The following is a 57671-nucleotide window of genomic DNA, read 5'->3' as shown; positions in this document are numbered from 1 at the left end:
TCTCGCGGGCCGCCATGGCACTGTCGATGCCACCGACGCCAATAATGGGCAGCGCACCATCCAGTGCCTTGGCCAGCTGGCGGATCACTTCGGTGCTCTTGTGCTGCAAAGGACGACCGCTGAGGCCACCCGCTTCAGCTGCATGGGGCATGTCATAAATCATGTCGCGCTCAAGGGTAGTATTGGTGGCAATGACCCCATCAATGTCGTTTTTTATCAAGGATGCGGCCACCTGATTAATTTCATCCGGAGTCAAATCCGGCGCAATTTTAACGGCCAGTGGCACGTATTTCTTATATTGCGCGGCCAGCTCCTGCTGACGAACCTTGAGGGCGGCCAACAGTTCATCCAGCGCATCGCCATATTGCAGCGAACGCAACCCCGGCGTATTGGGGGAAGAGATATTGACGGCAATATAACCGGCATGGTCATACACCTTGTCCATGCAGATCAGGTAATCATCCTTGCCCTGCTCGATGGGGGTGTCCTTGTTCTTGCCGATATTGATGCCGATCACCCCCTGATATTTGGCCTTCTTGACCTGGGCAACCAGATGGTCGACCCCTTTGTTGTTGAAGCCCATCCGGTTGATGATCCCCTCTGCCGGAATAACCCGGAACAGACGTGGCTTGTCATTGCCGCTCTGGGGTCTGGGAGTGACGGTACCGACCTCGATAAAGCCGAATCCCATGGCCCCGAAGGCATCGATACACTCGCCATCCTTGTCCAGACCGGCCGCCAGACCCACCGGATTGGCAAAAGAAAGCCCCATGACAGTGACGGGGCGTTTGGGCAAGGAGTGGCGGAAGAAACAATCAAGCGGCGTACCGAGAAGGCGGGGCAGATATTTGATGGAGAGATCGTGCGCCTGTTCCGGGTTGAGCTTGAACAGGAAATGCCTGGCGAGAGGGTACAGCATGTTTGCTCCTTAAAAAAAGCCCCGGCAACTGGCCGGGGCTTTGGGTGTGATACCGCTGTCATGCCTTAACTGGCAATCACAGTGCTCGGCAATTCAACTGGAGCAGGTTCAACTCCCGCAAGGCCACCGAGAACTTGGCGAACTCATGGGTACTGGTGGTCTTGAAGTCGGCCAACATGTGGGTCCAACGGGACAAGAGTTGCTCATGCTCCGAAATCCAGTCGGCCAGTATGGTAGCGCATTCTCCCTGATCTTTGCACCCTTCCAGCACCACGGAAGTGAGGCTGCGCTGCTGCCAGTCCAGATCTTCGCGGAAGGAGGCCCGCGCCATCGCCTGCCAGTGGTTGCCCACCGGTTGATGGTTGATCTGGTCGAGGAACCAGTGCAGATCCAGCTTGGCGCCGAGACGGTAGTAGACGTTGGCGGCACGCAGGATGTCGGTCTTGTGCTCCGCGGCGATCTGCGCCAGATCCAGGCTGGAGAAGAGGCTGCTCATGTGGGCCACCTGACGGGCGATGGCTTGTGGCACTTGCTTGGCCACCAACGCCGCGACCGCCTGCTGGTGCTCGGCCACTTCGCTCTCGTCCATCACCTCGTAGAGGTGCTGCCCCAGCGTCTCGAAGGCCGGACGGAAGAAGGCGATGTTCTCGCTGATGCTCCAGCTGCGATTGCGGGCGCGCAGGAACCAGCGGGTGGCGCGGCGCACGATGCGACGGCTGTAGAACATCAGCTCGAGCTGGGTCTCTGCCCCCACCAGGTTGTCGCACCCTTCGATGTCGCGCCACAGCTGGTTGAGGCCAAATACCTCGCGGGCCATGGCGAAGCAGCAGGCCACTTCCGCCACCGAGGCACCGGTCTCGTCCTTCATCCGGCTGGCGAAGTTGAGCCCCATGTCGTTGACCAGCATGTTGGCCACCCGGGTCGCGATGATCTCCCCGCGCAGCGGATGCTGGGCCAGTGCCGCACCGAACTGCTGCTGCAGCTTGGCCGGGAAGCTGGTCACCAGCATGTTGGCGAGGAAGGGCTCGTCGGTCACTTCCGGGCAGTTGAGCTGCTCTTTCAGTACCATCTTGCCATAGGCCACCAGCACCGCCAGTTCGGGACGGGTCAGCCCCTGCCCCGCCGCCATCCGCTCGGAGAGCTCCTCGTCGGAGGGCAGGAACTCCAGGGCGCGGTCCAGCTTGCCTTCCCGCTCCAGCCCCTGGATGAAACGCTGCTGCTCCTTGAGCTGCTCGGCGCCGCGGAAACTGGTCACCGAGATGGACTGGGACTGGCGATAGGCGTTGGTGATGACAATCTGCGCCACGTCGTCGGTCATCTCATAGAGCATCTGATTGCGCTGCTTGAGGGTCAGGTCACCGGCCGCCACCAGCTGGTTCAGCAGGATCTTGATGTTCACCTCGTTGTCGGAGCAATCCACCCCGCCCACGTTGTCGGTGAAGTCGGTGTTGATGCGACCGCCCTGGCTGGCGTACTCCACCCGGCCGAGCTGGGTAAAGCCGAGGTTGCCGCCCTCACCCACGATGCGGGCCCGCAGATCGCGGCCATTGACCCGCAGCACATCGTTGCTGCGATCGCCCACTTCGGCGTCGCTCTCGCGGGAACTCTTCACATAGGTGCCGATGCCGCCGTTCCACAGCAGATCCACGTTCAGGCAGAGCAGCGCCTTGATCAGCTCGTTCGGGGCCATGCTGGCCTTGTCAGTACCGAGCAGGGTCTGGATCTCGGGGCTCAGCTTGATGGACTTGGCCGAGCGCAGGAAGATGCCGCCCCCTTGGGATATCAGCTCCCGGTTGTAGTCATCCCAGCTGGAGCCGGGCAGCTCGAACAGGCGCTTGCGCTCGACGAAGCTCTTGGCCGCATTGGGGGTCGGGTCGATGAAGATGTGCATGTGGTTGAAGGCGCCCACCAGCTGGGTGTGCTCGGAGAGCAGCATGCCGTTGCCAAACACGTCCCCCGCCATGTCGCCGATGCCGACGCAAGTGAAGTCGGTGGTCTGGCAGTTGACGCCGATCTCGCGAAAATGCCGCTTGACCGATTCCCAGGCGCCACGGGCGGTGATGCCCATCTTCTTGTGGTCATAGCCGACCGAGCCGCCGGAGGCGAACGCATCGCCCAGCCAGTGGCCGTATTCGAGGCTTATCTCGTTGGCGATGTCCGAGAAGGTCGCGGTGCCCTTGTCGGCGGCCACCACCAGGTAGTAGTCATCCTCGTCGTGACGCACCACGGATTTCGGCGGGATCACCTCGCCGCCGATGATGTTGTCGGTCACATCGAGCAGGCCGCGAATAAACAGGCGATAGCAGGCCTTGCCCTCTTCCTGGATGGCGGCACGGGGGGCCCCCGCCGGCATCTGTTTGCAGTAGAAGCCGCCCTTGGCACCGACTGGCACGATGACGGTGTTCTTCACCTGCTGGGCTTTTACCAGACCCAGCACTTCGGTGCGGAAGTCCTCCTTGCGATCAGACCAGCGCAGACCGCCACGGGCCACCTTGCCCCAGCGCAGGTGCACCCCTTCTACCCGCGGCGAGTAGACGAAGATCTCGAACTTGGGCAGCGGCAGCGGCATGTCGGTGATGCTGGAGGGGGCCAGCTTGAAGGAGATGTAGGGCTTGATGTTGCCCGCCTTGTCCAGCTGGTAGTAGTTGGTGCGCAGGGTGGCGTCGATCATCTCCACATAGCGGCGGATGATGCGATCGTCGTCCAGGTTGGCGACCTGATCCAGCTTGGCGGCGAGCTGCTCGTGCAGCTTGGCGGATGCCTTGGCATCTTGCGATGGCACCTTGGCGTCCTGCTTGCCGGCCGGATCAAGGCGCTGTTCGAACAGGGTGAACAGCAGCTGGGCGATATCCGGGTAGCGGGTCAGGGTCTCTTCGATATAGGACTGGCTGAAGGAGACGCCGGTCTGACGCATGTATTTGGCATAGGCGCGCAGTACCGAGACCTGACGACCGGTGAGGCCGGCTCCCAGCACCAGGCGGTTGAAGCCATCATCTTCCAGCTGCTTGTTCCAGATGGCTGCGAAAGCCTGCTGGAAGCGCTGCTGGCTCTGTTCCAGATCGAACGGCTGCTCGCCATGCAGCAGCATGGAGAAGTCGAGGATCCAGAAGATGTCGCCCGCCGGGGTGCGCACCTGATAGGGAGTTTCGCCGATGACGCGCAGCCCCATGTTTTCCAGCATGGGCAGCACATCGGAGAGGTGGATGGGTTCGGTGCGGTGGAACAGTTTGAGGCGAACCCGGCGATCGTTCTCTTCTTCCTGAGCGCGGTAGAACAGCATGCCGAGCGGATTGGCCTCGCTCAGGTTGTCCAGCTCCATGATGTCGGCCACGGCGGAACCCGGCAGCACGTCTTCCTTGTAGGCGCGGGGGAAGGCGGTGCTGAAACGGCGGCGCAGTTCGTTGCCGCGGGCTTCACCGTAGTGAGAGAGCAGCACGGAATCCAGGCGGTCGTCCCAGCTGCGGGCCGCTTCAATCAGGTTGTTCTGTACTTCGTTCACATCCACATCCACGTTGTTGTTGTTGACCCGCACTATGTAGTGGGTCCGTGCCAGCACGCCCTCGGTGAAGTAGACGTTGAACTCCACCTCTTCGCTGCTGCCAAAATACTTCTGCAGGATCTGCTGGGTCTTGACCCGCAGCGCCGTGTTGTAGCGCTCCTTGGTGACATAGACCATGCAGGAGAAGAAACGGCCGTACACATCGCGGCGCACGAACAGGCGCAGCATGTCGCGCTCCTGCATCTCCAGCACGCCAAGACCGGTAGCCAGCAGCTCCTCTTCACGGGCCTGGATCAGCTCGTCGCGCGGGTAGGTTTCCAATACGTTCAGCAGCGCCTTGTAGGCGTGGGAGCCCTTCTCGTGACCGGAGGCGGCCATGATGTGCTCGAGACGGTGACTGATGAGCGGGATCTGGGTTGCGCTGGTGTTGTAGATGGAGGAGGCATACAGGCCGATGAAGCGATCCTCTCCCACCACCTTGCCGTGCTCGTCGAAGCGCTTGATGCCGATGTAGTCCACATACGCCGGGCGATGCACCCGCGACTTGCTGTTGGACTTGGTGAGGATCAGCAAGTCAGAACTCAGCGCCGCGTGACGGGCACTGGCCGGCATGTTGCCAAGGCGCTGCCCCACTTCCTTGATGGAGTTTTTCATCAGACCCAGGCTGGAGTCGGCCTGGGGCAGGATCTCGTGATCCCCCTCCACCGCCTTGACGTCATAGCGGCGATAGCCCATCAGGGTGAAGTTATGGGCGGCCACCCACTTGAGGAAGGCAACACAGGAGTCCACTTCGGCCTGACTGACCGGGTTCTTGCGCTTGGGCAGCTCGTCGATGATCTCGTTCAGGCGTGCCAGCATCGGCTGCCAGTCACCGACCGCCAGCGCCACTTCACCGGCCACCGAATTGAGCTCGGCAGTCAACCCTTCCATCTGCTCCTCGCTGGTGAGGTGATCGATTTCGATGAGGAAGGCGGTTTCGACCGAGGTCTGTTCGGCACTGTTGTCGAGATCCAGAATGGCGCTGATCTTGCCCTCGTTGCCACGAATGAGGTGCAACGGCTGGTGCAGCATCATGTGCGCCGTGATGCCCCGGCGCTTGAGCGCCATGCGGATGGAGTCCACCAGGAAGGGGGAGTCCTGCAGGATGATCTCGACGATGGTATGGGGAGACTGCCAGCCATGGCGGGTCAGCTCGGGATTGTAGACTCGGATATAGGGGGAGGTCGAGGTGCGCTGGTTGAGCGCATTCCACAGGCTGAGCGCGGCACCATAGAGATCGCTGTCATTGCGATCGTGCAGATCGGTGCTCGCCATGTTGCCGTAGAACTTGGCGACGAAGCACTCGACCAGGGAGGCACTCTTCTTGGGCAACTTCTGATGGATCAGGCTGAGAACGTTTTCGAGCAGAACTGAGGTAGGGGCGTCTTTCAATGCCATTTCTATATTCCTTATCGGACGACATTAACCACCGACACAGAGACATCCACCCTGGATGCCCACCGGTACAGAGTTGCTGCGAAGTGTAATGTCTTGGATCAAGGAAGGCGAGCAAAGGTGATAATGAGTTGTTAAAAACAAGGGTCAGATCACGCCTTAAGCTGTGAAATATTTTGCCGTTCTGGCAAAAAACAGAAAATCCCACTGGATGGTTACGGATTTACCGGATAGATAGTGACTGAAAGCAGTGAATTGCGCGGAAATATGTTCAAGTTTTGTTAATTTATGCGTTCGAGGCTGATAAAGCGATAATCGTCCTGAGTTTTGAGTCGAAAATAGCCATGTACCCCGCTGATGGCGACGAAAGGCCGGATTTTCTCAAGGCCCAGCTCCAGGGTCAGCCCCTGCTCGCTGCGTACCACCAGCCGTTTGGCATGGCCCTGATACATCAGCATGACCTCGTCGTGGCTCAGGGACAGGCGAAAGGTAAACTGCTTCACGATGACTCCTCTGGTCTGATAAACGGCCCGGGTGTTGAAAGGGCGGGAGATGGCTCCCCCACCCCGTCGGGTTTACTGCTGCAGTGCCTTGCTCACCTTCTCGAACAGATCCCGTGCCAGCCCCTCGAGGTTGGCCAGACGGGTCAGCTCGGTGCGGATCAGCGCCTTGCGCCCCTCATCGAGCCGCTTGAACTGGATGAGCGGGGTGATGAGGCGGGAGGCCACCTGCGGGTTGACCTCGTTGAGCTCGATCAAGAGATCGGTCAGGAAGCGGTAGCCGCGACCATCGCGCGCATGGAACTGCACCTGGTTGTTCATGGCAAAACTGGCCACCAGCGCCCGCAGCCGGTTCGGGTTGCGGATGCTGAAGGTGGGATGCGCCATCGCCTGCTTCACCTCTTCCAGCACGTCTTCCGCCGGCTTGCTGCCCACCAGACGCAACCAGTTGTCCAGCACCAGCCCGTCCTTGGCCCACTTGCCTTCGAAGTCGGCCAGCAGCTCGGAGCGGCACGGCAGCAGATGGCTGTTGGCCACCTGCAGCGCCGCCAGGGTGTCGGTCATGTTGTCGGCGGTGGCATATTGCTGACGTACCAGCAGATCGGCACTGCCGGCGTCGAGCGCAGCCAGATAGCCCAGCACCACGCCCTTGAGCGCCCGCTTGGCCATGTCGGCGTGCACCACCTGATAACCTTGCAAGCGCAGGCTCTCGTAAGTGGCCGTCAGCCGAGCACCGAAGGCGTGAGCCAGCGAGGTGTGGATCTCGTTGCGAACCTGATGGATGGCATCGATGTCGGCCACCTCGAACAGCTCGGCCAGGGTCGCCTCACCCGGCAGCGCCAGGATCTCCGCCTTGAGGGCCGGATCCAGCTCGCCATCGTCCAGAATGGCGACAAAGGCCGCCAGCAGGGTCTGGGAGAGCTCAACGCCCTGCCCGTGCTGCACCCGGGCCACGCCGTCGATGACTGCCTTGTTGATCAACATCTGCGCCGCATCCCAACGGGCAAACTCGTTGCGGGCATGGCGCATCAGGAAGGCCAGCGCCTCGTCGCTGTAGTCAAAATGCAGCTTGACCGGGGCCGAGAAGTCCCGCAGCAGGGAGGGCACCGGCTTGACCGCCACCCGATCGAAGACGAAGGTCTGCTCCGCTTCCAGCACGTCGAGCACGTTGCCGATGGCCTTGCCCTGATACTGCAGCGGGATGACGGCCCCTTGCTCATCATAGAGTTCGATGTCGAGCGGAATGTGCAGCGGCAGTTTTTGCGGCTGATCCTGGGTCGGCGGGGTGTGCTGGCTCACGTGCAGGCGATAGACGCCGCTTTCGGCATCGTACTCGTCGGTCACGGTGAGCTCGGGAGTGCCGGACTGGCTGTACCAGCGGCGGAAACGGCCGAGATCCACCCCGGAGGCATCTTCCATCGCCTGCACGAAGTCATCACAGGTGACGGCCTGACCGTCAAAGCGCTCGAAATAGAGGCGCATGCCCGCCTGGAAGGCGGCCTCACCCAGCAGGGTGTGCAGCATGCGGATCACTTCCGAGCCCTTCTCGTAGACGGTCAGGGTGTAGAAGTTGTTCATCTCGATCACCACATCCGGCCGGATGGGGTGGGCCATGGGGCCGGCATCTTCGGCAAACTGCGGGCCGCGCACGGTGCGCACGTTGTTGATGCGATTGACCCCGCGTGAGCCCAGATCGGAGGAGAACTCCTGATCCCGAAACACGGTCAGCCCCTCTTTCAGGCTGAGCTGGAACCAGTCGCGGCAGGTGACGCGGTTGCCGGTCCAGTTGTGGAAGTATTCGTGGCCGATCACCCGCTCGATGCCGTGATAGTCGCTGTCGGTAGCGGTAGCCGGATTGGCCAGCACGAACTTGGAGTTGAAGATGTTGAGCCCTTTGTTCTCCATGGCGCCCATGTTGAAGAAGTCCACCGCCACGATCATATAGATGTCGAGGTCGTACTCGAGGCCGAAGCGCTGCTCGTCCCAGCGCATGGAGTTGATGAGGCTCTCCATGGCGAAACCGGCGCGGTCCAAGTTGCCCTTGTCGACGAAGATCTCGAGGGCCACCTTGCGGCCGCTCTTGGTGGTGTAGTGGCTGCGCTCCACGTCGAAGTCCCCGGCCACCAGGGCAAACAGGTAGCTCGGTTTGGGGAAGGGATCCTGCCACTGCACGAAGTGGCGGCCGTCACCCAGATCGCCGCTGTCGACCTTGTTGCCGTTGGAGAGCAGGAAAGGGAACTGGGATTTGTCGGCGGTGATGCGGGTGCTGTAACAGGCCAGAATATCGGGCCGGTCCAGATAATAGGTGATACGCCGGAACCCTTCTGCCTCGCACTGGGTGCAGTAGGCGTCGCCGGACTTGTAGAGTCCTTCCAGCGCGGTGTTGGCGGCCGGATCCAGCAGGGTCACGATGGTCAGCACGCACTCGGCCGGCAGGTTGAACAGGGTCAGGCTGCTCTCGCCCTGCTCGTACTGGGTGAAGGGTACCCCGTCCACGCTGACGCTGTGCAGGGAGAGCCCCTCCCCATCCAGCACCAGCGGTTCATTGTGCTCGCCATTGCGTCGCAGACGGGAGATGGCGGTCACCTGGGTCAGCGGCTCCTGCAGTTGAAAGTCGAGATCGATGCTGTCGATCCAGTAGAGCGGAGCCCGGTAATCCTGGCGATATTTGGCCGTCATGGCCTGGGAGTGATCGGTCATTATTGTTTGCTTCCACGCTTGTAATTGACGTGTCAGAGGCTGTCACAACCGGTTGGCAGGGTCAAATAGTTTGCATTCAGGCAAAAGAAAGGGCGACCTCAGTCGCCCTTGTTGATTAATTGACTCGCCGATGATCAGCTGCGTTTGCTGAGTTTGGCCAGGTCCGCCGTGATGTTGGCAGCCTCGACCAGATACTCGTCGGGAGCCTCGAAATCGGCAGGCAGTTCATCCAGACTCTTCACCGCCGGCTTGCCGAGACGGGCAAGACGCTCGTTGGTGCGCTTGAGAGCCTTCTCGTCCTGCTTGGCCTGATCCGCCAGACGCTCCGCCTCGTTGAGGGAGACCGACTTCTTGTCTTTCTCCTCCTTGTAGTCGGCAATGTCCTGCATCACGTAGGCAAACTCCGGATCCTTGTTGATCCGTGCCTCGTGGGCAGACTGCAGCTTGGGCAGCAGGCTGGCGAAGTTGCCGAGCTTGTCGTACTTGGCCGATGCAATCTTGTCCCACGGCAAGGCGTTGAACTCGCGGCTCTCGCCTGTCTCTTCCGGTGCCACCGCAGTCGGGAAGCTGATATCCGGAGCGACACCCTTGTTCTGGGTGCTGCCACCGTTGATCCGGTAGAACTTGGCGATGGTGTACTGCACGTGACCGAGCGGCTGCTCGTAGAAGTCGTACACCTTGGCGAGGCTGCGATGCTGCTGCACCGTACCCTTGCCGAACGAGTTTTCGCCGAGGATCAGTGCGCGGCCGTAATCCTGCATGGCGGCGGCAAAGATCTCGGAGGCCGAGGCGCTGTAGCGGTCGATCATCACCGACATGGGGCCGCCGTAGTAGACGTTGCCGTCGTCATCACCGTTGACGGTGATGCGGCCCATGTGATCCCGGATCTGCACCACGGGACCGCTGGCAAAGAACAGGCCGCTCAAGGCAGAGGCTTCGGTCAGCGCGCCGCCGCCGTTGCCACGCAGATCGACGATGAGGCCATCGATCTTCTGCTTGTTGAGGCTGGAGAGCTCCTTGATCACGTCATCGTGCAAGTTGACGTAGAAACTCGGGATCTCGAGCACCCCAATCTTCTTGCCTTCGGCGGTGATCACCTTGGACTTGGCGGCTCGGTCTTCCAGACGCACCTTGTCGCGCACCAGCTCGATCTGCTCGGTCTTGGCGGCGGCGCCCTTGCCACGCTGGATCTCCAGCTTCACCTTGCTGCCTTTTGGTCCCTTGATGAGTTCAACCACGTCATCGAGACGCCAGCCGATCACATCGACAATCTTGCCGTCGTCCTGCCCTACCCCGACGATCTTGTCATCAGGTTTGAGGTGATTGGACTTGGCTGCCGGACCGCCTGGCACCAGGGAGCGAATGACGGTGAAGTCATCCTCGGCCTGCAGCACGGCACCAATCCCCTCCAGCGAGAGGTTCATCTCGGTGTTGAAACGATCGGCGCTGCGCGGAGACAGATAACTGGTGTGCGGTTCGATGGCGCGGGCGAAGGAGTTCATGAAGAGCTGGAACACGTCCTCGCTCTCGGTCTGGGACATCCGCTTGATAGCGTTGTTGTAACGCTTGCCAAGCAGTTCCTTGATCTCGGGCCACTCCTTGCCGCTGAGCTTGAGGCTCAGGGCATCGAACTTGACCCGCTGGCGCCACAACTCGTTGAGTTCGGCTTCGTCTTTCGGCCAGGCCGCCCCTTCCCGATCAAAGATGTAGTTGTCGGGCTGGGTAAAATCGAAAGGAGTATCGAGCAGTTTGAGGGCGTATTCGAACCGCTCATAACGCCGCTGCTGACTCAGATTGAACATCTCGTAAGCCGGTGCCAGCCGTCCTCTCTCGAGGTCGGTGTCAAAACCGGTACGGTACTTTTCAAAGCGGCTGATATCAGAGGCCAGAAACAGGTTGCGGCTGTAGTCCAGATTCTCCAGATACTTGTCAAAGATCACGGAGGAAAAGGCATCGTCCAGCTTGAACTGCTTGTAATGCGAGCGGGTAAACAGATTGGCAATTCGCTTGCTAGCCGTAGCATGTTGGCTCTCCTGAGCCAACACAGGCAAATCACTTTCCTTGAGCACCGGCTCGATGGCCTGTGCAAGCCCGGCAAGCGCCAGGCTACAGGCAACGAGGGAAAAACGAATTACGCCATGCTTCAACATTTGTCTCCTTAGAGAACCAGGTGCTCGAATTTGACCCGCAGCATCATGCCGGTCTGCAATTGAACCTGAACGTCATCCTTGGTCACTTCCTTGATGGTGGCCGGCACCGGAGACTTGCCCAGCACAACCCGGACGCCCTGATCCACTTTCAGGGTAGCGGCATCCACTTTGACCAGCGGTGCTTCGACAGCAGCGGGAGCAGCCTTGGGAGCGGCTTTCGGCTTGTCGGATTTGGCGGCAGCATCGGCCTTGCGCGGGGCAGGACGACGTGGCTGCTTGGCCTTCTCTTCTTTGGTGTTGGTACGACGGCTGGCAAAGACACGTTCTTTGCTCTCTTTGAGGGCTTGCTTGGCGTGCTCGATGTGCTCTTCGGTGAGCAGCTCGCCCGGATTGCCGTCCAGATCGACACGGGCCTGGCCGGCCTTGAGGCCATGCAGGTAACGCCAGCTGGAGGTGTATTGACGCAGAGCAGAACGCAGCATGGTCTTGGAGACTCTGGCGTCGTCAGCAAGACGCTCGGCCAAATCCTGGAAGATGCCAATCTTGAGCGGCTTGGCCTCTCCTTCAGCAATGAAGCAGGCCGGGAATTTCTCGACCAGGTAGGCAACGATCTCTTTACTGTTCTTCAGCTTCTCAGTGTTTTCCATGTATAACCTTGGCTTTCATATAAACGCGCGGGCACACCCGAGCACAACAAAGGCCCCATTATAGAGAGCTTGGGGCCTTTTGCGAACCATCAAGCAATGACTTAGAGCATGCTTTCCAAAATTTGCACCGTTTCTTCCAATCCAATCCGGTCTTGCGCATCAAAGCGGTTAAAGATTGGACTGTCGATATCCAGTACGCCAATGATCTCGCCACCACGCCGCAGCGGGATCACGATTTCGGCATTGCTGGCACCGTCGCAGGCGATATGGCCTTCAAACTGGTGCACGTCGTCGATGAGCTGGGTCTTGCCCTCGGCCACTGCCGTACCACATACCCCGCGCCCGACCGGAATGCGCACGCAGGCCGGCTTGCCCTGGAACGGGCCGAGCACCAGGGTCTCGCCCTGCAACAGGTAAAAGCCGACCCAGTTGATGTCGGCCAGCTCCTGGTTGAGCAGCGCAGACAAGTTGGCCAGGTTGGCGATGAGATCCGGCTCCCCTTCCAGCAATGCCTGGGCTTGCTGGTTGAGGGTGCGATAAAATGCTTGTTTTTCAATCATGATTAAATGAACTTCACTCCCTGATAATCAGTGCAAGGTAACGCCCCGCCTGAAAAATTCAAATCAATTTTCACCTCACCCCCCATCCTTTCTTCAATCAGGCGAGGCATTTAGCGGGCGACGGAGAGCGCCAGTTGCTGGCGCTGGCCATTGCTCCACTCGATATTGAGCAGCCAGACCATCAGCGGCGAGGTGCAGGATCCCACCAGGGTAGTCCCCTGCCAGCCCTGCTCGGTGGCCTCAAAGTTGACCGGAATGGTCCCCATGAACATGTCCCGTCCCTCCAGCCACGCCTTCACCGGCGTTACGGCCGGATCGCCGCCCTGAAGCTGTATCACAAAGTCACGTTCGGCCTGCACCGGCAGCGAGGCAAGACGCACGGTCAACGGCTTGTCGCCCAGCCGGGTGTTGCAGCTGGTGTGGGACAGATCACAAATCTGATCTTTTTCTGATCCCGCCACCGCAGTCTGCACGTTGTCGAACCAGGTTCGATAGGCAACCAATCCGAGCAAAATGGCCAGGACGATCGCCAAATGGACAATTTTGCGTGAAGTGAGTCTCTCTTTCATGAAAAAACAGCCTTGTAAGATGTCTGAAAAATGACATTTTCGTGATCTCGCGCAAGGTAAATAATTGAACAGGCGAGACCCAACGGAGCCAAATATATCACTGTTTATACTGTTATTTTACCTGTCAGTTCAGTATCATTCCCATTGAATTTTCATTTAGCTACTTTTTGCTTTTCCTTTTATTAACAGTTGTTAACAAGAGAAAAGGCAGTAGCCAATGAAGTCGGTCCACGTCACTGGACACAAAATCAAACAACAGCAGCATCGGAAGCGGAATACAACGATGAGCCATACAACTAACCATCCTGAGTACAACTACACCGTTGTTCGCCAGTTCACCATCATGACGATTGTCTGGGGAATTGTCGGCATGTCGGTTGGCGTACTGATCGCAGCCCAGTTGATCTGGCCTGCCCTCAACTTTGATACTCCCTGGCTGACTTACAGTCGCCTTCGCCCTCTGCACACCAACGCGGTGATCTTCGCGTTTGGCTGTAGCGCCCTGATGGCGACCTCCTTCTATGTGGTGCAACGCACCTGTCAAACCCGGCTGTTCGGCGGCAAGCTTGCCTCCTTCGTGTTCTGGGGCTGGCAGGCGATCATCCTCTCGGCCGCCATTTCGCTGCCGCTGGGATACACCACCTCCAAGGAGTACGCAGAGCTGGAATGGCCGATTGATATCGCCATCACCATCGTCTGGGTCGCCTATGCCGTGGTCTTCTTCGGCACCCTGGTCAAGCGCACCACCTCCCACATCTATGTGGCGAACTGGTTCTTCGGTGCCTTCATCATCACGGTGGCCGTGCTGCACATCGTCAACAACATGGAAGTGCCGCTTTCCGGCATGAAGTCCTACTCCATGTACTCCGGCGCCATGGATGCCATGGTGCAGTGGTGGTATGGCCACAACGCGGTAGGCTTCCTGCTGACCGCCGGCTTCCTCGGCATGATGTATTACTTCGTGCCCAAGCAGGCGGGTCGTCCGGTCTACTCCTACCGTCTCTCCATCGTTCACTTCTGGGCGCTGATCTCCCTCTACATCTGGGCCGGTCCGCACCACCTGCACTATACCGCGCTGCCTGACTGGGCCCAGTCGCTGGGCATGGTGATGTCCCTGATCCTGTTCGTGCCCTCCTGGGGCGGCATGATCAACGGCATCATGACCCTCTCCGGTGCCTGGCACAAACTGCGTTATGACCCCATCCTGCGCTTCCTGATCGTGTCCCTGTCGTTCTACGGCATGTCCACCTTCGAAGGCCCGATGATGGCGATCAAGACCGTCAACGCCCTCTCCCACTACACCGACTGGACCATCGGTCACGTCCACTCCGGTGCACTGGGCTGGGTTGCCATGGTCTCCATCGGAGCCGTGTACCACCTGATCCCGAACCTGTTCGGCCAGGGCCGCATGTACAGCATCAAGCTCATCAACGTCCACTTCTGGCTGGCCACCGTGGGCACCGTGCTCTACATCGTCGCCATGTGGATTTCCGGGGTGATGCAGGGTCTGATGTGGCGTGCGGTCAACGACGACGGCACCCTGACCTACAGCTTCGTAGAAGCGCTGCAGGCCTCTTATCCCTTCTACTTCGTGCGCTTCCTGGGTGGCTGCTTCTTTGTCACCGGCATGTTGCTGATGGCCTACAACGCCTATCGCACCATCACTGCGCCCAAAGGTTCCCTGGAACCTGTCGCACAGCCAGCATGATTGAAGAGGTCAAAGCATGAGCAACAATAACCGTCACGAGATCTTTGAAAAGAGCGTTCCCATGCTGGTGGTCGGCATCATCTTTGCCATCAGCCTGGGGGGCCTGGTCGAAATCACCCCGCTGTTCTTCCAGAAGCAGACCACTGAGCCGGTCGAGGGCCTCAAGCCCTATACCGCTCTGCAGATGGAAGGGCGCGATATCTTCATCCGCGAAGGCTGCACCGTCTGCCACAGCCAGATGATCCGTCCGTTCCGCGCCGAAACCGAGCGTTACGGCCACTACTCGGTCGCCGGTGAGAGCGTGTGGGAGCACCCCTTCCTGTGGGGCTCCAAGCGTACCGGTCCGGATCTGACCCGGGTCGGCGGTCGTTATTCCGACGACTGGCATCGTGCCCACCTGATCAACCCGCGCGATGTGGTACCCGAGTCCAACATGCCCGCCTTCCCCTGGCTCGACACCAACGTGCTGACCGGTGAACTGACTGGCAAGAAGCTGGCCCTGTTCCGCGATCACTTCGGCGTACCCTACACGGATGCCGACATTCAGGGTGCCGGTGAGGCTGTGAAGGGCAAGACCGAGCTGGATGCGCTGGTAGCCTATCTGCAATCACTGGGTCATGCCCTGAAATAAAGGAGTCAGGATATGGATTACGGCACATTTCGCGGCCTGTATACCCTGCTGTTGATGGCCATCATGATCGGCATCATCGTCTGGGCCTACAGCAAGCGCCGCAAGACCTCCTTCGACGAGGCTGCCAATCTGGTTTTTGCCGACGACGAGCAACCCAGTGCTAATAACAAGAACGCAGGAGCGAAACAATAATGAGCACTTTGTTTAGCATTTTTGTCACCGTCATCAGTCTGGGGACCATCCTCGGCTGCTTCTTGCTGCTGGTCTGGTGCCTGCGCGACAAGATGGGGGTGGAAGAGGGCAAGTCCATGGGACACGCCTTCGACGGCATCGAAGAGATCAACAACCCGCTGCCGAAGTGGTGGACCTACATGTTCCTCTTCTTCATCGTCACCGGTCTGGTCTATCTGATTGCCTTCCCGGGCCTTGGCAACTTCAAGGGCGTACTGGGCTGGCAGAGCTCCAACCAGGACGTACGCTCGCTGGCCGAGTCCAAGGCTGCGGCGGCCTCCGCCAAGGCTGAAGGGCGCGCGGTGGAGTACGATCGCGAGCTCATCAAGGCCGACGAGATCTACGGCGCCAAGTTCCGCGAGCTGGCCTATCAGGCCGATGGCAAGACCTATCGCGCCATCGAAGAGATCGCCGCCGATCCGGAAGCCCGCAAGGTGGGTCAGCGTCTGTTCCTGCAGAACTGCTCCCAGTGCCACGGCTCCGACGCCCGCGGTGGTCGCGGTTTCCCGAACCTGACCGACAGCGAATGGCAATGGGGCGGCGCGCCCGACCAGATCAAGACCACCATCATGGGCGGTCGTCAGGGCGTGATGGCAGCCTGGGGCGAGATCCTCGGCAAGGACGGGGTCAAGGAAGTGGCCTCCTACGTGCTGAGCCTCTCCGGTCGCAAGGTGGACATGGTGGAAGCCAAGAAGGGTGAAGCGCGCTTTACCATCTGCGCCGCCTGTCACGGTCCGGACGCCAAGGGCGGCATCGCCTTCGGGGCACCGGATCTCACCAACAACACCTGGCTCTACGGCGGTTCCCGTCAGGTGGTCGAGCAGACCATCACCCACGGTCGTCACGGCGTGATGCCGGCCTGGAAGGATATTCTGGGTGAAGACAAGGTGCACCTGCTCGCCTCCTACGTTTACAGCTTGTCCCACAACGACCAGCAAAATAAGCAGTAACATGTGATAAACACGTGATTACTCAGCAAAAAGCCTCGACTCTTCGAGGCTTTTTGTTATCTTGTGTTGACTGAAATTCCTCTGTTTCGTTAATCACTGGTTTCACGGTAGTAGCACTATGTCCCAACCCTGGTATCGCCAATTCTGGCCCTGGTTCATCATCGCCCTCCCGACCGCAGCCGTGATCGGCAGCATCAGCACGGCGATCATCGCCAGCAAGGATGGCGTCAACCTGGTGGCCGAAGACTATTACAAGCAAGGCAAGGAGATTAATCAGGATCTCAGCAAGTTTGATCGCTCTGAAGCCCTCAACATCCACATCGCGCTGGAGGTCAATGGCAACGAGCTGACCCTCAAGCCGCTGTCGGGGGATATCCCGGCCGGCCAGGCGCTCTACCTCTCCCTGTTTCACCCCACTCTCGCCGGCATGGACAGCGAGCACATGGTGACCGCCGACGGCAACGGCGTCTATCGCCTGCTGCTCGACAAGCCGCTCACCGGCAAGTGGCACGTGCGGGTGGATGCCTTCAACCACGAATGGCGGCTGCAAGAGACTGTCCAGCTCCCCACCAAGGCCCCCGTCGAACTCGATCCCAAAGGACGCTGAGTCATGAGTCGTCCTGTTCACCATGACACGCCAGCAGCAACCGGCGCTTCACTGTTTTTGCCGACAGGCCGGGTAGCCTGCGGCCAGCTGTCATGAGCGGCTGCTTTCACTGTGGTGAGCCGGTGCCCGCCGGCAGCCGCTATGCCCTCGAGATAAAAGGCATAGTCCAGCCCATGTGCTGCCCCGGTTGTCAGGCGGTGGCGGAAACCATTCTGGAGTGCGGCCTGGCCAGCTACTACGAGCACCGCACCGCCCCCGGCACCAAGGGCGAGCTGGTGCCCGCAGAGCTCGCCGCCCTCACCCACTATGATCTGGCCGAAGTGCAGCAGGATTTTGTCACCGACAGCGCCACCGGCAGCCACAAGGTGCGCGAGATCCAGCTGACGGTGGAAGGCTTGACCTGCGCCGCCTGTGCCTGGCTCATCGAACGTCATCTGGGCAACCTGGCCGGGCTGCACTACATCAACGTCAACACCACCACCCACCGGGCCCGCATCAAGTGGGATCCGGACCGGCTCTCGTTGAGCGACATCCTCAAGGGCTTTGCCAAGATCGGCTATCGCGCCTACCCCTTCCAGACTCACCAGCAGGAAGCGCTCTACGCCAAAGAGGTGCGCAGCTACATGTTCCGGCTGGCACTGGCGGGGCTCGGCTCCATGCAGGTGATGATGTGCGCGGTGGCGCTCTACATGGACCTCTTCATCAGTGTCGAAGAGGAGTTCATGGTCTACTTCAAGTGGATAAGTCTGCTGCTCTCCACCCCCATCATGATCTACTCGGCCCAGCCCTTCTACGTGGGTGCCTGGCGCAGCCTCAGGCAGGGGCACCTCTCCATGGACGTGTCGGTGTCGCTGGCACTGATCGGTGCCTTCGTCGCCTCCATGTGGGCCACCGTGTTCAATACCGGTGAGGTCTATTACGACTCCATCACCATGTTCGTCTTCTTCCTGCTACTGGGACGCTTCCTCGAGCTGCGGGCCAGACGCAAGGCCTCCGAGTCGAGCTCCAACCTGGCGCGACTGGTGCCCATCATGGCCACCCGGCTCGATGAGGAGGGTGAACACGAGGTGGCCGCCAAGACGCTGCAGGTCGGCGACCGGGTGCGGGTGCTGGCGGGTGCCACCCTGCCGGCGGATGGCATCATCCTGCTTGGGCAGGCCAGCCTCAACGAATCCATGCTGACCGGCGAACAGCTGCCACTGTTCAAACAGGCGGGGGATGCCGTCTATGCCGGCACCATCAACACGGATGCGCCGCTGCAGATCCGGGTCAGCCACCGTATCGAAGAGTCGCGGATCGCCCAGATCATGCGGCTGCAGGATCACGCCCTCGACGACAAACCGGCCATCGCCCAGATGGCGGATCAACTGTCGCGCCACTTTATTCTGGTGCTGCTGATCATTGCCGCCGCGGTCTGGACCTTCTGGCACTTCCATCAACCGGATCAGGCGTTCTGGGTCACCCTGGCAGTGCTGGTGGCGACCTGCCCCTGCGCCCTGTCGCTGGCCACCCCCACCGCGCTCACCTCGGCCACCGCCCGCCTGACCCGTGCCGGCATCCTGCTGCGCCGTGGCCACGTGCTGGACGTGCTGACCCGGGCCAACCGCATCGTGATGGACAAGACCGGTACCCTGACCACGGGCAACATCAGCCTGACCAGCACGGAAGCCCTGGGCAATCTCGACGAGGCACGCTGCCTTGACATCGCCCGCGCCCTGGAGGCCTATTCCGAACACCCCATCGCCCGCGCCTTTCGCAGCAACGCCGCAGAGGACACCATGCTGCTGGCGGCCAGCAAAGTGACCCCCGTCATCGGACACGGTATCGAGGGGGCGATCGACGATCGCCACTATCGCCTCGGCAGTGCCCGCTGGCTCGGCATCAGCGATGCCCATGAAACGCAGGCGGACGAGCTGGTCATCTATCTGGCCGACGAGGATCGAGTGCTCGCCCGCTTCCTGCTGACCGATACCCTGCGCCCCGATGCGAAGGCGCTGATCCAGGCCTTCAAGGCGGCCGGCCTCAAGACCACCATCCTCACCGGCGACAGCTCTGCCCAGGCCGACGAGGTGGCCCGCGAGCTGGGGGTCGACGAGCTGGTCAAAGGCGTCACGCCGGATGGCAAGCTGGCCTACCTCAAGGAGCACGAGGCCCGCGGCGACATCAGCATCATGGTGGGTGATGGCATCAACGACGCCCCTGTGCTGGCCGGCGCCCACGCCTCCTTCGCCATGGCCGGCGGCACCGATCTGGCCAAGAACAGCGCCGACGCCATTTTGCTGGCCGACGATCTCTCCCGCCTGCTGGATGCCCGCACCCTGGCGCTGCGCACCCGCAAGATCATCAAGGAGAACTTCGCCTGGTCCATCGGCTACAACCTGCTGGTGCTGCCATTGGCGGCGAGCGGCTGGCTGCCCCCCTACGTGGCGGCGGCGGGCATGTCATTGAGCTCCCTCATAGTCGTCACCAACTCCATGCGGCTCAACCGCTGAGCCGTGGCCACAGGGACAGACAGGGTGAAGGGAGCTGGCTCCGCTCAGGCTCCCTTCACCATCACATCGACGGGCCCGCGGCCACCAACGGGTGTACCATGACCCCTTTCATTACAAGGTTTGCTGCATGAACATCATCTTCGTCCTCATCCCCATCGCCATCCTCTTCGTCATCATCGCCGGCGCCGTCTTCTTCTGGGCCATTCGCTCCGAGCAGTTTGAAGATCTAGACCGCCAGGGTTCCAATATCCTGTTCGATGAAGAGCAACCCGCCCCCAAACACGTTGAACACGAGCACAAAGATGACGGCCACCCTTGATCTGCTGGGCGCCCTGCTGGTGGGACTGGCTGGTGCCGGCCACTGCATCGGCATGTGCGGCGGCGTCTCTGCCGCCCTCTCCATGGCCATTCCTGCCGAGAAGCAGCACTTCTGGGGCCGGCTCGGTTACCTGCTCAACTACAACCTCGGCCGGATCTTGAGCTATGTGATTGCCGGCGCCTTGGTCGGGGGGCTGCTGGCCACCACCAGTGAACTCGGCGCGGGCAAGCACGCTATCGCCGGCCTGCGGCTGGTGGCGGCCTTCCTGATGATTGCCCTCGGGCTCTATCTCGCCGGCTGGTGGCAGGGGGTGTTGCTGCTCGAGCGCATTGGCGCCAGGTTGTGGCCCCGCCTCAAGCCGCTGGCGGGCAAGTTCATCCCCTTCACCTCGGCCTGGCAGGCACTGCCGTTTGGCATGGTGTGGGGCTGGCTCCCCTGCGGGCTGGTCTACTCCATGCTGACCTGGAGCGCAGCGGCGGGATCCGCCGGCGGTGGAGCGCTGATCATGCTCTTTTTCGGCCTCGGCACCCTGCCGACCCTGTTTGCGCTGGGGGGGCTGGCGGATCGGCTGCGCTACTGGCTGACCCTGCGCAGTTTGCGCCTTGGTGGAGCCCTGCTGCTCATCGCATACGGGCTGCATACCCTCTGGGTCGGGATTGCGTCCTTTTGAAACCCTATCCAAAACGGATGAGTTGATGGTAAACTTGTTTGATATAAATCAATTATTCGTATGAGCCTATGATCCCGGAAAAGAAACCTGGCAGACGTATTCAGAGCGGTGGCTGTGCAATTCATTGCCAGGATTGCAGCATCAGCCAGCTCTGCATTCCCTTCACTCTGAACGACAACGAGCTCGATCAGCTGGACAGCATCATCGAGCGCAAGAAGCCGATCCAGAAGGGTGAAGAGTTGTTCAAGGCCGGCGATGAGCTTAAATCGCTCTACGCCATCCGTTCCGGGACCATCAAGTCATACACCATCACCGAGCAGGGTGACGAGCAGATCACTGCCTTCCACCTGGCTGGCGATCTGGTCGGCTTTGACGCCATCCACAAGCAGGCGCACCCCTCCTTCGCCCAGGCGCTGGAAACCGCCATGGTGTGCGAGATCCCGTTCGACGTGCTCGACGATCTTTCCGGCAAGATGCCGAAGCTGCGCCAGCAGATCATGCGGCTGATGAGCAACGAGATCATGGGCGACCAAGAGATGATCCTGCTGCTCTCCAAGAAGAATGCCGAAGAGCGCCTTGCCGCCTTCCTGCACAACCTGTCGGTGCGCTTCTCCGAGCGTGGCTTCTCCGCCAAGGAGTTCCGCCTCTCCATGACCCGCGGCGACATCGGCAACTACCTCGGCCTCACCGTCGAGACCATCAGCCGCCTGCTGGGCCGCTTCCAGAAGTCCGGTCTCATCAGCGTCAAGGGCAAGTACATTACCGTACTGGATCACGTCGCCCTCGGCGTCATGGCCGGTGCAACCCGCCCCCCCTGCGGTTAAGCATCCTCTCTCTGGTGCCGGATCGGTTTACCCCGAAATTTGATCCGGCACACGTCCCCCCTTCTCCTCCTGAGCTAAGCTGTAATGGCTAAAGGTCTGCCATCATTGGTATTTTTGCCAAGGAGGAGGAGAACATGGTCAAGTACCAAAAAATTCTGGTGGTCATCAACCCGGAAGAAGAGCGGCAAATCGCCCTCGAACGTGCGGTCAAGGTAGCCGAGCTGGATGAAGGCGCCCAACTGACCCTGTTGCTCACCATTTACGACTTCTCGTATGAAATGACCGCCATGCTGTCGGTGGATGAGCGGGAAGAGATGCGCCACGGGGTCATTGCCCAGCGCCGCGAATGGCTCGACGACATTCTCAAACCCTACCGCGCCCGAGGACTGGATTGCGAGATCAAGGTGGTCTGGCACAACCGTCCCTTCGAATGCATCATTCAGGAAGTACTGGAGCAGCGCCACGATCTGGTGGTCAAGGCCACCCACCACCACTCCTTCCTGCAAACCTTCATCTTCACCCCCACCGACTGGCATCTGCTGCGCAAGTGTCCCTGTCCGGTGCTGCTGGTGAAAGAGGGTCATTGGCAGCGGGGCGGCAACATCATCGCCGCCATCAATTGCTCCAGCGACGATCAGGATCAGAAACTGCTCAACGAGCGGATCACCGAAGAGGGGATCGCCATCGCCGAGCTGCTCGGCTCCAACCTCTATCTGGTCAACACCTACCCGGGCACCCCGGTCAACGTGGCCATCGAGCTGCCGGAGTTTGACCCCAACGCCTACAACGACGCCATTCGCAAACACCACGAGAGCCTGCTGCTGAGCCACGCCGACAAATATGGCATCGGCCATCTCTGGACCCGGGTGGCGGAAGGCCTGCCCGAAGAGGTGCTGCCCGATCTCGCCGGCGAGCTGCAGGCCACCCTGATGATCATGGGGTGCGTCGGTCGCACCGGGCTCTCCGCCGCCCTGCTCGGCAACACCGCCGAACACGTGGTGGATCGCCTCGCCTGCGACATGCTGATCCTAAAGCCCGCCGATTACAGCTGCCCGGTCGATAGCCGCCGTCCCGCATAAGCCTTTCTTGCCCTCCCCCGGGACATGGCTATAATAAGCCGCTTATTTTTGTCCCGGGTTTCAGGTCATGCTAGAAGAGCTTAACGCCAAAGAAAAATACAGTTTCAACAAACTGCAGAAGCGCCTGCGGCGCAACGTAGGTCAGGCCATCGCCGACTTCAATATGATTGAAGAGGGTGACAAGGTCATGGTGTGCCTGTCCGGCGGCAAGGACAGCTTCGCCATGCTCGACATTCTGATGAGCCTGAAGGCCAGCGCCCCCATCCACTTCGATCTGGTGGCGGTCAACCTGGATCAGAAGCAGCCCGGCTTCCCCGAGCACGTGCTGCCCGAATACCTGACCACCCTCGGCATCGATTTCAAGATCGTCGAAGAGGATACCTACGCCATCGTCAAGGAGAAGGTGCCGGAGGGCAAGACCACCTGCGCACTCTGCTCCCGCCTGCGCCGCGGCATTCTCTACCGCACCGCCCAGGAGCTGGGCTGCACCAAGATTGCCCTTGGCCACCACCGCGATGACATCCTCGAGACCCTGTTCCTCAACATGTTCTACGGCGGCAAGCTCAAGTCCATGCCGCCCAAGCTGGTGAGCGACGATGGCAAGAACGTGGTGATCCGCCCGCTCGCCTACTGCAAGGAGAAGGACCTGGTGCGCTATGCCGAGGTCAAGGCCTTCCCCATCATCCCGTGCAACCTGTGCGGCTCCCAGGAGAACCTGCAGCGCCAGGCCATCAAGCAGATGATGCAGGAGTGGGATCGCCGCTTCCCGGGTCGTCTCGAGACCATGTTCACCGCCATTCAGGACGTGATCCCGAGCCACCTGCTCGATCACAAGCTGTTTGACTTCAAGAGCATCAACCGCGACTCCGGCATCATCGACGGCGGCGACAAGGCGTTTGATCCGCCCGAGCTGCCCAAGGCGCCGCTGCTGGACATCGACGAGATGGACATGCTGGACGTCATTGAGGTGCGCTAAGCGCACCTCAGCCATAAAAAAGGAGCGCATCGCGCTCCTTTTTCATTTTTATGCCGGCCACCCTCAGTGGCGGCTCAAGATGGGCTAGCCCTTGTGCAGCCAAGGCGTCAACCGCAGGATCTCCCCCTGCAGCTGCAGCTTGCCCTCGGCAAACTCCGCCAGCTGGGCGTTGCTCAGCAGCAGTTGACCCTCCTGCCAGGGCAGCGGCAACTGGCGAGCACCATCGATGAGGTAGGCGGTACCGCTTGGCTGCACCAGGCTGACCCTCACCCCCGTCATCTCGGGCAGGAAATATTTGCCGACCATGCCGGCCAGCTTCTCCAGCAGGCTCTGCATGTCGTGCTGGCGCCCCGTCAGCTCGCTCACCTTGAGCTCCCACCGACTGTCTGCCGGCGGCGGCACATCTGCCATCACCTGTACCGACAGATCGCAGGCCTCATGGGGCTCGGTGAGCCCCACCACCACGGTCGCCTTGTCGAGATTCAGATCGTCGTCATAGGGCAGCCGCAATTCGCTGTCGACGGTCACCTCGGCCGCCACGTCCCGATCCAGGGTCGAGACCCGGGCCGAGGTGAGCAGGCAGCGCCGGCCATTTTGCTGATCGGTCAGATAAAAACCCAGCCTGGCGTGACCAAACTCCCCTTTGGCGAAGGTCTTCATCTGGCTGTAGAAGGTGCCGTACTGCAGCTCAAGAGAGGGCTGCGCCACTGCCAGCATGGGCGCCATCAGCAGCGCGGCCGCCATCCCGTATCGATTGTTCATATGCCATCCTTTTGCATCACGCATCTGCACGCGCCGCTGTCTGTTGCTGTTGTCTGACGCCCTGCATGCCGTCAAGCGTTGAAATGATCGGGGCCCTGGCTCACCTCGGTCACTTCGACCGCCACCCCGCACAGATCCCGGTAGAGGATCCCCTTGCAGTTGAAATAGAGCGGTGCCACCCAGATAAGTCCGAGCCCCATGGGGATCAGCGCCAGGAAGAACAGCGCCATCATGATCCCGTGCAACAGCACTATGCTGGGCCAGCCGCGGGCAAACAGGCGCAGGGAGACCAGGATGGCCTGCACCGGCGACAGACCGCGCTCCAGCACCAGCGGCACGGTAAACACCAGCCCCATGCCGATCAGGGCCGACGGAATGAAGGCCAGCATCACCGGCAGACCCAGCAGTTCGAACAGCGGGCCAAACAGGCTGGTGATGAGGCTGCCGAGCAGGCTCAGGCTGCCAAGGCGCAGGAAGTGGCGAAAGAAGTCGAACACCTGGCTCGGCCTGGCACGGACCCCCACCGACTGCTGCAACCCCAGCATGTCGAGGGAAGAGGTCATTGGCGACATGATGATGGTGATGAGCAGGCTCAGCACCAGGGCCACGTCCATCCCCCCTTCTTGATTGACGTAAGGGGCGAGCAGGGTGTTGCTCAGCAGCATCCAGATGGCCGTCACCCCGACGATGGCCAGCAGCAAGCCGAATCCGGTGCGCCGCGTCTGTTGCCAGCTCTCCTGCAATACCCCCTTGAGGTCGAGACGATATCCCTGGCTCAGGGACTGTTCGAGGGAACCACCTATCCGCATTTTGTTACTCAATTGACTATCCAACATCCGAAAAACTGCTATTCAGGGAGCACATTATAGCGATTTGACCCGGCATGCGTAGCCGTTTTTCCCGCGCGGCTGCGCTCAAAAAGCCTTTGATTTCATCAGCCCCCATAGTCCAGGCCAGGATCCCCTCCTTGGCCGACGCCAATCAGGGGCGTAGGATGCCAGGCGACAGTGCGGATTTTTTTGCGCGCCCCGACCCACACGGGAATATAGGGGGCACGCACTTCACAAGGAGATGTTCATGTCTGATTTGACCCTCTATCTTGCGCCCGGTACCTGCGCCATGGCCGTGCGTATCGCCCTCACCGAAGCCGGTGCCCCTCACCGGATCAAGCAGCTGGATCTGGCGGCCGGCGAGCAGCGCTCCCCTGCCTACCTCACCATCAATCCCAAAGGCCGAGTGCCGGCGCTGGTGACCGAGCGCGGTGTACTCACCGAGACGCCGGCCTTGCTGCTCTATGTGGCGCAGCGTTTCCCCGATGCCAAGCTGGCGCCGCTGGACGACCCCTTCCTGCTGGCCAGGATGCAGGAGGTGCACGGCTTTCTCGCCGCCACCGTGCACGTCGCCCATGCCCATGGCCGGCGCGGCAGCCGCTGGGCCGATGACCTGCAGGCCATCGCCGCCATGCAGGCCAAGGTACCGCACAACATGCGCGAGGACTTTGCGGAGATTGAACGCCATTATCTGGCCGGTCCCTGGGTGCTGGGGGAGCAGTTCAGCCTGGCCGACATCTACCTGTTCGTGGTGGCGAGCTGGCTCGAGGGCGACGGGGTGGCCATCAGCGAGTTTCCCAAGGTAGCGGATCACTATCGGCGCATGCTGGCACGCCCCGGCGTGCAGCAAGGGCTCGCCCTCTAGTCCTCTCGTTACGGGTGCCAGTGCTCTTCTGGCACCTGTTTTTCCCCGCTTTCCCCTCGCCATTGAGATCGTTTTCACATTTCTGCCATCTCTTGGTGGATCAAAACCGCCTGAGCGCCTATCTTCCACCACATGACGCAACCGGTTGCGTAACCGGTTGCCTAGCTAACATCAGATACGCGGGCATAGCCTGCCGAGGTGCTGTATGAAACGAGGCGTACTGCTCAATGCTCCCCTGAGTGCCCTGGTGGCACGGATGGGTCACACCGACGAGATCACCGTCTGCGATGCCGGCCTGCCCATTCCGGCCGGCCCGGAGCGGATCGATCTGGCGCTGATGGCGGGGACGCCGAGCCTTGAAACCGTGCTGACCGCCCTGCTCACCGACCTGGTGGTGGAGAAGGTGATCATGGCAAGCGAGATCAAGCAGATCAGCCCCGCCGCCCATCAGGCGCTGGTGGATCAGCTGGAGGCGCACGCCGCCGCCCAAGGCAAGCCCATCGCCATCGAGTACTGCCTGCACGAAGCATTCAAGGCTCGCTCCCACCAGAGCAAGGCCATCGTGCGCAGCGGCGAGGTGACCCCCTACGCCAACCTCATTCTCTGCGCCGGCGTGGCGTTTTAAATTCCCAAGGAAGCAGCTATGAGCAACGCCAATATGCTCCCCTCGCCCATTCTGGCTCTTTCCGGGATCGTCAAGACCTTCCCCGGGGTGCGCGCCCTCGATGAGGCGGGCCTCAAGGTCTATCCGGGCCAGGTGATGGCCCTGCTCGGCGAAAACGGCGCCGGCAAGTCGACCCTGATGAAGGTACTGACCGGCATCTACCAGGCCGATGCGGGCAGCATCAACTATCGCGGCCAGCCGGTTCACTTCAAGGGCCCTCGCGACTCTCAGGATCAGGGGATCAGCATCATCCACCAGGAGCTGAACCTGCTGCCTGAGCTGTCGATTGCCGCCAACATCTTCCTCGGCCGCGAACCTCGTACCCGTTTTGGCAGCATCGACCACAAGCAGCTGCGCGAACGGGCCAGCACCCTGCTGGCTCGGCTTGGAGTCAAACACGGCCCGGATACCCGGCTCGGGGATCTATCCATCGGTGAACAGCAGATGGTGGAGATCGCCAAGGCGCTGTCGTTCGATGCCAGCGTCATCATCATGGACGAGCCCACCGATGCCCTCACCGACACCGAAACCGAGCAGCTGTTCGTGGTCATCCGCGAGTTGCGTGAGCAGGGCTGCGGCATCGTCTACATCTCCCATCGCTTGAAGGAGATCTTCGAAATCTGTGATCGGGTCACCGTGCTGCGCGATGGCAAGTGGATAGGCGAACAGGCGGTGAGCGAGCTCGACGAAGACAGGATCATCGAGATGATGGTGGGTCGCCGGCTGGAAGAGCAGTACCCGCGCCTCGCCCGCGAGCTCGGCCCAGTCAGCCTGCAGGTCAAGGATCTGGCCGGCCCCGGCGTGTGCGGAGTGAGCTTCTCCCTGCGTCAGGGTGAAATTCTGGGCTTCAGCGGTCTGATGGGCTCCGGCCGCACCGAGCTGATGAAGCTCATCTACGGTGCCAGCCCCATCAGCGCCGGTAACATTACCGTGGATGGCCATGCACTGGTCCCCAAGAGCCCGGCCGATGGCCTGGCCGCCGGCATCGCCTACATCTCCGAGGATCGCAAGGGTGATGGCCTGGTGCTGGAGCTGTCGGTGCGCGAAAACATGAGCCTGTGCGCCCTCGGCGAATTCATCAGCCACGGCAAGATTGACGGCCAGGCCGAGCGCCAGGCGGTGGGCGACTATGTGCGTCTGTTCAACATCAAGACCCCGAGTCAGGATCAGCTGATCAAGCTCCTCTCCGGCGGCAACCAGCAGAAGGTGGCCATCGCCAAGGGACTGCTGACAAGGCCCAAGGTGCTGATCCTGGATGAGCCGACCCGCGGCGTCGATGTCGGCGCCAAGAAGGAGATCTATCAGCTCATCAACCAGTTCAAGAAGGAGGGGATGAGCATCATCCTGGTCTCCTCCGAGATGCCGGAAGTGCTCGGCATGAGTGATCGCATCATGGTGATGCACGAAGGGCGCATCAGCGCAGAATTCAACACCCGCGATGCCAATCAGGAGAAGCTGATGGCAGCGGCAGTCGGTAAACAGTGGCAAGCAGAGCAAGAGGCAGCACAATGACAACCCAAACCCTTTCCCGCCGCGGCGTCATGAGCAAGGCCTGGTGGATCGAGAACAAATCCCTGGTCGCGCTGCTGGTGCTGATCGGCGTGGTCTCCTTCCTGAGCCCCAACTTCTTCACCGCCGACAACCTGCTCAACATCCTGCGTCAGACCTCGGTCAACGCCATCATGGCGGTCGGCATGACGCTGGTCATTCTCACCGCCGGCATCGATCTGTCGGTCGGCTCGGTACTGGCCCTGTGCGGCGCCCTGGCCGCCACCATGGTCGCCATGGAGCTGCCCATCGCCCTGGTGATCCCCCTCACCCTGGGGGCCGGTGCCCTGCTTGGCGGCATCAGCGGCCTCATCATTGCCAAGGGCAAGGTGCAGGCCTTCATCGCCACCCTGGTCACCATGACCGCCCTGCGTGGCGTCACCATGGTCTATACCGAGGGGCGCCCCATCTCCACCGGTTTCAGTGACGGCGCCGATCACTTCGCCTGGCTGGGTACCGGTTACCTGTTCGGTCTGCCGGTGCCCATCTGGCTGATGGCCATCGTCTTCCTGCTGGCCTGGTTCATGCTCAACCACACTCGCCTGGGCCGCTATATCTATGCCCTCGGCGGCAACGAATCGGCCACCCGCCTCTCCGGCATCAATGTGGACCGAGTGAAGCTCGCGGTGTATGGTCTGTGCGGCATGCTGTCGGCACTGGCCGGGCTCATCGTCACTTCCCGCCTCTCCTCCGCCCAGCCGACCGCCGGCATGGGTTACGAGCTGGATGCCATCGCCGCCGTGGTGCTGGGTGGCACCAGCCTGATGGGGGGCAAGGGCCGCATCATGGGTACCCTGATCGGTGCGCTCATCATCGGCTTCCTCAACAATGCCCTCAACCTGCTCGACGTATCGTCCTATTACCAGATGATCGCCAAGGCCAGCGTGATTTTGCTCGCCGTGATGATCGATAACAAAAGCAAGTAAGCACACACAAGGAATGAAATGATGAAAAAGCTCAATACCCTGCTCGCTGCCGCCATCATGTCCGTGCTGGGCACCGCCCAGGCCGCCGATCACACCCTGGCCATGGTGGTCTCCACCCTCAACAACCCCTTCTTCGTCACCATGAAGGAAGGGGCCGAAGCCAAGGCCAAGGAGCTTGGCTACGAGCTGGTGGTGCTGGACTCCCAGAATGACCCGGCCAAGGAGCTCTCCAACATGGAAGATCTCACCGTGCGCAAGGTCAACGCCATCCTGATCAACCCGACCGATTCCGAAGCGGTGGGCAACGCCATCCGCTTGGCCAACAAGGCCAACATCCCGGTGCTGACCCTGGACCGCGGCGCGGCGCAGGGTGACGTCAAGGCCCACATCGCCTCCGACAACGTGGCGGGCGGCAAACTGGCCGGCGATTTCATCACCCAGAAGCTGGGTGCCGGTGCCAAGGTGATCCAGCTGGAAGGGATCGCCGGTACCTCCGCCGCCCGTGACCGCGGCGAAGGCTTTGCCCTGGCCGTGGCCGCCAACAAGCTGGAAGTGCTGGCCTCCCAGCCCGCCGACTTTGACCGCACCAAGGGTCTGAACGTCATGGAGAACCTGTTGGCCGCTCACCCGAGCGTGCAGGCGGTGTTCGCCCAGAATGACGAGATGGCGCTGGGTGCCATCCGCGCCGTGCAGGCCGCCGGCAAAGAGGTAATGATCGTCGGCTTCGACGGCACCGACGATGGCAAGGCCGCCGTGGCCAAGGGTAAACTGGCCGCCACCGTGGCCCAGCAGCCAGCCCTGATCGGCGCCATCGGCGTGGAAACCGCCGACAAGGTGCTCAAGGGGCAGCCGGTGGAAAAATCCATCCCGGTTCCGCTGCAAGTGGTCAGTAAGTAAGTTGACGGGGGGAGGTTCACCTCCCCCCTTTTCACTCAAGGTTTACGGTGCCTCCCGGCCTGGATCCGGCTTTCGTGTCTATGCCAAGATGCATCAGGAGTACTCAACATGAATCGTCTCGTCGTTCTGGGCAGTGTCAATGCAGACCACGTGCTGCGCGTTCCCCACTTTCCTCGCCCAGGTGAAACCCTGACCGGCCACAGCTATCAAGTGGTGCCCGGTGGCAAGGGCGCCAACCAGGCGGTGGCCGCCGCCCGGCTAGGTGCTGAAGTCTCCTTTATCGCCCGCATCGGCGATGACGCCATCGGCCACCAGATGAAGACCGGCTTTGCCAAAGACGGCATCGACGTGAGCGCCGTCGAACTCGACCCCAAGCTCCCGACCGGGATTGCCATCATCTATGTGAGCGATGAGGGGGAGAACAGCATCGGCATCTCCGCCGAAGCCAACGGCGCCCTCACCCCGGCCGTGGTGAAAAGCCATGAAGCAATGATCGCCGCCGCCCACACCCTGCTGCTGCAGCTGGAAGTGCCGCTGGAGAGCGTGCTGGAAGCCGCCCGCCTGGCCCGCGCCCACGGCACCCGGGTGGTGCTCAACCCCGCCCCCGCTCGCCCGCTCTCAAGCGAGCTGCTGGCACTGGTCGACCTCATCACCCCCAACCAGACCGAAGCCGAGCTGCTGACCGGCGTCAAGGTCACCGACGAGGTGAGCGCAGCCGAGGCGGCTGCCCGCTTCCACCAGATGGGCATCGGAGAAGTGATGATTACCCTGGGGTCGCAAGGGGTCTATTGCAGCAAGGGACAGCAACAAGCGCTCATTCCGGGTTTTCGGGTGAAAGCAGTGGACACCACGGCGGCCGGCGATACCTTCAACGGCGCCCTGCTGGCGGCCGAGCTCGCCGGCGCCGACTTTGACGCGGCCGTGCGCTTTGCCCACGGCGCCGCGGCACTCTCCGTCACCCGGTTTGGTGCCCAAAGCTCCATTCCGAGCAAGCAGGAGGTCGACGCCTTCCTGCTTGAGCAGACTGCGCAGGGGCACTGATGGCCAATATCAAGGAGGTGGCGGCGCTGGCGGGGGTGTCGACCACCACCGTCTCCCACGTCATCAACGAGACCCGTTTCGTCGCCGAGGAGACCCGCGAGCGGGTCTTCGCCGCCATGCGTAATCTCAACTATGCCCCAAGCCTGGTGGCCCGCAGCCTCAAGGTGAAGGAGACCAACAGTATCGGCATGCTGGTCACCACCTCCAGCAACCCCTTCTTTGCCGAGGTGGTGCGCGGGGTGGAGCGTTACTGCTTCGAGCAGGGCTACAACCTGATGCTGGGCAACACCGAGGGGCAGGCCGAGACGGCGCTCTCCTACCTCAAGATGATGCTGCGCAAGCGGGTCGACGGCCTGCTCATCATGTGCAGCGAGGGGCAGCAGGAGGTGTTCAACCAGCTCGACTGGCTCAAGAGCCTGCCGGTGGTGGTGATGGACTGGGGGATGGAGAGTGCCGACGTGGATCTCATCGCCGACAACTCCCATCGCGGCGGCTACCTGGCGACCCGCCACCTGCTCGGACTGGGTCACACCGCCATCGGCTGCATCACCGGCCCCCACAGCCGCGCCCCCGCCAACCAGCGTCAGGCGGGCTTCGAGCAGGCGATGCAGGAGGCCGGGCTCACCGTCAACCCACAGTGGGTCCAGGAGGGTGACTTCGACTGCGCCAGTGGCCACCAGGCGATGACCCGCCTGCTGGCGCTGCCCGAGCACCCCACCGCGCTGTTCGTCTGCAACGACATGATGGCGATGGGAGCCATCAGCGCCGCTCATCAGGCAGGACTAGTGATCCCGCGCGATCTCTCCATCGTCGGCTATGACAACGTGGCGCTGGCCGAATTCATGTCGCCGCCGCTCACCACCGTCAATCAGCCGAAAGAGGAGCTGGGCCGCCTCGCCGTCACCCGGCTGCTGGCGCGCATCAATGGCGAGGCGGTGGCGGATCATCTGATCACCGTCGACCCCGACCTGGTGATCAGGGATTCCTGCGCCCCCCGCCCCTGACATTCACCTGCAATACCTGCAATAAATAAAAGCGCAAGGCGACCCTGGGGTCGCCTTGCTGCGTTTTGTCTCTGACCGGTTCAATACCGCCATTTGTACTCAGGCCAGCTGCCTTGCCTCACTGCCCGCCAGCACCTGCAACTGCACCAGCCCCAGTCGCCGGGCCAGCGGCTGCAACAGCTCGCTGTGCTCCATGTCATCTGGCAGCCAGTAGCGGACAGGCCAGCCGGCCGCCAGCTGGACCGGGGTGGCGCTGCCAATGTCTCTGAGCGCCAGGGTGCAGCCTTGCTGCCGCAATCCCGCCAGCAAGGCTGCATCCGGCAACAGCGTCGGCACCAGCAGCACCCGCGGCGTGCGGGAGGCATCCGGCAGATAGGCCACGACATGGGCCAGCTGAGCCTGGTTGTCGAGCGGGAACAACAACGCCCGCCCATCGGCATGCTGCGCCTCGTGCGCTTGCAACAGCCGAGCCAGCACGAGCCCCAGCACGCCGCACTCCTGCAGCCAGCGCATCTGGCAGGGCGCCCCCTGCTCACGCCAGTAGAGCGTCATTTGCCACAGATCGTTGCCCTGCCCGTCCGTCAATCCCTGCAACGCCACTCGCAGCGGCGCAGGCTCGCGCCCGGCCAGCCAGCCCCGCAGTTGATGAAGCTGATGCTGGCTCAACTGCAGCTGCTGCAGCATAGCCGGCTCAAACCAGCAGATATCCCCCTCCTGGCTGCGTTTGGCCTGATTGAGGGCCAGGATGGCCTGATCCAGCAGCCGGCCGGCATCTTGCTGCTGCGCCTTGGCCACCCCGAGCCGACAGGCCAGATCGAAGCTGCACTCCCGGGTCACAAACTCGAAATGGAGCAGGCTCACCAGCTCATGAATGCGAGTCTCCAGCGCGCCATCCGCTCTGGTCAACACCACCGCGAACTCGTCGCCACCGAGCCGGTAGGCGTGGCCACCGTGGGCCTGCTGCAGCTTGTCGGCCACCGTCTGCAACAGCCGATCACCGACCTGATAACCGAGCAGATCATTGACCTGCTTGAAGCGCTTGAGATCGAGCACCACCAGGGCGCTCGCCTCGCCGGTATGCAGGGCGCGGGAGAGCTGCTCCTGCAGGGCACGGCGGTTGCCAAGCCGGGTCAGGGGATCGAGCAGGGCGAGCCGGCGATTTGCCAGATTGGCGCGAATGAGGGCGGCCACCAGGGCGCCGCCGGTCAGCAACAGGATCAGTTGCCAGATCTGCAACCAGAACAGGCTGCTGCGGATCTGGCTGACCGAACGCTCCCGCTCCTGGCCGGAGAGGATCTGACCCCCTATCTGCTCGATGAGGTGGGTCTGGCTGGCGATCGCGTCCTGCAAGCGGGCAAGCTCGGCCCCCTCGCGCAGCGCACCGGCCTCCATCTGGGGTTCGAGCTGCTTGATCTGCTCGAACAGTCCGGCCAGCGCCTTGCCGAGCCCGTGCCGCTGGCGCGCCTCGGCGGTTTCGCTGCTGACGAGAAAGATATCGAGCCGGTTCCACAGCAGATCGTAATCGAGGCTCAGGGTCTCCATCCCCAGCCTGCCGGCCCGGTAGAGCTGCAGGTCGTAGAGGAAACGCTGGGATTCCAGCATCACCTGGCTGATGTTCCAGTGGATATTGCGGTAGAAGGTATCGACCAGCTGCTCCTGGCGATGCTGCAGATAGAGGCTGCTGCCCGAGGAGAGCAGAAACAGCAGCGACACCGCAACCAACAGCAGTTTGTGGCGGGATAGCCCCATCAATCGACGATCTCGATGCGGGTTACCTGCCACACCATGCAGTTGTGGATGGCGGGCACGTCCAGCTTGGGATAGGTGGTGAACGGAATGAGCAGCCAGAGCGGGCCCTTGTTGCGCCGGGTCAGCGGTTTGCCGTCTTCCTGGCGCACCAGGGTCAGCGACACGCCATCGAACAGGGTCAGATCCACCACCTGCTGATAGCCGTTGAGGGCCGAGACGGCGATCTTGCGGGCATCCAGGATCCCTTGCGCCGCCAGCACGACTGCCAGGGTCGGCCCGCGATAGTGGTGAGCGCCCTGGGTCCAGGGGGTGGTGGTGGTGAATTCGGTCTGCGGCAGGGCGGACAGGGCCGCCTCATCGAGGGTCACTTGCTGGCCGCCTGGCAGCACCAGGGTCATCAGGGGGATCGAGGCCGATGCGCCGGCACTGGCCAGCATCAGGAGGAAAAAAGCGATCCATTGCTTTACTGCGGTCATGGTAATTTGCGCCAACTGCGTCCCATTTTTTGTGGCTGCCAGTGTGGCGATTTCACCGGTTCATTGCAACTGTCCAGTCGCACAATAGCTCAGGGACCGCGCATCTCCATCCAGTTGTGGCCCTCGATCTGCGCTGGCTGGTGGACGCCGCAGCTTTGCAGCAGCTCATCCACATAGGCCGGCACCAGCAACGAGGCCGGACCGTAGCGCTTCTCGTCAAACTGGCTGCCCACTTCGCTCGGTTCGAGATTGAGCTCGATGGTGTGGGCCCCGTTCAATCCCGCCTCGTGCACAAAACCCGCCGCCGGATAGACGGCGCCCGAGGTGCCGATGGAGATGAACAGATCGCACTGGGCCAGCGCGCTGTAGATGCGATCCAGCCCGAGCGGCATCTCGCCGAACCAGACCACGTGCGGGCGCAGCGGTTGGGGAAACTGGCAGCAGGTGCACAGCTCCTCCTGCTGCAGATCGCCGCGCCACTCGATCACCTGGCCCGAGCCCGGGCAACGCGCCTTGAGCAGCTCCCCGTGCATGTGAATGAGGTTCTTGCTGCCGGCACTCTCGTGCAGGTTGTCGATGTTCTGGGTCACCAGGGTGACGCAGCCCGGCAGCAGGCGCTCGAGCCGGGCCAGCGCATAGTGAGCCGGATTGGGGTGAATGTGGGGTTGCTGCAGCTGGTGGCGGCGGGAGTTGTAAAAACCCTGCACCAAGGCAGGATCCCGTGCATAGCCCTCCGGCGTCGCCACGTCTTCGACCCTGTGCTCTTCCCACAGACCGTCACAGGCGCGAAAGGTCTTGATGCCCGACTCGGCCGAGATCCCGGCACCGGTAAGAATGACGATGTGTTTCGCTGACTGCACCATGACTGACTCCCTCTGACGACCTCTCTGGCTGACCTTAGCACAGGGTGAAAAACCGGCCTATTCGCCCTTGGTCTTATGACGCGGTTACAGGGTGTCGAGCACGCTCAGATCGAGTCGCACGAACACCAGCTCCCGTCCCGTCACCAGGGTGAGCGGCAAGCCCAGCCCGCGCAGCAGCGCCAGCATGGGGCGATTCTGGGGCAGCACCTCCGCCATCCACTCGCGAATGCCTTCGGCGCGCGCCAGCAAGGCCAGCGCCAGCAGGATGCGCCGCCCCGCCCCCCGGTGCTGAAAGTGATCGGCGACGATGCAGGAGAACTCGGCCCGATCCGGGTGCAATCGCCGCCGGATGGATTGGGCCTGGGCCAGCGGTCGCCCCTGACCGTCGGTCAGCAGCAGCCCAATTTGGTGTTCCTTGGGGTAATCGAGGAAGAAGGCGAGCTGCTCGTCATTCGGGATCTGCTTGGCGCGCATGAAACGCAGGTAGACACTCTGTTCGCTGAGCTCGCCATAGGCGGCCCTGATCCGCTCGGGATCGGCCCCCGCCAGCTCCTGCAAGCGGCAGGGAATGCCCCCCACCTCCATCATCAGCGGCAGGGCTGCCCGCGAATGAGGATGCAGCCAGCCGGCCAGGGCGCGCCGCAAGCGGGCCTCGTCCGGCGGCCAACAGAGGTAGCGGGCCATCGTCTACCAGCGCCCCGCCACGCCCTGATCGCGCCACAGATTGCTGTCCAGCAGGTTGAAGGGATCGTCGAGATAGAGGGCGATCCCGAGCTCCCTGGCCCGGTTGATGAAGCGCCCCAGCAGGGAGTCCGGGGTCATGGCTTCCAGCCCGGGCAGCAGACTCTGTCCCAGCAGCAGGTGCTGCAGCGGCATCCGCTCCAGCAAGTCGAACGGGATGTGCTGATCGTTGTCCAGCAGCAGTGCCAGCTTGGCCCCCGCCAGACTGGCCTGCAGCACCAGGGCAAAACGCTCCGCCTGGCTCAGCAGGTGGTCGCGCCGGTGGATGAGCAGAGTGAGCTCGCCAGGCTCCCGGCCCTGCTGGAGCAGCCACTCGCGTACCCGCTCCCAGCGCGGCGGCAAGCCGGTCACCGCCAGCCAGATGGGCAAGGGCGACGGGGGATCGGACAAGAGTCCGAGCAGTCCTTTCTCTTCTCCCTGCCAGGTGCGGATGGTGCGGCGCAAGCCGCTCAAGCGACGCTGACGCTGCGGCCCCAGATAGAGCGTCTTGAGCAGCCGCAGCAGATCGTCGGCCAGCAGCGGCTTGGCCAGGGCGGCCAGCACGTTGAAACCGGCGTCGTGCAGCAGGCGGCGGGCCCCGTCGATCAAGGTCTGATCGTGGGCGGAGAGCAGCACGATGGGCAAGCCACTGTGCTGGTATTGGGGCTGGCTCATCAGCAGGCTGATGGCATCCTGCTCCACCAGACTGAGATCGCTCACCAGCAGCTTGACCTCGCCGCCGGCCAGCGCCTTGATGCAGGCGTTGCCATCCTGCACCCACTGACAGGGCACCCCCAGCCCCTTGATCTCCTGCTGGATATGGGCCCCCTGAAACGGGTGATCCTCCAGCAGCAGCACCTGGGTCTGGGCCAGCCACTCCTGCCACGCCAGGTAGCGGCCATTGACCCCCGCCAGCCAGTCGTCGGTGAGGCGATAGACACCCTCGGCCTGCGCCGTCAGCTGCGGCAGATAGTCTGCTCCCACATGGGAGTCGGGATCGAACAGGGCGATGGCACCGGCGGCAAACAGCCCTTCCCACTGCCAGCAGGCATCGGGGCGGGTACGGCGCAAGGTGGCGAACTCGGGCAGCTCGACGGCTTTTGCCGTCCGATAGGCGACCCCGTCCAGAGCGTAGATGGTCACGGGGTGGAACAGGCGCTCGTCTGTCTCTTCCGAGTTCAGCAACGCCAGTAACTCTTCATCTGTGATGATCATGTCAGAGCCTCTCACGTAGTCGCCGGCACACCTCATCCAGAGCTTGCCGCAGCGGGGGTAGCAGGGGTTGCCGTGGATCCCGTTTCCACTGCTCGATCACCTGAACAAGCGGGGTAGCTCCCACCATTTTGGCGGCCCCCTTCATCTTGTGTAAAGCGGCTTCAAGCGCCATCTCGTCCCCTTGTGTGACGCAGCGCTCAATGTCGGCCAGATCCTGCCCGGTCGCATCCAGATAGAGGGGAATAAGCTCCGGCGCCAGCAGCGACACCTCCTGCGCTGCCCAGACCTCCCCTTCGGCCGGCAGGTCGCTTTGAGGGGGTGACTCGGGTGCGGGCGCTTGCGCTTGGTCGGGCTCGCCCAGGCCGCGCAGCAGATTGGCCAGGTCTTTGAGCAGCAGCGGCTTGTCCAGATGACCGCGACAACCACAGCTGGCCAGCTGCGCCGCCGCCTGCTCGCTGAGATCGGCGGTGATGACGTAGGTGGGCAGATGCTGCCAGCGCGGCGAATCGCGCAGCTGGCGGCAGAGCTCGGCCCCGTCCATCACCGGCATCTGCAGGTCGGTCAACACCAGATCGACCGTCTCATGCTGCAGGATGTCGAGTGCCAGCTGGCCGTTGGCGGCGCTGATCACCCGGGCCCCAAGCTGGGTCAGCTGCATGCTGATCAACACCCGGTTCACCTCGTGATCTTCGACCAGCAGCACCCGCATCCCCTGCCCCGGCAGCGTGATCATGCCCTGGCTAGAGGGCACCAGCCTTGGCTGCATCAGGCTCACCACCGAGCCCGGCACCCAGGGTTCCCCCTGCCAGTCCCAGTAGCGCAGCCCCTGTTCATCCAGCCGGACGCTCAATACCGGGCCGGCCGGATCGTCTTGCAAATCCAGTTCTCCCAGCCAGGGCAGCAGATAGTCCCGCTCCGCCCCGCCAAGTTGCACATGCACACTGGCCACCCTTGGCCGCCAGCGCGGCATCTCCTGCAGCAGCACCAGTGGCAGCGCACAGAGGAAACGGCTACCGCCGGTCGGCCGCGGCTCGACCCGGATCTCGCCCCCCATCTGCTCCATCAGCTGGCGACAGATGGCAAGTCCGAGCCCGGTGCCCTGGGCCCGCGGCTGACCCGCCTCCCCGCCCTGCTCAAAGGGCAGGAACAGGCGCGGCAGCAGCTCGGCACTGATACCGGGCCCCTCGTCGTCCACTCCGCACAACAGATGGGAGCCAGCGCGGCGGGCCCACAGCACCACTTCGCCACGGGAGCTGAACTTGATGGCATTGGCCAGCAGGTTGTGCAGCACCTGCTGCACCCGGTGGGGATCCAGCTCCACCTGGGCGGGCAGTCGATGATCGAGATCCAGCCGCAGTTGCAACCGCTTGGAGCGGGCCTTGGACCAGTGCACGGCCGCCACGTGCTCGCATAAATCCACCAGATCGGTGGGTTGCAGCGAGAGCGCCAGCTGCCGATTCTCGTTGCGGCTGAAGTCCAGCACGTCGTTGAGCAGGCCCAGCAGCTCGTCCCCCGCCTGGCGGACGTGGGCCAGTGCCGAGCGCTGCTCGGCATTGAGGGAGGTGTGGCTGAGCCACTCCAGCAACCCCAGAATGGCGTTCATGGGAGTACGAATTTCGTGGCTCACCGCCGCGAGGAAACGCCCCTTGGCCAGCACCGCCTGCTCGGCCCGCTCATGGGAGGCCTGCAGCGCCTGCTCCTGCTCGACCCGGGTCGTCACATCCTGCACCACCCCGTACACCCGCCACCCAAGCTCGGACTGGCTGCGCCCCCGGCCGTAGAACTGCAGCCAGCGGGTGCCCTTGCCCGGATGTTCATAGCGCAGCGCGTAGGAAAAAGGCTGACCGGCCTGCAGCATCTCCAGCATGGGGATCTGCATCTTGCGCCTGTCATGTTGATCCAGCCGGCCCAGCGCCTGACCGGGATTGCGGCGGATCTGCTGGCTGGCCAGCCCCAGCAGCTCGTAGCTGCCACGGCTGATGAACTCTACCTGGGCGATGCCTTCCCGCTGCAGCAGGAACTGGATCACCACCCCGGGCACCGTATTGGTCAATGCGCGCAGGCGGCGCTCGGCCTGGCGCAGCAAGCGGGTGCGCTCACGCAGGGCGCTGATGTTGGAGAGCGCGATGAGATCCCCCGCTGGCGACTGCTTGCCAAGCTGAAGCGGGATCTGGGCATAGGAGTAGACCTGATCGCCCAGGGCCATCTCCCCCTCGCCCCCCTGCAACTGGGCCTCTGGCAGGTGCAGCTCGGCCAGATAGCGAGCCTCAAGTCGTTTGGCCTGCTTGTTGCGCTTGATGATCTCGCCCTGGTTGTCCCGCAGAAACACCGGCACCGGCAGCGCCTGGAACAGGGACTCCCTGAACTGGCTCTCCAGCGCCAGGGTCTGCTCCATCTCCTGACGCTGGCTCACCTCTCTGGCCAGCTGCTGGCGGGAGCGCCAGATCAGCCAGATAACGCCAGCACTGATCAACAGCGCCAGCGACACCGACCCCAGCCAGATCCCGTAGCTGACCCCGGCTTGCTGGGTCAGCACCAGCCGGCGCCAACGCTGATTGAGATCGTCATTCTGCCTGCTGGTGAAGGCCATCAGGCTCTGCTCCATCACCCCGCTGAGTCGCGGGCTGTGATGGCTGATGGCAAACCCCAGCCCGAAGCGTTGAGGTAGCTCCCTGATATCCAGTCCATCCAGCTGGTTGTTGCGAAGCGGGTATTGCAGCTGGTAGAGCTCGGCCAGCATGGCGTCAGCCTCGCCGCTTTGCACCGCCGCAAGCCCCTGCGCCAGGGTGTCACTTTTGCGCCAATGATGTTCGCCATCCAGCCGGGCCAACATCCTTTCGTCATAGAGGGTGGCGGGCACCACTATGTCTCCCTTCACCGCCGCCAGCGTGTCGAACGACTTCGCCTTGCGACTGACCAGGGCATAGCGATTGAGCGCCATGATGCGGGTGAAGTCGAAGGCATCAGTCAGCGCCGGCGTTTCCAGCAGACCGGCCATCATGTCTGCCTCACCGCTGCGCAGCTGCGCCAGCGCCTCTTCCTTGCTGGCGGTTGGGATCACGTGGAAGTTGAGGCCGGTCTGCTGGCTAACCTGCCGCAGTACGTCGGCGCTCCACCCCTTGAGCTCCCCCTGCTCGTCGAGACCGCTGTAGGGCATGAAATCCGGGTTGACGACCAGCTTGATGGCACGGGAGGTGCCAACCAGCCAGGCTTGCTCCTTGTCGGTGAAGTGAAGCGGGTTGATGTCCTGCTCCCCCTGCGCCAGATAGCGATCCAGGTCCTTGTAAAGGGCGCCGGGCGGCAGATAACGGATGGCGGTATCGATGAGCTCGCGCAGTTCCGGCTGGTCGCGCATCATCAGCCGGTAGCTCACCACCAGTTCATCGCTGCGCAGCCGACGCAGCCGCAGCCCCTGATCCGGGTATTCGCGCATCAGGTAGCGCAGTTGCAGGTAGTCACCGAGATAGGCGGTCCCCTTGCCCGCCGCCAGCGCCGCGTACCAGTTGTCCGCCTCGGTCAGGGGCAACTGGGTTGAATGGGGATAGAGGGCATGCAGTACCTCGTTTGCCTGCCAGATGGGGGACACCAGGAAGGTCGCCCGTTCCAGATCCCCCCGATAGAGGATGGCGGATTCGGCCTCCAGCATGGCGCGGCTCAGTGCCATGCCCGGCAGGGCCTGCAACGAAGGGCCGACATTGGGAATGAGATCGCACCGCCCCTCCTGCAAGCCACGCTGCACCGCTGACCAGTTGGGCAGCTTCTCGTGCAGGAGCGGAAAAGGAAGCTGCTCTGCCAACCTCTCCATCTGATCGATCAGCAAGCCTCCCGACTCCTCGAGATAAGGCGGCCGGATCAGCGCCGGATAACAGATGGTCAGCGACTTGGTGGCATCGGCATACGCCTTGGCCGCCGGAGAGAGGGGGAGATCCATCGCCTGCAGTGGCGCAGCCAGCAACAGGCCTAACAATAGGCTGGTTTTTATCATGAAAAAATAAAAGCCAGGCGGCTGCCTGGCTTTTTGTCACTCGTTGGGCTCAACATTTTCGACCCTGGCCTTGAGCTTCTGACCAGGGCGGAAGGTGACCACCCGCCGGGCGCTGATAGGAATATCTTCGCCGGTTTTCGGGTTACGTCCAGGACGCTGGTTCTTCTCACGAAGATCAAAGTTACCGAAGCCTGAAATCTTGACTTGTTCACCACGCTCAAGCGCTTGTCTGATCTCTTCAAAGAAGGCTTCCACCATATCTTTGGCTTCACGCTTGCTCATCCCGAGCTGGGTGAACAGGTGCTCTGCAATGTCGGCTTTGGTAAGCGCCATAGATCAATCCCTCAAGGATGCATTCAACTCTTCACCAAGGGCCCGCACGACATTGTCTACGGTCTCGGCAATCTCTTTCTCCTCCAGAGTGCGCTGGGTGTCTTGCAGAACAAGACTGATGGCCAGGCTCTTCTTGTCCTCTGCCATGCCAGCACCCTGGTATACGTCAAACAAGTTTATTCCAACTACCTGATTTCCGCCAACTTTTTTAATTACTGCGAGGACATCACCGGCCAGGACCTGACGATCAAGCACCACGGCGATGTCACGACGGTTGGCAGGGAACTTGGAAACCTCGGCAGCAACCGGCACCTTGGCCGGGGTCAGCTTGTCCAGCTCCAGCTCGAACATGACGGCGCGACTCTTCAGACCCAGCTTCTTCTCGAGGCTCGGATGGATCACGCCGATGTGACCGATGACTAGGCCATTGCGCAGGATGGCCGCGCTCTGGCCCGGGTGCAGGGCACTGTGCTCGGCACGTTCGAAGGTGAAGGTAGCCCCTTCGGCGGTCAGATCCAGCACCGCTTCCAGATCCCCTTTCAAATCAAAGAAGTCGGCAGCGCGGCTCTTGATGTCCCAGTGCTCGTCGCTCTGGTTGCCGGTGATGATGCCGGCCAGCATGGGCTCCTGACGGATGCCGTTCTCGGCATTTTCATCCTTGATGAAGCGCAGGCCCTGCTCGAACAGGCGCACCCGCGGCTGCTGACGGTTCTGGTTGTAAACCACGGCCTGCACCAGACCCGGGAACAGCGAGACGCGCATGGCGGACATCTCGACCGAGATCGGGTTCGGCAGCACGATGGCATCGCTCTGCGGGAACAGGGTCTGCTGAGCCTTGGGATCGACGAAGCTGTAGGTGATCGCTTCCTGGAAGCCGCGATCAACCAGCAGGTCGCGCACGCGCTTCAAGGTCACCTGCCCTTCTGCCTGCTTCACCATCGCCAGAGAGGCGGCGGGTTTGAGGTTCGGGATGTTGTTGTAACCGTAGATACGGGCCACTTCCTCGATGAGGTCTTCCTCGATGGCGATATCGAAACGCCAGGAGGGCGCCAGCGCGGTCCAGCCGTCGGCGTCCACAGTGACCTGCATGCCAAGGCGAGTCAGGATCTCGACCACCTGAGCGTCAGCTACGCTGATGCCGATCACCTTGTCGAGCTTGGTGCGACGCAGCTTGATGGGTTCCGCTTTCGGCAGGTGGGCATCGGATTTGACCTCGATGACCGGACCCGCTTCACCGCCGCAGATATCCAGCAGCAGACGGGTGGCTCTGTCCATCACCTTGGCTTGCAGCTGCGGATCCACCCCGCGCTCGAAGCGATGGGAGGAGTCGGTATGCAGACCATAGGCACGGGCACGGCCGGTGATGGAGAGCGGCGCGAAGAAGGCGCACTCCAACAGGATATCGGTAGTGGTCTCGGAAACGCCGGTGCGATCGCCGCCGAAGATGCCGGCCATGCAGGCAGGACCTTTAGCATCGGCAATCACCAAAGTCGTCTCTTTGAGCTTCACTTCGTTGCCATCAAGCAGCGTCATCGGCTCGTCGCTACGAGCGCGGCGAACCACCAGTTCCCCTTCAAGCGTCGCCAGATCGAAGGCGTGCATCGGCTGACCGTATTCCAGCAGCAGGTAGTTGGTGATGTCGACGATGGCGTCGATGGAACGAATGCCGCCACGGCGCAGCTTCTCCTGCATCCAGAGCGGGCTCTGGGCGTGCAAGTTCAGCCCCTTGATGACGCGGCCCAGATAACGGGGGCAATCGGCCGGCGCTTCAACCCGGATCGGGAAGCTAGCGTCGATAGTGGCAACAGCCGGCACCCAGGTCGGCTCGACCACGTCGACGCTGTTGAGCACGCCGATTTCACGAGCCAGACCCGCGATGCCGAGACAGTCGGCACGGTTTGGGGTCAGATCCACGTCGATGCTGACGTCGTTGAGCGCGAGGTAGTCGCGGATATCGGTGCCGATGGGCGCATCCAGCGGCAGCTCGATGATGCCATCGGCCTCGACGTCGATACCCAGCTCGCTGAAGGAGCAGAGCATGCCGTGAGACGGCTGGCCGCGCAGCTTGGCTTTCTTGATGGTGAAATCACCCGGCAGGGTCGCCCCGACTTTGGCCACGCAGACTTTCAGGCCGGCGCGGCAGTTCGGCGCACCGCAGACGATGTCCAGCAGTTCGGCTTCGCCCACGTTGACCTTGGTTACCCGCAGCTTGTCGGCGTCAGGATGCTGGGCGCACTCGACCACTTCGCCCACCACCACGTTGTTGAACTGGCCGGCCACCGCTTCTACGGCATCCACTTCCAGACCGGCCATGGTGATCTGCTCGGCCAGTGCATTGTCACTCAACTCGGTGCGGACCCACTCCATCACCCAGGATTTACTGAATTTCATGTTCTCTCGCCCTTACTTGAACTGCTTGAGGAAGCGCAGGTCGTTTTCGAAGAAGGCACGCAGGTCGTTGACCCCGTAACGCAGCATGGTCAGGCGCTCAACGCCCATGCCGAAGGCAAAGCCGGAGTATTTTTCCGGATCGATGCCGACCGAACGCAGCACGTTCGGGTGCACCATGCCGCAGCCCAGCACTTCCAGCCACTTGCCGTTCTTGCCCATCACGTCCACTTCGGCGCTCGGCTCGGTGAACGGGAAGTAGGAAGGACGGAAACGGATGGTCAAGTCTTCCTCGAAGTAGTTGCGCAGGAAGTCGTGCAGGATCCCTTTCAGCTCGGTGAAGCTGGCATGCTCGTCGACCAGCAGGCCTTCGACCTGGTGGAACATCGGGGTATGGGTCATGTCGTAGTCGTTACGATAGACGCGGCCCGGCGCGATGATGCGGATCGGCGGCTGCTGATGTTCCATGGTGCGGATCTGCACACCGGAGGTGTGGGTACGCAGCATCAAATCAGGGTTGAAGTAGAAGGTATCGTGATCGGTACGCGCCGGGTGGTGAGCCGGGATGTTCAGCGCATCGAAGTTGTGGAAGCCATCTTCAATCTCGGGACCACGGGCAACCTTGAAACCCATCTCGCCAAACAGGCGCTCGATGCGCTCGATGGTGCGGGTCACCGGGTGCAGACCGCCATTCTCGATACGGCGGCCCGGCAGGCTGACGTCGATGGTCTCGGCGGCCAGCTTCTGGTTCAGCACGGCTACTTCGAGGGCTTCACGACGCTCGTTCAGGGCATCCTGAACCTGCTGTTTGGCCTGGTTGATCACGGCGCCCGCGGCGGGGCGCTCTTCAGCGGACAGGGCGCCCAGGCCCTTCATCTGTTCGGTGAAAAAGCCCTTTTTACCCAGATATTTGACCCGGATTTCGTCGAGGGCGGCGATGTCGCTTACGCCCTCAATTTCGGCCCTGGCTTGGCCGACTACTTCTTCAAGCTGTTGCATGTCTTCCTCGTCACCACTCCCGGTACAGGAGCCTTTAGGCTAAATAAGGTCAAGAGGGGAATAATACAAAAAAAGCCCCTTCACTGACCATAGTTAAGGTGCCCTTTTCTCCCTAGAAATCATTTTGTTATCAAGTAGGGCTTCGAGCCGGACCGGCTTCTTCTTTGTAATTTGTTATACAACTTTAGTTTGATGGCATATGGAGCCATATGCCTAGCTATCATGATGGTCGAGTCATCACCGTCTCAAGCGGCAAATGACAGACAACAAAAAAGGAGGCCTAGGCCTCCTTTTAGCATTTATAACAGAACCGGATTAGACCAGAGCTGCTTTGGCCTTTTCAACCAGGGCGGTGAAAGCCAGCTTGTCGTGAACGGCGATATCGGACAGGATCTTGCGATCGATCTCGATGGAAGCCTTCTTCAGACCGTTGATCAGACGGCTGTAGGACAGACCGTTCTGACGGGCTGCTGCGTTGATACGAGCAATCCACAGTTGACGGAACTGACGCTTTTTCTGGCGACGGTCACGGTAGGCATACTGACCAGCTTTGGTTACCGCTTGTACCGCTACGCGGTAGACACGGGAACGGGCGCCGTAGTAACCCTTGGCGGCTTTCATTACTTTCTTGTGACGAGCGCGAGCGGTCACACCACGTTTAACTCTTGGCATTTTTCACATCCCCCCTTATGCGTACGGCAGACAAGCGACAACACGTTTGTGGTCGGCAGCGGAAACAAAGAACTTCGGTCCCAACTGACGCTTACGCTTACTGCTCTTCTTGGTCAGGATGTGACGCAGGTGGTTGTGCTTGCACTTGAAGCGACCTGAGCCAGTCTTCTTGAAGCGCTTTGCGGCGCCCCGGTTGGTTTTCATCTTCGGCATTTCATACTCCGCATTGTGAGTGACAACAAAATCGCAAGGCGAACCGACTCATGGGGCTGGCCCCATGAGTCAATTTCTTGTGGGCCTTAAGATTTCTTCTTAGGTGCGAGAACCATCACAGCTTGACGGCCTTCGACTTTCGGGAACGATTCGACTACGGCCAGCTCTTCCAGATCGTTCTTGACGCGCTCCAGAACCTTGATACCAAGTTCCTGGTGGGCCATTTCACGACCACGGAAGCGCAGGGTGACCTTTGCCTTGTCCCCGTCTTCCAGAAAGCGAACCAGGTTGCGTAGTTTTACCTGATAGTCGCCTTCGTCGGTGCCAGGACGGAATTTGATTTCCTTAACCTGGACGACTTTCTGCTTTTTCTTCTGTTCTTTGGTGGTCTTGCTCTTTTCGTAGAGGAATTTGCCGTAATCCATGATCCGGCAAACGGGCGGCTCAGCGTTCGGACTGATCTCGACCAGATCCACTCCGGCCTCAAGGGCCAAGTTCAGGGCATCCTGGATGGAGGTGATGCCAATGGCTTCACCATCCAGACCAGTCAGACGAACTTCTTTCAGACGGATCTCTTCGTTGATCCGGTGAGCGCGGGCTTGCGGTTGCTTGCCCAGTTTTTTTCCGCCTTTTATAGCTTATTCCTCCACTTTCTTTTGTCCGCGGGTCTGAACTTCCTGGGTCAACAGAGCAATCAGCTCTTCAACAGGATAAGTGCCCAGGTCAGCCCCTTTACGAGTACGCACTGCAATCTTGCCGGCTTCTACTTCTTTATCGCCGCAGACCAGCATGAAGGGTACTCGCTTCAAAGTATGCTCGCGGATTTTAAAGCCAATCTTCTCATTTCTCAAGTCCGCTTTTGCGCGAAGGCCCGCATCATTCAATGCTTTGGCTACTTTCACTGCATAATCGGCCTGATTGTCGGTGATATTCATGACCACGGCTTGGGTCGGTGCCAGCCAGGTCGGGAACAGTCCGGCGTACTCTTCGGTCAGAATCCCGATGAAACGCTCCAGCGAGCCCAGAATGGCACGGTGGATCATCACGGGAACATGACGCTCGTTGTCTTCACCCACGTAGGTGGCGCCCAGACGGCCCGGCAGGGCAAAATCGAGCTGCACGGTACCACATTGCCACGCACGATCAAGGCAATCGTGCAGGGTAAATTCGATCTTGGGACCGTAGAAGGCCCCCTCACCCGGCTGCAGATCGTACTTCAGACCGTTCAGCACCAGGGCCTCGGCCAGCGCGGCCTCGGCGCGATCCCAGGCCTCATCGGAGCCGATACGCTGTTCCGGACGAGTGGAGAGCTTGACCACGATGTTCTCGAAGCCGAAGGTGCCATAGACGTCGTAGACCATGCGAATACAGGCCGACACCTCTTCCATGATCTGCTCTTCGGTACAGAAGATGTGCGCATCATCCTGGGTAAAACCACGTACCCGCATCAGGCCGTGCAGGGAGCCTGACGGCTCGTTGCGGTGGCAGGAGCCGAACTCGGCCATGCGCAGCGGCAGATCGCGGTAGGATTTCAGACCCTGGTTGAAGATCTGCACGTGGCCCGGGCAGTTCATCGGCTTGATGGCGTACTCGCGGTTCTCGGACTGGGTGGTGAACATGGCCTGGGCGTATTTCTCCCAGTGACCTGAACGCTCCCACAGCACGCGATCCATCATGAAGGGGCCTTTCACCTCCTGATAGTCGTACTCTTTGAGCTTGCCGCGGATGAAGGTTTCCAGCTCACGGAAAATGGTCCAGCCATCGTTGTGCCAGAACACCATGCCGGGCGCTTCTTCCTGCATGTGGTACAGGTCGAGCTGCTTGCCGATCTTGCGGTGGTCGCGCTTGGCGGCCTCTTCGAGGCGCTGCAGGTAAGACTTGAGCTGCTTCTTGTCGGCCCAGGCGGTGCCGTAGATGCGCTGCAGCATCTTGTTGTTGGAGTCGCCGCGCCAGTAGGCGCCGGACATCTTCTGCAACTTGAAGTGGTGGCAGTGACGCATGTTGGGCACGTGCGGGCCACGACACATGTCGATGTACTCTTCGTGATGATACAGACCGGGCTGGTCATCACGGGCAATGTTCTGATCCAGGATCTCGACCTTGTAGGTCTCGCCACGGGCTTCGAACACGTCGCGTGCTTCCTGCCAGGAGACCTTCTTCTTGATGACGTCGTAATCCTTGGCGGCCAGCGCCAGCATGCGCTCTTCCAGCGCAGCCAGATCTTCATCGGTCAGGGTGCGATCGAGATCGATGTCGTAGTAGAAACCGTTGTCGATGACGGGACCGATGGCCATCTTGGTCTGGGGCCAGAGTTGCTTGATGGCATGACCCAGCAGGTGAGCACAGGAGTGGCGCAGGATGTCCAGACCTTCTTCGTCTTTGGCGGTGATGATGGCCAGGGAGGCATCGGCTTCGATCAGCTCGCAGGCATCCACCAGTTCACCGTTTACCCGACCGGCAATGCACGCCTTGGCGAGACCGGGACCGATGTCCGCGGCCACATCCATGACGGAAACGGCGTGGGCAAATTGACGTTGGCTGCCATCAGGCAGAGTAATGATTGGCATTGTGTGTTTCCTTATACAGTGGTGCCCCCTACCAAAGGGCACATGCGGGATGGAAAGATTCATTCAAAAATGGGTGATGTTCTGGCTCTCCACAGCACTTTGCGAAGGCGCCCCGCGACGCAAACAACCCGTTCAACGTCGCAAGACAAACCAAAAACCGGACCATGCTACCAGAAGTAGGCGGGGCTGTATCGGGTTTGCTGAGATTTTCTACAGTCAGATGAAGTGCTTGGCAGCTATTCCCCCAGCAGGGGCTGCCAGTTGAAATCGAACGTGGAGCTCCCCTCCTGCGCCAGTTCCAGCTCCTGCAGCACCTTGAGCGCCAGCTGGTTGCCCTGCTTGGCGGCCTGATAGAGCCACTCCTTGGCACGGGGCAGATCGACCCGCCCGCTGACCCCCATCAGGTGCAGCACCCCCACCTTCAACATGGCGGGCACATCGCCGTTCTTGGCTGCCAGCTCCATCCAGTGAAACGCCTCGCGCAGATCCCGCTTCACCCCGGCCCCCCGCAGGTAGACCTCCCCCAGCCGGTATTGGCCGAAGGCATCCCCCGCCTGCGCCGCCTGACGATAGAGCGTGATGGCCCGGCTGATATCCTGCTCGCTCCCCTGCCCCACTTCATGGCTCCAGCCCATCAGCGCCTGGGCCCGTGGCTGCCCCTGCTCGGCCAGCGGCGACCAGATCCGGGTCGCCTCATCGAAGTGACCGGTGCGCCAGGCGCGATTGGCCGAGGCCAGCTCCTGCTCGGTGGATAGCGGGATCAGGCGCCAGATAACCAGCGCAATGACAGCGATGAAGAGCCAGCGGGAGGTGATGGGTGCCATGATGATTTCCGTGATCCAGTTCGCATTTCGTCTATGTAAACGAAATGTAGCGCCGCGATCAAGCAAGAGATCCCTTTGACATGCTTTTTATGGACGGCTGGGTCGGCAGGGCTTGCATTCGGCAATGAGGGTCAGCATGATGACTGTATATATAAACAGTGCTGGTGTAATGCGATGGCAGGTCGAGGCAGTTCCCACAATGTTGATCACCGTTTCAGCGGCCAGCGGGTCGATGCGGTCGACGACGGCTGGTCCCAACCCGAGTGGGAAGCGGCATTTGCCGCCAGCGATCCCCGCACCGAGGTGACGGAGATCAGCGCTCGCAGCATCATCAGTTACAACAGCTCCCCCGACGTCCCTTTCAGCCGCTCCATCAACCCCTATCAGGGCTGTGAACACGGCTGCATCTATTGCTACGCCAGACCGAGCCACGCCTATCTCGAGCTCTCCCCCGGCCTCGACTTCGAGACCCGCTTGTTCGCCAAACTCAATGCCGCCGAGCTGCTGCGCCGGGAGTTTGCCAGACCAGCCTATCAGCCGCAGACCATAGTGCTGGGAGCCAATACCGACCCCTACCAGCCCATCGAGCACCACTATCGCCTCACCCGCGAGCTGTTGACGGTGATGCTGGCCCACCGCCATCCGGTCGGGATCATCACCAAGAGCGCCATGATATTGCGCGACCTCGATCTGCTGACGGAGCTGGCCCGGGAGGGGCTCTGCCAGGTGATGGTGTCGGTCACCACCTTGAATGAGACATTGCGGCGACAGCTGGAGCCAAGAGCCAGCACCGGGGCCGGCCGGCTCAAGGTGGTGGAGAAACTGGCCGGCGCCGGTGTGCCGGTCGGCGTGCTGGCGGCGCCCATGATCCCGCGCCTCAACGAGCCCGAACTCGAGCAGATAATCAAAGGCGCTGCCGAGGCCGGAGCCCATTGCGCCGACTATATCCTGCTGCGACTGCCCCACGAGCTGGCGCCGCTGTTCAGTGACTGGCTTGATGAGCACTATCCCGGCCAGAAGGAGGCGATCCTCAACCAGCTGCGAGCCAGCCGGGACGGCGCCCTCAACACTCCCGCCTTCGGCAGCCGGATGCGGGGAGAAGGCCAGTTTGCCGATCTGCTGGCCCAGCGCTTTCGGTTGATCACCAAGCGGCTCGGGCTCGGCAAGCGCCACTTTCAGCTGCGCCAGGATGCCTTCATCCGCCCTGGCGAGCAGTTGCGGCTGTTCTAGGCTCCCGTCAAGCCCGCCACGGGCAAAGCCTCAGCCCCTTGGTCGCGACGCACTGGCCTTGCTGCGGTGGGCAATCAACTCGGCAGGCAATCGGGCTGGCTCATGTGCCACCTCAGGTTCATGTTCGCCTGCGCGGGCATCCATCTCTGCCTCGCCCCATACCCGGCTCCACCAGATCTCCCACATTACCCAGCTGGTCATGACATGCTCCTGGCAGGCGTTGCCTGCGTCTATGGTGGTTTCTCTCCAACGGGAGCAGCATGGCTGGCCGCCATGACAGAGCGATGACACTCAAATGAAGGAGCCGTGTCGAGGCCATGCTTCCATCAGGGCAGCCTTGGCAAGCAGTGCCCGTTCTTCCTGCCATGACAGGCAAGACTGGACAGGGGAAAAAGGAAGAAAAGGAAGAAAAGGAAGAAAAGGAAGAAAAGGAAGGAGGATAACCGGGGACGCCAGCGACAAGCGAGCCAATGAAAAGAGCGGCCATGAGGCCGCTCTTTGGTATCGGGTAAAGGGGAGCGATTATTCGTCGCCCGCTTCACCTGCATCGACAGCACCGGTGTCCGCTGCGGTATCGGTGCCTTCAGACACCTCCCCTTCAACGGCCAGCACTTCGTTTTCGTCTTCGTCGCTCTCGGCAACCCGCTGCAGACCGACCACGGTCTCGTCTTCACCGGTACGGATCAGACGCACACCACCGGTGTTGCGGCCGATAACGCTCACCTCGGACACCCGGGTACGTACCAGGGTACCGCCGTTGGTGATCAGCATGATCTGGTCGGTATCTTCGACCTGGATCGCATCGATCACCTTGCCGTTGCGCTCATCCACCTTGATGGAGATGACGCCCTGGGTGCCGCGGCTCTTGGTCGGGTACTCGTCCAGCGCGGTACGCTTGCCGTAACCGTTCTCGGTGGCGGTGAGGATGGCCCCGTCGCCACGCGGCACGATGAGGGACACCACCTTGTCACCGGCGCCCAGCTTGATGCCGCGCACACCGGCAGCGGTACGCCCCATGGGACGTACGCCCTTGAAGGTGCCCTTGCTTTCGGTGCCTTCGCCGTTGTCGCTGCCATCATCGTCGTTGCCAGCATCGTCGTCGGTTTCAACGTCATCGCTGACATCCGCATCGGCGCGACCGCTGCCTTCGGCGAAGCGAACGACTTTGCCCGCGTCGGAGAAGAGCATGATCTCGTTGCTGCCGTCGGTGATATCCACCCCGATCAGCTCATCGCCCTCTTTGAGGTTGATGGCGCGGATACCGGAGGAGAGCGGACGGCTGAAGTCAGAGAGGCTGGTCTTCTTCACGGTACCGTTGGCGGTGGCGAAGAAGACATACTTCTCGGCGTCATATTCCTTCACCGGCAGGATAGCGGTGATACGCTCACCCTCTTCCAGCGGCAGCAGGTTGATGATCGGACGACCACGGGCGCCACGGGACGCCTCCGGCAGTTGATACACCTTGAGCCAGTAGACCTTGCCACGGGTGGAGAAGCACAGAATGGTGTCGTGGGTGTTGGCCACCAGCAGACGCTCCACAAAGTCCTCTTCCTTAATCCGGGTGGCCGACTTGCCACGACCACCGCGGCGCTGGGCCTCGTAGTCGGAGAGCGGCTGATACTTCACATAGCCCTGGTGAGACAGGGTAACCACCACGTCTTCCGGGGTGATCAGATCTTCGATGTTGATCTCGGCACTAGACATGCTGATCTCGGTGCGACGCTCGTCGCCATACTGCTCACGCACGGCCAGCAGTTCATCGCGGATCACTTCCATCAGACGAGCCGGGCTCGCCAGGATGTGCAGCAACTCGGCGATCAGATCCAGCAGAGATTGGTACTCTTCCAGGATCTTCTCGTGCTCGAGGCCAGTCAGCTTGTGCAGACGCAGGTCAAGGATGGCCTGGGCTTGCTGTTCGGTCAGGAAGTATTGACCTTCACGGATACCGAACTCCGGCTCCAGCCACTCTGGCCGTGCCGCGTCGTCGCCCGCTTTTTCCAGCATGGCGGCCACGTTGCCGAGTTCCCAGCCCTTGGCAACCAGGCCCGCTTTCGCGTCGGCCGGGGTCGCGCTGTGGCGGATCAGCTCGATGATGGGATCGATGTTGGCCAGCGCAACCGCCAGACCTTCCAAAATGTGTGCCCGATCCCGCGCCTTGCGCAGTTCGAACACGGTCCGGCGAGTCACCACTTCACGGCGGTGCAGCAGGAACGCATCCAGGATCTCTTTAAGGTTCATCACCTTGGGCTGGTTGTTATCGAGCGCCACCATGTTGATGCCGAACGTGGTCTGCATCTGGGTGTGCTTGTAGAGATTGTTCAGCACAATCTCGCCGGACTCGCCGCGCTTGATCTCGATAACGATGCGCATGCCGTCTTTGTCAGACTCATCGCGCAGGGCACTGATGCCCTCGATCTTTTTCTCTTTGACCAGCTCGGCGATCTTCTCGATCAGTCGAGCCTTGTTCACCTGATAGGGGATCTCGTGAACGATGATGGTCTCGCGACTGGTCTTCTCGTCCACTTCCACTTCAGCTTTGGCCCGCACATAGATGGAGCCACGACCGGTACGGTACGCCTGCACGATGCCGGAACGACCGTTAATAATGCCGCCGGTGGGGAAATCCGGGCCGGTGATATAGGTCATCAGCTCGTCAATGGTGAGGTCGCCGTTTTCGATCAGCGCCAGGCAGCCATTGACAATCTCGGTGAGGTTGTGAGGCGGAATGTTGGTCGCCATGCCCACCGCGATACCGGAGGAGCCGTTGACCAGCAGGTTGGGAACCTTGGTAGGCATGACCGCCGGGATCATCTCGGTGCCGTCATAGTTCGGCACCCAGTCCACGGTCTCTTTGTCCAGATCAGCCAGCAGCTCGTGGGAGATGCGGGCCATCCGCACTTCGGTATAACGCATCGCCGCGGCGCTGTCGCCGTCGACTGAACCGAAGTTGCCCTGACCATCGACCAGCATGTAACGCATGGAGAAATCCTGCGCCATCCGGACAATGGTGTCATACACAGCGATATCGCCGTGCGGGTGATATTTACCGATTACGTCACCGACCACACGGGCCGATTTTTTATAGGGCTTGTTCCAGTCGTTCCCCAACTCGTTCATAGCAAACAGAACGCGGCGGTGAACCGGTTTCAAGCCATCACGCACATCCGGCAGAGCTCGTCCTACGATCACGCTCATGGCGTAATCAAGATAGGAACTCTTGAGCTCTTCTTCGATGTTGACCGGCGTGATCTCTCTGGCCAGATCGCTCATAGAAAGCCTTATCCCTAATTAGTTGTTCTTTGGCTTAAACAGCGCGACATGGTAACACACTGAGCCAAATACCTTAAGCCACAAATCGGGTATCAGATCGGGCTGGTGTGACAAAGTCCGTCCGTTATAATGCCCGCCAGGACAATAGATTGCGCCCATGACTCAGCAGCGGGCGCCCTGCCACAGGATCTTCGAAAAATGAACAGTGATGCCAATGTCGATCTGACAGAAATCGCCAAGTTTGAAGCCATCGCCTCCCGCTGGTGGGACATGGAGGGAGAGTTCAAGCCGCTGCACCAGATAAACCCGGTGCGCCTTGACTGGATCACCGACAAGAGCGGCGGCCTGTTTGGCAAGCGCATCCTCGACATCGGCTGCGGCGGCGGCATTCTCGCCGAAAGCATGGCCCGCCGGGGTGCCAAGGTCACCGGCATCGACATGGGCAAGGAGCCCCTCGGGGTCGCCCGCCTCCATGCCCTCGAAGCGGGCGTGGAGCTCGAGTATCGCCAGATCACCGCCGAGGCCCACGCCGATGAGGCCCCCGGCCAGTACGACGTGGTCACCTGCATGGAGATGCTGGAGCACGTGCCGGATCCCGCCTCCGTGCTGCGCGCCATCGCCACCCTGGTGCGCCCGGGCGGCAAGGTGTTCGTCTCCACCATCAACCGCAACCCGAAAGCCTATCTGATGATGATCCTCGGCGCCGAGTACCTGATGAAGATGGTGCCCAAGGGTACCCACGACCACAAGAAGTTCATCACCCCCGCCGAACTGTGTCGCATGGGTGAAGCGGCTGGCCTGCTGGTACGGGACATGAGCGGGATGCACTACGCACCGCTCTCCAACAGCTTCAAGCTCGGTCGCAACGTCGACGTCAACTACATGGTGGCGTTCGAGCGCCCGGAGCAAGGCTGATGACGACTCACTCTGCTGCGCCCCTTGGCTGCGTGCTGTTCGATCTGGACGGCACCCTGCTCGACACCGCGCCCGATCTGGGGGCGGCCGTCAACCACGTGCTGATAAACGAAGGCTTTGCCCCCCTCTCTGACGACATCATTCGTCAGACCACCTCCCACGGGGCGCTCGGGCTGCTCAGGGCCGGCCTTGGCGACGAGCTGCTCGAAGAGCTGGGCGCAACCCGCCTTCGCACCGCCCTGCTCGACTACTATGCCGCCAACCTCTGCGTTGGCACCCGCCCCTATGAGGGGATGGTGGATCTCATCGAGTGGCTCGACGAGAAGCAGCTGCCCTGGGGCATCGTCACCAACAAGCCGGGCTTTCTCACCGAGCCGCTGCTGGCTGCCCTGCCCGAGTTCGCCAGTTGCGGCGTGACCGTCAGCGCCGACACCCTGCCGGTGCGCAAGCCCGACCCCGCCCCCATGTACTTTGCCTGCGACCAGCTGGGCGTCGAGGCGAGCCACTGCCTTTATGTGGGGGATCACGTGCGCGACATCGAGGCCGGCCGCAACGCCGGCATGCGCACTGCGGTCGCCGGCTGGGGTTATCTCAATGACGACGAGGATCCGGCCCAGTGGGGCGCCGATCTGCACTTTGACACCGTGCAGGCGCTGCACCACTGGCTGCGCTACGAGCTGGGCTGAGATTGCCAGCCCATGCCGGGCACCTCTGGTACAGGAAGCAGACAACAGAGATGGATAACAAAGGCAGCTTTGCCGCCAAAGGGTGGCCAGATGAGCACTGTTGATTGATCGCAGCAGTGCCTCGGTAGTCACCACGGGGGATCCCCAGCGATCCCCCGTTTTGGCGGTTTGACAAGCAGGGAAGCGGCGAGATCGGACACCTTTTGACCCTTGCTGCACAAGGGATAATCAGGCTGAATTTGCTAGTAAAAACACCCCCTTTTCGCAAGCAAAAAAAGTTATTTAAATTTTCCATGTTCGATCATCAGACTTGCATTTACCGGATCGGACGGATGAAAACCCACTCGCTGTGAGCGCCCACTAACACAGAGCGGAACACCCACAATTTATCCACAGCTAATCCCTTATCCACAGATTGCAAAGCCGGGCCGACCTCACTATCTTGTAGCTCGAAATCAAAATAACACTATATCTTGTGATTCATCGCACAATAGGTCCCCACCTCCCACGCCTCTCACAGGTCTGGAGGCGAACGCCGTGCGATGGTTTTTCGGGAATCAACTAAAGGTCATCAGCCAATGAACTTGTTTGTGACGAAGCGTAACGGCCACAAAGAACCCATCGATCTGGATAAAATTCACCGCGTGCTCGACTGGGCTGCCGAGGGTCTCGACAACGTGTCGGTCTCCCAGGTGGAACTCAAGTCCCACATCCAGTTCTATGACGGCATCCGTACCGCCGATATCCACGAAACCGTCATCAAGGCCGCTGCTGACCTGATCTCCGAGCAAAGCCCGGACTACCAGTACATGGCCGCCCGCCTGGCCATCTTCCACCTGCGCAAGAAGGCCTACGGCCAGTTCGAGCCGCCCCACCTCTATCAGCACGTCGCCAAACTGGTGGACATGGGCAAGTACGACAAGCACCTGCTGGAAGACTACAGCCAGGCCGAATTCGAGGAGCTGAACCAGCACCTGGATCACTGGCGCGACATGGACTTCTCCTACGCGGCGGTCAAGCAGCTGGAAGGCAAGTACCTGGTCCAGAACCGCGTCACCGGCGAAATTTACGAGAGCCCGCAGTTCCTCTACATCCTGGTAGCGGCCTGCCTCTTCTCCAAGTATCCGAAAGATACCCGTCTGGACTACATCAAGCGCTTCTATGATGCGGTCTCGACCTTCAAGATCTCGCTGCCGACCCCGATCATGAGCGGCGTGCGCACCCCGACCCGTCAGTTCAGCTCCTGCGTGCTGATCGAGTGCGACGACAGCCTGGATTCCATCAATGCCACCGCCAGCGCCATCGTGCGTTACGTGTCCCAGCGCGCCGGCATCGGCATCAACGCCGGCCGCATCCGTGGTCTGGGCAGCCCGATCCGTGGCGGCGAAGCCTTCCACACCGGTTGCATCCCCTTCTACAAGTACTTCCAGACTGCCGTGAAGTGCTGCTCCCAGGGCGGCGTGCGCGGCGGTGCGGCCACCCTGTTCTACCCGCTGTGGCACACCGAAGTGGAGAGCCTGCTGGTACTGAAGAACAACCGCGGCGTGGAAGAGAACCGGGTCCGTCACATGGACTACGGCGTACAGATCAACAAGCTGATGTATCAGCGCCTCATCAAGGGCGGCGACATCACATTGTTCTCCCCGTCCGATGCACCTGGCCTGTACGATGCCTTCTTCGCGGATCAGGACAAGTTTGAAGCGCTCTACGTCAAGTACGAGCAGGATCCGAGCATTCGCAAGAAGACCCTCAAGGCGGTCGATCTCTTCTCCCTGATGATGCAGGAGCGCGCCGGTACCGGTCGCATCTACATCCAGAACGTGGACCACTGCAACACCCACAGCCCGTTCGATCCGAGCGTGGCGCCGGTGCGCCAGTCCAACCTCTGCCTCGAGATTGCGCTGCCCACCAAGCCGCTCAACAACGTGGATGACGAAGAGGGCGAGATCGCACTCTGTACCCTGTCTGCCTTCAACCTGGGTGCCATCGAGAAGCTGGAAGATCTGGAAGAGATGGCCGATCTCGCCGTGCGCGCCCTGGATGCCCTGCTCGACTATCAGGACTACCCGCTCAAGGCCGCGATGAAGGGCAGCATGAACCGCCGTACCCTGGGGATCGGTGTCATCAACTACGCCTACTACCTGGCGAAGAACGGTGCCCGCTACTCCGACGGTTCCGGTCTGGCGCTGACCCACCGCACCTTCGAGGCGATCCAGTACTATCTGTTGAAGGCCTCCGTGCAGCTGGCCCGCGAGTTCGGCCCCTGCCCGGCCTTCAACGAGACCACCTATGCCCAGGGGATCCTGCCCATCGATACCTATAAAAAGGATCTGGACAACCTGTGCAACGAGCCGCTGCACCTGGACTGGGAAGCCTTGCGCGAGGAGATCCGCACCGTGGGTCTGCGCAACTCCACCCTGACCGCCCTGATGCCGAGCGAGACCTCCAGCCAGATCTCCAACGCCACCAACGGCATCGAGCCGCCGCGCGGCCTGGTGTCGGTCAAGGCCTCCAAGGACGGCATCCTCAAGCAGGTGGTGCCCGAGTATGACCGCCTCAAGGAT

The 57671-nt window shown here is 61.3% G+C and carries 48 protein-coding genes (2 of these 48 running past the window's edge); 22 read left to right on the top strand and 26 right to left on the bottom strand.

Going from position 1 to position 57671, the window contains the following annotated elements; all coding sequences use genetic code 11:
- The 8 genes from pyrD to PG881_RS14940 form a co-directional block, all read right to left on the bottom strand.
- Positions 1-919, bottom strand: partial view of a quinone-dependent dihydroorotate dehydrogenase gene (gene pyrD, locus PG881_RS14975; protein ID WP_103826873.1) — the 5' portion only. 92 nt of this gene lie to the left of the window's left edge; 919 of the gene's 1011 nt are visible here — the first part of the coding sequence; it begins with the start codon at positions 917-919; the stop codon falls past the left edge of the window.
- A gap of 76 nt (positions 920-995) precedes the next feature.
- Positions 996-5855, bottom strand: a complete 4860-nt coding sequence (locus PG881_RS14970; protein ID WP_139706416.1) for an NAD-glutamate dehydrogenase — start codon at positions 5853-5855, stop codon at positions 996-998.
- A gap of 278 nt (positions 5856-6133) precedes the next feature.
- Positions 6134-6355 carry a DUF2835 domain-containing protein gene (locus PG881_RS14965; protein ID WP_194759843.1) on the bottom strand — a complete coding sequence of 74 codons (222 nt, stop codon included), beginning with the start codon at positions 6353-6355 and terminating at the stop codon, positions 6134-6136.
- Between the two features lie 72 nt (positions 6356-6427).
- Positions 6428-9052 carry an aminopeptidase N gene (gene pepN, locus PG881_RS14960; protein ID WP_270800995.1) on the bottom strand — a complete coding sequence of 875 codons (2625 nt, stop codon included), beginning with the start codon at positions 9050-9052 and terminating at the stop codon, positions 6428-6430.
- Positions 9053-9186: 134 nt separating this feature from the next.
- The gene (gene prc / locus PG881_RS14955) at positions 9187-11202 is read right to left on the bottom strand and encodes a carboxy terminal-processing peptidase (protein ID WP_016350681.1); all 2016 of its coding nucleotides are present in this window, start codon (positions 11200-11202) and stop codon (positions 9187-9189) included.
- An 8-nt stretch (positions 11203-11210) separates the two neighbouring features.
- Positions 11211-11849, bottom strand: a complete 639-nt coding sequence (proQ, locus tag PG881_RS14950) for an RNA chaperone ProQ (protein ID WP_017410055.1) — start codon at positions 11847-11849, stop codon at positions 11211-11213.
- 101 nt (positions 11850-11950) lie between these two features.
- Positions 11951-12409, bottom strand: coding sequence for a GAF domain-containing protein (locus tag PG881_RS14945; protein ID WP_011706144.1), 459 nt, complete (start codon positions 12407-12409; stop codon positions 11951-11953).
- A 110-nt stretch (positions 12410-12519) separates the two neighbouring features.
- Positions 12520-12978: a hypothetical protein gene (locus PG881_RS14940; protein ID WP_045526521.1), complete on the bottom strand. Its 459-nt coding sequence runs from the start codon at positions 12976-12978 to the stop codon at positions 12520-12522.
- A 283-nt stretch (positions 12979-13261) separates the two neighbouring features.
- Here PG881_RS14940 and ccoN point away from each other — a divergent pair, with 283 nt between their 5' ends.
- From ccoN to ttcA, 11 genes are all read left to right on the top strand, one after another.
- Positions 13262-14686, top strand: coding sequence for a cytochrome-c oxidase, cbb3-type subunit I (ccoN, locus tag PG881_RS14935; RefSeq protein ID WP_016350679.1), 1425 nt, complete (start codon positions 13262-13264; stop codon positions 14684-14686).
- Positions 14687-14702: 16 nt separating this feature from the next.
- Positions 14703-15317, top strand: coding sequence for a cytochrome-c oxidase, cbb3-type subunit II (gene ccoO, locus PG881_RS14930; RefSeq protein ID WP_270800988.1), 615 nt, complete (start codon positions 14703-14705; stop codon positions 15315-15317).
- Between the two features lie 12 nt (positions 15318-15329).
- The gene (locus PG881_RS14925) at positions 15330-15509 is read left to right on the top strand and encodes a cbb3-type cytochrome oxidase subunit 3 (protein WP_270800986.1); all 180 of its coding nucleotides are present in this window, start codon (positions 15330-15332) and stop codon (positions 15507-15509) included.
- Positions 15509-16498, top strand: coding sequence for a cytochrome-c oxidase, cbb3-type subunit III (gene ccoP, locus PG881_RS14920; RefSeq protein WP_011706147.1), 990 nt, complete (start codon positions 15509-15511; stop codon positions 16496-16498). Before PG881_RS14925 ends, ccoP begins: the two co-directional genes overlap by 1 nt.
- Positions 16499-16616: 118 nt before the next feature.
- Positions 16617-17105 carry a FixH family protein gene (locus PG881_RS14915; protein ID WP_011706148.1) on the top strand — a complete coding sequence of 163 codons (489 nt, stop codon included), beginning with the start codon at positions 16617-16619 and terminating at the stop codon, positions 17103-17105.
- 92 nt (positions 17106-17197) lie between these two features.
- The gene (locus PG881_RS14910; RefSeq protein ID WP_270800984.1) at positions 17198-19597 is read left to right on the top strand and encodes a heavy metal translocating P-type ATPase; all 2400 of its coding nucleotides are present in this window, start codon (positions 17198-17200) and stop codon (positions 19595-19597) included.
- Positions 19598-19724: 127 nt separating this feature from the next.
- Positions 19725-19916: a cbb3-type cytochrome oxidase assembly protein CcoS gene (gene ccoS, locus PG881_RS14905; RefSeq protein ID WP_024945238.1), complete on the top strand. Its 192-nt coding sequence runs from the start codon at positions 19725-19727 to the stop codon at positions 19914-19916.
- Positions 19900-20586 carry a sulfite exporter TauE/SafE family protein gene (locus PG881_RS14900; RefSeq protein WP_270800983.1) on the top strand — a complete coding sequence of 229 codons (687 nt, stop codon included), beginning with the start codon at positions 19900-19902 and terminating at the stop codon, positions 20584-20586. The genes ccoS and PG881_RS14900 overlap by 17 nt, the downstream gene beginning before the upstream one ends.
- A 68-nt stretch (positions 20587-20654) precedes the next feature.
- Positions 20655-21410 carry an FNR family transcription factor gene (locus PG881_RS14895; protein WP_005300768.1) on the top strand — a complete coding sequence of 252 codons (756 nt, stop codon included), beginning with the start codon at positions 20655-20657 and terminating at the stop codon, positions 21408-21410.
- Between the two features lie 134 nt (positions 21411-21544).
- Positions 21545-22489: a universal stress protein UspE gene (gene uspE / locus PG881_RS14890; RefSeq protein WP_270800981.1), complete on the top strand. Its 945-nt coding sequence runs from the start codon at positions 21545-21547 to the stop codon at positions 22487-22489.
- A 67-nt stretch (positions 22490-22556) separates the two neighbouring features.
- On the top strand, positions 22557-23465 hold the full coding sequence (gene ttcA, locus PG881_RS14885) for a tRNA 2-thiocytidine(32) synthetase TtcA (RefSeq protein ID WP_011706151.1): 909 nt from the start codon (positions 22557-22559) through the stop codon (positions 23463-23465).
- An 84-nt stretch (positions 23466-23549) separates the two neighbouring features.
- On the opposite strand, the gene PG881_RS14880 is transcribed toward ttcA, so the two are convergent.
- Both PG881_RS14880 and PG881_RS14875 read right to left on the bottom strand, forming a co-directional pair.
- The gene (locus tag PG881_RS14880) at positions 23550-24227 is read right to left on the bottom strand and encodes a DUF2987 domain-containing protein (protein WP_011706152.1); all 678 of its coding nucleotides are present in this window, start codon (positions 24225-24227) and stop codon (positions 23550-23552) included.
- A 71-nt stretch (positions 24228-24298) separates the two neighbouring features.
- Positions 24299-25036 (bottom strand): hypothetical protein, encoded by a 738-nt coding sequence (locus tag PG881_RS14875; protein WP_026080365.1) that lies wholly within the window; start codon positions 25034-25036, stop codon positions 24299-24301.
- A gap of 268 nt (positions 25037-25304) precedes the next feature.
- Here PG881_RS14875 and PG881_RS14870 point away from each other — a divergent pair, with 268 nt between their 5' ends.
- The 7 genes from PG881_RS14870 (at position 25305) to PG881_RS14840 (ending at position 32002) form a co-directional block, all read left to right on the top strand.
- Positions 25305-25922: a glutathione S-transferase family protein gene (locus tag PG881_RS14870; RefSeq protein ID WP_270800977.1), complete on the top strand. Its 618-nt coding sequence runs from the start codon at positions 25305-25307 to the stop codon at positions 25920-25922.
- A 205-nt stretch (positions 25923-26127) separates the two neighbouring features.
- Positions 26128-26547 (top strand): D-ribose pyranase, encoded by a 420-nt coding sequence (rbsD, locus tag PG881_RS14865; RefSeq protein ID WP_270800975.1) that lies wholly within the window; start codon positions 26128-26130, stop codon positions 26545-26547.
- A gap of 18 nt (positions 26548-26565) precedes the next feature.
- Complete coding sequence (gene rbsA / locus PG881_RS14860; protein ID WP_270800972.1) at positions 26566-28098, top strand: ribose ABC transporter ATP-binding protein RbsA; 1533 nt, start codon at positions 26566-26568, stop codon at positions 28096-28098.
- Positions 28095-29060, top strand: a complete 966-nt coding sequence (rbsC, locus tag PG881_RS14855; RefSeq protein ID WP_011706157.1) for a ribose ABC transporter permease — start codon at positions 28095-28097, stop codon at positions 29058-29060. The genes rbsA and rbsC overlap by 4 nt, the downstream gene beginning before the upstream one ends.
- A 21-nt stretch (positions 29061-29081) precedes the next feature.
- Positions 29082-29957 (top strand): ribose ABC transporter substrate-binding protein RbsB, encoded by an 876-nt coding sequence (gene rbsB / locus PG881_RS14850; RefSeq protein ID WP_010634030.1) that lies wholly within the window; start codon positions 29082-29084, stop codon positions 29955-29957.
- A gap of 108 nt (positions 29958-30065) precedes the next feature.
- Positions 30066-30998 (top strand): ribokinase, encoded by a 933-nt coding sequence (gene rbsK / locus PG881_RS14845; RefSeq protein WP_270800970.1) that lies wholly within the window; start codon positions 30066-30068, stop codon positions 30996-30998.
- Positions 30998-32002: a substrate-binding domain-containing protein gene (locus PG881_RS14840; protein WP_270800967.1), complete on the top strand. Its 1005-nt coding sequence runs from the start codon at positions 30998-31000 to the stop codon at positions 32000-32002. Before rbsK ends, PG881_RS14840 begins: the two co-directional genes overlap by 1 nt.
- Before the next feature lie 99 nt (positions 32003-32101).
- Here PG881_RS14840 and PG881_RS14835 read toward each other — a convergent pair whose 3' ends face one another.
- The 14 genes from PG881_RS14835 to PG881_RS14770 form a co-directional block, all read right to left on the bottom strand.
- A complete protein-coding gene (locus PG881_RS14835; RefSeq protein ID WP_270800964.1) occupies positions 32102-33751 on the bottom strand; it encodes a GGDEF domain-containing protein in 1650 nt (549 codons plus the stop codon).
- Positions 33751-34227 (bottom strand): hypothetical protein, encoded by a 477-nt coding sequence (locus PG881_RS14830; RefSeq protein ID WP_270800962.1) that lies wholly within the window; start codon positions 34225-34227, stop codon positions 33751-33753. Before PG881_RS14830 ends, PG881_RS14835 begins: the two co-directional genes overlap by 1 nt.
- Before the next feature lie 89 nt (positions 34228-34316).
- A complete protein-coding gene (cobB, locus tag PG881_RS14825; protein ID WP_011706162.1) occupies positions 34317-35090 on the bottom strand; it encodes a Sir2 family NAD+-dependent deacetylase in 774 nt (257 codons plus the stop codon).
- An 84-nt stretch (positions 35091-35174) separates the two neighbouring features.
- Complete coding sequence (locus PG881_RS14820; RefSeq protein WP_043122866.1) at positions 35175-35774, bottom strand: GNAT family N-acetyltransferase; 600 nt, start codon at positions 35772-35774, stop codon at positions 35175-35177.
- Between the two features lie 3 nt (positions 35775-35777).
- The gene (locus PG881_RS14815; RefSeq protein WP_044799960.1) at positions 35778-37025 is read right to left on the bottom strand and encodes a response regulator; all 1248 of its coding nucleotides are present in this window, start codon (positions 37023-37025) and stop codon (positions 35778-35780) included.
- A 1-nt stretch (position 37026) separates the two neighbouring features.
- Positions 37027-40992, bottom strand: coding sequence for an ATP-binding protein (locus PG881_RS14810; protein ID WP_270801035.1), 3966 nt, complete (start codon positions 40990-40992; stop codon positions 37027-37029).
- A 54-nt stretch (positions 40993-41046) separates the two neighbouring features.
- Entirely contained in the window at positions 41047-41343 is a 297-nt protein-coding gene (gene ihfA, locus PG881_RS14805; RefSeq protein WP_005300715.1) for an integration host factor subunit alpha, read from the bottom strand.
- A 3-nt stretch (positions 41344-41346) separates the two neighbouring features.
- Entirely contained in the window at positions 41347-43734 is a 2388-nt protein-coding gene (gene pheT / locus PG881_RS14800) for a phenylalanine--tRNA ligase subunit beta (protein ID WP_270800956.1), read from the bottom strand.
- A 12-nt stretch (positions 43735-43746) separates the two neighbouring features.
- Positions 43747-44730: a phenylalanine--tRNA ligase subunit alpha gene (pheS, locus tag PG881_RS14795; RefSeq protein WP_016350663.1), complete on the bottom strand. Its 984-nt coding sequence runs from the start codon at positions 44728-44730 to the stop codon at positions 43747-43749.
- Between the two features lie 315 nt (positions 44731-45045).
- The gene (gene rplT / locus PG881_RS14790; protein ID WP_005300683.1) at positions 45046-45402 is read right to left on the bottom strand and encodes a 50S ribosomal protein L20; all 357 of its coding nucleotides are present in this window, start codon (positions 45400-45402) and stop codon (positions 45046-45048) included.
- Positions 45403-45417: 15 nt separating this feature from the next.
- Positions 45418-45615: a 50S ribosomal protein L35 gene (gene rpmI / locus PG881_RS14785; protein WP_005300673.1), complete on the bottom strand. Its 198-nt coding sequence runs from the start codon at positions 45613-45615 to the stop codon at positions 45418-45420.
- Between the two features lie 86 nt (positions 45616-45701).
- Positions 45702-46232, bottom strand: coding sequence for a translation initiation factor IF-3 (gene infC / locus PG881_RS14780; RefSeq protein ID WP_208021905.1), 531 nt, complete (start codon positions 46230-46232; stop codon positions 45702-45704).
- A gap of 21 nt (positions 46233-46253) precedes the next feature.
- Positions 46254-48182 carry a threonine--tRNA ligase gene (thrS, locus tag PG881_RS14775; RefSeq protein WP_011706169.1) on the bottom strand — a complete coding sequence of 643 codons (1929 nt, stop codon included), beginning with the start codon at positions 48180-48182 and terminating at the stop codon, positions 46254-46256.
- A 236-nt stretch (positions 48183-48418) separates the two neighbouring features.
- Positions 48419-49006 (bottom strand): tetratricopeptide repeat protein, encoded by a 588-nt coding sequence (locus PG881_RS14770; RefSeq protein ID WP_026080375.1) that lies wholly within the window; start codon positions 49004-49006, stop codon positions 48419-48421.
- 174 nt (positions 49007-49180) lie between these two features.
- Between PG881_RS14770 and PG881_RS14765 the strand changes: the two genes are divergently transcribed.
- Positions 49181-50236, top strand: a complete 1056-nt coding sequence (locus PG881_RS14765) for a PA0069 family radical SAM protein (RefSeq protein ID WP_270800952.1) — start codon at positions 49181-49183, stop codon at positions 50234-50236.
- A gap of 30 nt (positions 50237-50266) precedes the next feature.
- On the opposite strand, the gene PG881_RS14760 is transcribed toward PG881_RS14765, so the two are convergent.
- On the bottom strand, positions 50267-50437 hold the full coding sequence (locus PG881_RS14760) for a hypothetical protein (protein ID WP_168967571.1): 171 nt from the start codon (positions 50435-50437) through the stop codon (positions 50267-50269).
- A gap of 321 nt (positions 50438-50758) precedes the next feature.
- On the bottom strand, positions 50759-53506 hold the full coding sequence (gene gyrA, locus PG881_RS14755) for a DNA topoisomerase (ATP-hydrolyzing) subunit A (RefSeq protein ID WP_270800939.1): 2748 nt from the start codon (positions 53504-53506) through the stop codon (positions 50759-50761).
- A 198-nt stretch (positions 53507-53704) separates the two neighbouring features.
- Between gyrA and ubiG the strand changes: the two genes are divergently transcribed.
- The 3 genes from ubiG to nrdA form a co-directional block, all read left to right on the top strand.
- Positions 53705-54421: a bifunctional 2-polyprenyl-6-hydroxyphenol methylase/3-demethylubiquinol 3-O-methyltransferase UbiG gene (ubiG, locus tag PG881_RS14750; RefSeq protein ID WP_270800933.1), complete on the top strand. Its 717-nt coding sequence runs from the start codon at positions 53705-53707 to the stop codon at positions 54419-54421.
- Positions 54421-55107 carry an HAD family hydrolase gene (locus PG881_RS14745; protein ID WP_257688677.1) on the top strand — a complete coding sequence of 229 codons (687 nt, stop codon included), beginning with the start codon at positions 54421-54423 and terminating at the stop codon, positions 55105-55107. Before ubiG ends, PG881_RS14745 begins: the two co-directional genes overlap by 1 nt.
- A 578-nt stretch (positions 55108-55685) precedes the next feature.
- Positions 55686-57671, top strand: the 5' portion of a protein-coding gene (gene nrdA / locus PG881_RS14740) for a class 1a ribonucleoside-diphosphate reductase subunit alpha (protein ID WP_016350655.1). The gene runs 282 nt beyond the window's last position; 1986 of the gene's 2268 nt are visible here — the first part of the coding sequence; the start codon lies at positions 55686-55688; the stop codon falls past the right edge of the window.

It is taken from the genome of Aeromonas sp. QDB54 (assembly GCF_027707385.1).
Classification (GTDB): Bacteria; Pseudomonadota; Gammaproteobacteria; order Enterobacterales; family Aeromonadaceae; genus Aeromonas; species Aeromonas hydrophila.
The sequence above is the reverse complement of the archived record's forward strand: the minus strand, read 5'-3'. Positions and strand labels throughout refer to the sequence as shown.

Coding starts and splice junctions, on each gene's coding strand:
- PG881_RS14895 (WP_005300768.1), top strand. CDS start 20,655: ATGATCCCGGAAAAGAAACCTGGCAGACGTATTCAGAGCGGTGGCTGT.
- cobB (WP_011706162.1), bottom strand. CDS start 35,090: ATGGTGCAGTCAGCGAAACACATCGTCATTCTTACCGGTGCCGGGATC.
- PG881_RS14880 (WP_011706152.1), bottom strand. CDS start 24,227: ATGAACAATCGATACGGGATGGCGGCCGCGCTGCTGATGGCGCCCATG.
- pepN (WP_270800995.1), bottom strand. CDS start 9,052: ATGACCGATCACTCCCAGGCCATGACGGCCAAATATCGCCAGGATTAC.
- rpmI (WP_005300673.1), bottom strand. CDS start 45,615: ATGCCGAAGATGAAAACCAACCGGGGCGCCGCAAAGCGCTTCAAGAAG.
- thrS (WP_011706169.1), bottom strand. CDS start 48,182: ATGCCAATCATTACTCTGCCTGATGGCAGCCAACGTCAATTTGCCCAC.
- rbsK (WP_270800970.1), top strand. CDS start 30,066: ATGAATCGTCTCGTCGTTCTGGGCAGTGTCAATGCAGACCACGTGCTG.
- ubiG (WP_270800933.1), top strand. CDS start 53,705: ATGAACAGTGATGCCAATGTCGATCTGACAGAAATCGCCAAGTTTGAA.
- ihfA (WP_005300715.1), bottom strand. CDS start 41,343: ATGGCGCTTACCAAAGCCGACATTGCAGAGCACCTGTTCACCCAGCTC.
- PG881_RS14870 (WP_270800977.1), top strand. CDS start 25,305: ATGTCTGATTTGACCCTCTATCTTGCGCCCGGTACCTGCGCCATGGCC.
- PG881_RS14770 (WP_026080375.1), bottom strand. CDS start 49,006: ATGGCACCCATCACCTCCCGCTGGCTCTTCATCGCTGTCATTGCGCTG.
- rbsA (WP_270800972.1), top strand. CDS start 26,566: ATGAGCAACGCCAATATGCTCCCCTCGCCCATTCTGGCTCTTTCCGGG.
- PG881_RS14875 (WP_026080365.1), bottom strand. CDS start 25,036: ATGCGGATAGGTGGTTCCCTCGAACAGTCCCTGAGCCAGGGATATCGT.
- prc (WP_016350681.1), bottom strand. CDS start 11,202: ATGTTGAAGCATGGCGTAATTCGTTTTTCCCTCGTTGCCTGTAGCCTG.
- PG881_RS14760 (WP_168967571.1), bottom strand. CDS start 50,437: ATGACCAGCTGGGTAATGTGGGAGATCTGGTGGAGCCGGGTATGGGGC.
- rbsC (WP_011706157.1), top strand. CDS start 28,095: ATGACAACCCAAACCCTTTCCCGCCGCGGCGTCATGAGCAAGGCCTGG.
- rbsD (WP_270800975.1), top strand. CDS start 26,128: ATGAAACGAGGCGTACTGCTCAATGCTCCCCTGAGTGCCCTGGTGGCA.
- pheS (WP_016350663.1), bottom strand. CDS start 44,730: ATGCAACAGCTTGAAGAAGTAGTCGGCCAAGCCAGGGCCGAAATTGAG.
- PG881_RS14765 (WP_270800952.1), top strand. CDS start 49,181: ATGGCAGGTCGAGGCAGTTCCCACAATGTTGATCACCGTTTCAGCGGC.
- PG881_RS14915 (WP_011706148.1), top strand. CDS start 16,617: ATGTCCCAACCCTGGTATCGCCAATTCTGGCCCTGGTTCATCATCGCC.
- PG881_RS14900 (WP_270800983.1), top strand. CDS start 19,900: ATGACGGCCACCCTTGATCTGCTGGGCGCCCTGCTGGTGGGACTGGCT.
- PG881_RS14945 (WP_011706144.1), bottom strand. CDS start 12,409: ATGATTGAAAAACAAGCATTTTATCGCACCCTCAACCAGCAAGCCCAG.
- PG881_RS14745 (WP_257688677.1), top strand. CDS start 54,421: ATGACGACTCACTCTGCTGCGCCCCTTGGCTGCGTGCTGTTCGATCTG.
- gyrA (WP_270800939.1), bottom strand. CDS start 53,506: ATGAGCGATCTGGCCAGAGAGATCACGCCGGTCAACATCGAAGAAGAG.
- rplT (WP_005300683.1), bottom strand. CDS start 45,402: ATGCCAAGAGTTAAACGTGGTGTGACCGCTCGCGCTCGTCACAAGAAA.
- PG881_RS14840 (WP_270800967.1), top strand. CDS start 30,998: ATGGCCAATATCAAGGAGGTGGCGGCGCTGGCGGGGGTGTCGACCACC.
- ccoN (WP_016350679.1), top strand. CDS start 13,262: ATGAGCCATACAACTAACCATCCTGAGTACAACTACACCGTTGTTCGC.
- PG881_RS14830 (WP_270800962.1), bottom strand. CDS start 34,227: ATGACCGCAGTAAAGCAATGGATCGCTTTTTTCCTCCTGATGCTGGCC.
- pheT (WP_270800956.1), bottom strand. CDS start 43,734: ATGAAATTCAGTAAATCCTGGGTGATGGAGTGGGTCCGCACCGAGTTG.
- PG881_RS14940 (WP_045526521.1), bottom strand. CDS start 12,978: ATGAAAGAGAGACTCACTTCACGCAAAATTGTCCATTTGGCGATCGTC.
- PG881_RS14970 (WP_139706416.1), bottom strand. CDS start 5,855: ATGGCATTGAAAGACGCCCCTACCTCAGTTCTGCTCGAAAACGTTCTC.
- proQ (WP_017410055.1), bottom strand. CDS start 11,849: ATGGAAAACACTGAGAAGCTGAAGAACAGTAAAGAGATCGTTGCCTAC.
- ttcA (WP_011706151.1), top strand. CDS start 22,557: ATGCTAGAAGAGCTTAACGCCAAAGAAAAATACAGTTTCAACAAACTG.
- ccoS (WP_024945238.1), top strand. CDS start 19,725: ATGAACATCATCTTCGTCCTCATCCCCATCGCCATCCTCTTCGTCATC.
- PG881_RS14835 (WP_270800964.1), bottom strand. CDS start 33,751: ATGGGGCTATCCCGCCACAAACTGCTGTTGGTTGCGGTGTCGCTGCTG.
- PG881_RS14910 (WP_270800984.1), top strand. CDS start 17,198: ATGAGCGGCTGCTTTCACTGTGGTGAGCCGGTGCCCGCCGGCAGCCGC.
- uspE (WP_270800981.1), top strand. CDS start 21,545: ATGGTCAAGTACCAAAAAATTCTGGTGGTCATCAACCCGGAAGAAGAG.
- PG881_RS14925 (WP_270800986.1), top strand. CDS start 15,330: ATGGATTACGGCACATTTCGCGGCCTGTATACCCTGCTGTTGATGGCC.
- rbsB (WP_010634030.1), top strand. CDS start 29,082: ATGAAAAAGCTCAATACCCTGCTCGCTGCCGCCATCATGTCCGTGCTG.
- PG881_RS14820 (WP_043122866.1), bottom strand. CDS start 35,774: ATGGCCCGCTACCTCTGTTGGCCGCCGGACGAGGCCCGCTTGCGGCGC.
- ccoP (WP_011706147.1), top strand. CDS start 15,509: ATGAGCACTTTGTTTAGCATTTTTGTCACCGTCATCAGTCTGGGGACC.
- PG881_RS14815 (WP_044799960.1), bottom strand. CDS start 37,025: ATGATCATCACAGATGAAGAGTTACTGGCGTTGCTGAACTCGGAAGAG.
- ccoO (WP_270800988.1), top strand. CDS start 14,703: ATGAGCAACAATAACCGTCACGAGATCTTTGAAAAGAGCGTTCCCATG.